49 protein-coding genes, 5 tRNA genes and 2 pseudogenes (1 of these 56 running past the window's edge) are annotated in these 56,047 nt (G+C 74.1%); 25 read left to right on the forward strand and 31 right to left on the reverse strand.

What is annotated here, in order from left to right:
* Positions 1-134 precede the first annotated feature (134 nt).
* The 5 genes from ACGFI2_RS20745 (at position 135) to ACGFI2_RS20765 (ending at position 5,841) form a co-directional block, all read left to right on the forward strand.
* Entirely contained in the window at positions 135-977 is an 843-nt protein-coding gene (locus ACGFI2_RS20745) for a carbohydrate ABC transporter permease (protein ID WP_393519403.1), read from the forward strand.
* A complete protein-coding gene (locus ACGFI2_RS20750; RefSeq protein WP_393519406.1) occupies positions 974-1,858 on the forward strand; it encodes a carbohydrate ABC transporter permease in 885 nt (294 codons plus the stop codon). Before ACGFI2_RS20745 ends, ACGFI2_RS20750 begins: the two co-directional genes overlap by 4 nt.
* Positions 1,855-4,098, forward strand: a complete 2,244-nt coding sequence (locus ACGFI2_RS20755; RefSeq protein WP_393519409.1) for an alpha-galactosidase — start codon at positions 1,855-1,857, stop codon at positions 4,096-4,098. The genes ACGFI2_RS20750 and ACGFI2_RS20755 overlap by 4 nt, the downstream gene beginning before the upstream one ends.
* Positions 4,099-4,201: 103 nt before the next feature.
* Complete coding sequence (locus ACGFI2_RS20760; protein WP_393519851.1) at positions 4,202-4,594, forward strand: YciI family protein; 393 nt, start codon at positions 4,202-4,204, stop codon at positions 4,592-4,594.
* 2 nt (positions 4,595-4,596) lie between these two features.
* Positions 4,597-5,841: an RNA polymerase sigma factor gene (locus tag ACGFI2_RS20765; RefSeq protein ID WP_393519854.1), complete on the forward strand. Its 1,245-nt coding sequence runs from the start codon at positions 4,597-4,599 to the stop codon at positions 5,839-5,841.
* 51 nt (positions 5,842-5,892) lie between these two features.
* Here the strand turns inward: ACGFI2_RS20765 and ACGFI2_RS20770 are convergent, their stop codons facing one another.
* The 3 genes from ACGFI2_RS20770 to ACGFI2_RS20780 form a co-directional block, all read right to left on the reverse strand.
* The gene (locus tag ACGFI2_RS20770; RefSeq protein ID WP_393519412.1) at positions 5,893-6,468 is read right to left on the reverse strand and encodes a hypothetical protein; all 576 of its coding nucleotides are present in this window, start codon (positions 6,466-6,468) and stop codon (positions 5,893-5,895) included.
* Between the two features lie 95 nt (positions 6,469-6,563).
* Positions 6,564-6,827 (reverse strand): GntR family transcriptional regulator, encoded by a 264-nt coding sequence (locus ACGFI2_RS20775; RefSeq protein ID WP_393519415.1) that lies wholly within the window; start codon positions 6,825-6,827, stop codon positions 6,564-6,566.
* 292 nt (positions 6,828-7,119) lie between these two features.
* Positions 7,120-8,514, reverse strand: coding sequence for a cellulase family glycosylhydrolase (locus ACGFI2_RS20780; RefSeq protein WP_393519418.1), 1,395 nt, complete (start codon positions 8,512-8,514; stop codon positions 7,120-7,122).
* A gap of 298 nt (positions 8,515-8,812) precedes the next feature.
* Here ACGFI2_RS20780 and ACGFI2_RS20785 point away from each other — a divergent pair, with 298 nt between their 5' ends.
* Positions 8,813-9,775: a TIGR03557 family F420-dependent LLM class oxidoreductase gene (locus ACGFI2_RS20785; protein ID WP_393519421.1), complete on the forward strand. Its 963-nt coding sequence runs from the start codon at positions 8,813-8,815 to the stop codon at positions 9,773-9,775.
* Positions 9,772-10,650, forward strand: a complete 879-nt coding sequence (locus ACGFI2_RS20790) for an alpha/beta fold hydrolase (RefSeq protein WP_393519424.1) — start codon at positions 9,772-9,774, stop codon at positions 10,648-10,650. The genes ACGFI2_RS20785 and ACGFI2_RS20790 overlap by 4 nt, the downstream gene beginning before the upstream one ends.
* 58 nt (positions 10,651-10,708) lie before the next feature.
* Here ACGFI2_RS20790 and ACGFI2_RS20795 read toward each other — a convergent pair whose 3' ends face one another.
* The 7 genes and pseudogenes from ACGFI2_RS20795 to ACGFI2_RS20825 all read right to left on the reverse strand — a co-directional run bounded on the left by ACGFI2_RS20795 (position 10,709) and on the right by ACGFI2_RS20825 (position 15,985).
* A complete protein-coding gene (locus ACGFI2_RS20795) occupies positions 10,709-11,506 on the reverse strand; it encodes an endonuclease/exonuclease/phosphatase family protein (RefSeq protein WP_393519427.1) in 798 nt (265 codons plus the stop codon).
* A 4-nt stretch (positions 11,507-11,510) separates the two neighbouring features.
* Positions 11,511-13,001, reverse strand: a complete 1,491-nt coding sequence (locus tag ACGFI2_RS20800; protein ID WP_393519430.1) for a phosphatase PAP2 family protein — start codon at positions 12,999-13,001, stop codon at positions 11,511-11,513.
* 77 nt (positions 13,002-13,078) lie between these two features.
* Positions 13,079-14,080, reverse strand: coding sequence for a YihY/virulence factor BrkB family protein (locus ACGFI2_RS20805; protein WP_393519433.1), 1,002 nt, complete (start codon positions 14,078-14,080; stop codon positions 13,079-13,081).
* Positions 14,073-15,080: a diacylglycerol/lipid kinase family protein gene (locus tag ACGFI2_RS20810; protein ID WP_393519436.1), complete on the reverse strand. Its 1,008-nt coding sequence runs from the start codon at positions 15,078-15,080 to the stop codon at positions 14,073-14,075. Before ACGFI2_RS20810 ends, ACGFI2_RS20805 begins: the two co-directional genes overlap by 8 nt.
* Positions 15,081-15,200: 120 nt before the next feature.
* Positions 15,201-15,377 (reverse strand): annotated as a pseudogene (locus ACGFI2_RS20815) (Clp protease N-terminal domain-containing protein); the annotation flags it as partial.
* Between the two features lie 189 nt (positions 15,378-15,566).
* Positions 15,567-15,749 (reverse strand): annotated as a pseudogene (locus ACGFI2_RS20820) (Clp protease N-terminal domain-containing protein); the annotation flags it as partial.
* Positions 15,749-15,985 carry an HTH domain-containing protein gene (locus ACGFI2_RS20825; RefSeq protein ID WP_091067797.1) on the reverse strand — a complete coding sequence of 79 codons (237 nt, stop codon included), beginning with the start codon at positions 15,983-15,985 and terminating at the stop codon, positions 15,749-15,751. The pseudogene ACGFI2_RS20820 and the gene ACGFI2_RS20825, both read right to left, overlap by 1 nt.
* Before the next feature lie 102 nt (positions 15,986-16,087).
* Here ACGFI2_RS20825 and ACGFI2_RS20830 point away from each other — a divergent pair, with 102 nt between their 5' ends.
* From ACGFI2_RS20830 to ACGFI2_RS20845, 4 genes are all read left to right on the forward strand, one after another.
* On the forward strand, positions 16,088-16,888 hold the full coding sequence (locus ACGFI2_RS20830) for a PP2C family protein-serine/threonine phosphatase (RefSeq protein ID WP_393519439.1): 801 nt from the start codon (positions 16,088-16,090) through the stop codon (positions 16,886-16,888).
* A 93-nt stretch (positions 16,889-16,981) separates the two neighbouring features.
* Complete coding sequence (locus tag ACGFI2_RS20835; RefSeq protein ID WP_393519442.1) at positions 16,982-17,812, forward strand: universal stress protein; 831 nt, start codon at positions 16,982-16,984, stop codon at positions 17,810-17,812.
* A 128-nt stretch (positions 17,813-17,940) separates the two neighbouring features.
* Positions 17,941-20,352 (forward strand): phosphoketolase, encoded by a 2,412-nt coding sequence (locus tag ACGFI2_RS20840; protein ID WP_393519445.1) that lies wholly within the window; start codon positions 17,941-17,943, stop codon positions 20,350-20,352.
* A gap of 43 nt (positions 20,353-20,395) precedes the next feature.
* Positions 20,396-21,259, forward strand: a complete 864-nt coding sequence (locus ACGFI2_RS20845; protein WP_393519448.1) for a universal stress protein — start codon at positions 20,396-20,398, stop codon at positions 21,257-21,259.
* A gap of 48 nt (positions 21,260-21,307) precedes the next feature.
* Here ACGFI2_RS20845 and ACGFI2_RS20850 read toward each other — a convergent pair whose 3' ends face one another.
* Complete coding sequence (locus ACGFI2_RS20850; protein ID WP_393519451.1) at positions 21,308-23,647, reverse strand: heavy metal translocating P-type ATPase; 2,340 nt, start codon at positions 23,645-23,647, stop codon at positions 21,308-21,310.
* 169 nt (positions 23,648-23,816) lie between these two features.
* On the opposite strand from ACGFI2_RS20850, the gene ACGFI2_RS20855 reads away from it, so the two are divergent.
* Together ACGFI2_RS20855 and ACGFI2_RS20860 are read left to right on the forward strand one after the other, a co-directional pair.
* Positions 23,817-24,827 (forward strand): Acg family FMN-binding oxidoreductase, encoded by a 1,011-nt coding sequence (locus ACGFI2_RS20855; RefSeq protein WP_393519454.1) that lies wholly within the window; start codon positions 23,817-23,819, stop codon positions 24,825-24,827.
* A 92-nt stretch (positions 24,828-24,919) separates the two neighbouring features.
* The gene (locus ACGFI2_RS20860) at positions 24,920-26,587 is read left to right on the forward strand and encodes a GAF domain-containing sensor histidine kinase (protein WP_393519857.1); all 1,668 of its coding nucleotides are present in this window, start codon (positions 24,920-24,922) and stop codon (positions 26,585-26,587) included.
* 23 nt (positions 26,588-26,610) lie between these two features.
* On the opposite strand, the gene ACGFI2_RS20865 is transcribed toward ACGFI2_RS20860, so the two are convergent.
* Entirely contained in the window at positions 26,611-27,249 is a 639-nt protein-coding gene (locus tag ACGFI2_RS20865) for a response regulator (protein ID WP_393519457.1), read from the reverse strand.
* 182 nt (positions 27,250-27,431) lie between these two features.
* On the opposite strand from ACGFI2_RS20865, the gene ACGFI2_RS20870 reads away from it, so the two are divergent.
* A complete protein-coding gene (locus tag ACGFI2_RS20870; protein WP_393519460.1) occupies positions 27,432-28,406 on the forward strand; it encodes an Acg family FMN-binding oxidoreductase in 975 nt (324 codons plus the stop codon).
* A 399-nt stretch (positions 28,407-28,805) separates the two neighbouring features.
* On the opposite strand, the gene ACGFI2_RS20875 is transcribed toward ACGFI2_RS20870, so the two are convergent.
* The 4 genes from ACGFI2_RS20875 to ACGFI2_RS20890 form a co-directional block, all read right to left on the reverse strand.
* Complete coding sequence (locus tag ACGFI2_RS20875; RefSeq protein WP_393519463.1) at positions 28,806-29,807, reverse strand: NAD-dependent epimerase/dehydratase family protein; 1,002 nt, start codon at positions 29,805-29,807, stop codon at positions 28,806-28,808.
* A gap of 206 nt (positions 29,808-30,013) precedes the next feature.
* Complete coding sequence (locus ACGFI2_RS20880; RefSeq protein WP_393519466.1) at positions 30,014-31,660, reverse strand: PKD domain-containing protein; 1,647 nt, start codon at positions 31,658-31,660, stop codon at positions 30,014-30,016.
* A gap of 179 nt (positions 31,661-31,839) precedes the next feature.
* Positions 31,840-31,911, reverse strand: a tRNA-Val gene (locus tag ACGFI2_RS20885).
* Positions 31,912-31,924: 13 nt separating this feature from the next.
* A tRNA-Gly gene (locus ACGFI2_RS20890) sits at positions 31,925-31,997 on the reverse strand.
* 147 nt (positions 31,998-32,144) lie between these two features.
* On the opposite strand from ACGFI2_RS20890, the gene ACGFI2_RS20895 reads away from it, so the two are divergent.
* Entirely contained in the window at positions 32,145-32,390 is a 246-nt protein-coding gene (locus ACGFI2_RS20895) for a DUF6458 family protein (RefSeq protein WP_393519469.1), read from the forward strand.
* A 90-nt stretch (positions 32,391-32,480) separates the two neighbouring features.
* Here ACGFI2_RS20895 and ACGFI2_RS20900 read toward each other — a convergent pair whose 3' ends face one another.
* Positions 32,481-33,299: an isocitrate lyase/phosphoenolpyruvate mutase family protein gene (locus tag ACGFI2_RS20900; RefSeq protein WP_393519472.1), complete on the reverse strand. Its 819-nt coding sequence runs from the start codon at positions 33,297-33,299 to the stop codon at positions 32,481-32,483.
* A gap of 69 nt (positions 33,300-33,368) precedes the next feature.
* Here ACGFI2_RS20900 and ACGFI2_RS20905 point away from each other — a divergent pair, with 69 nt between their 5' ends.
* Positions 33,369-34,349, forward strand: a complete 981-nt coding sequence (locus ACGFI2_RS20905; RefSeq protein ID WP_393519475.1) for a helix-turn-helix domain-containing protein — start codon at positions 33,369-33,371, stop codon at positions 34,347-34,349.
* Positions 34,350-34,399: 50 nt separating this feature from the next.
* Here the strand turns inward: ACGFI2_RS20905 and ACGFI2_RS20910 are convergent.
* From ACGFI2_RS20910 to ACGFI2_RS20920, 3 genes are all read right to left on the reverse strand, one after another.
* Positions 34,400-34,474 (reverse strand) — tRNA-Val (locus tag ACGFI2_RS20910).
* 13 nt (positions 34,475-34,487) lie between these two features.
* Positions 34,488-34,558 (reverse strand) — tRNA-Cys (locus ACGFI2_RS20915).
* Positions 34,559-34,592: 34 nt separating this feature from the next.
* Positions 34,593-34,665 (reverse strand) — tRNA-Gly (locus ACGFI2_RS20920).
* Positions 34,666-34,941: 276 nt separating this feature from the next.
* Here ACGFI2_RS20920 and ACGFI2_RS20925 point away from each other — a divergent pair.
* Entirely contained in the window at positions 34,942-35,544 is a 603-nt protein-coding gene (locus ACGFI2_RS20925; RefSeq protein WP_393519478.1) for a TetR/AcrR family transcriptional regulator, read from the forward strand.
* Here ACGFI2_RS20925 and ACGFI2_RS20930 read toward each other — a convergent pair.
* Both ACGFI2_RS20930 and ACGFI2_RS20935 read right to left on the reverse strand, forming a co-directional pair.
* On the reverse strand, positions 35,465-36,679 hold the full coding sequence (locus ACGFI2_RS20930; protein WP_393519481.1) for an alkane 1-monooxygenase: 1,215 nt from the start codon (positions 36,677-36,679) through the stop codon (positions 35,465-35,467). The genes ACGFI2_RS20925 and ACGFI2_RS20930 overlap by 80 nt on opposite strands.
* Positions 36,680-36,774: 95 nt before the next feature.
* Positions 36,775-37,620, reverse strand: coding sequence for a hypothetical protein (locus ACGFI2_RS20935; protein WP_393519484.1), 846 nt, complete (start codon positions 37,618-37,620; stop codon positions 36,775-36,777).
* A gap of 177 nt (positions 37,621-37,797) precedes the next feature.
* On the opposite strand from ACGFI2_RS20935, the gene ACGFI2_RS20940 reads away from it, so the two are divergent.
* From ACGFI2_RS20940 to ACGFI2_RS20950, 3 genes are all read left to right on the forward strand, one after another.
* Positions 37,798-38,469 carry a class I SAM-dependent methyltransferase gene (locus ACGFI2_RS20940; RefSeq protein WP_393519486.1) on the forward strand — a complete coding sequence of 224 codons (672 nt, stop codon included), beginning with the start codon at positions 37,798-37,800 and terminating at the stop codon, positions 38,467-38,469.
* Positions 38,470-38,605: 136 nt separating this feature from the next.
* The gene (locus ACGFI2_RS20945; protein WP_393519489.1) at positions 38,606-39,538 is read left to right on the forward strand and encodes an ABC transporter ATP-binding protein; all 933 of its coding nucleotides are present in this window, start codon (positions 38,606-38,608) and stop codon (positions 39,536-39,538) included.
* The gene (locus tag ACGFI2_RS20950) at positions 39,535-40,356 is read left to right on the forward strand and encodes an ABC transporter permease (protein ID WP_393519492.1); all 822 of its coding nucleotides are present in this window, start codon (positions 39,535-39,537) and stop codon (positions 40,354-40,356) included. The genes ACGFI2_RS20945 and ACGFI2_RS20950 overlap by 4 nt, the downstream gene beginning before the upstream one ends.
* Before the next feature lie 21 nt (positions 40,357-40,377).
* Here the strand turns inward: ACGFI2_RS20950 and ACGFI2_RS20955 are convergent, their stop codons facing one another.
* From ACGFI2_RS20955 to ACGFI2_RS20970, 4 genes are all read right to left on the reverse strand, one after another.
* Positions 40,378-41,055, reverse strand: coding sequence for a response regulator (locus ACGFI2_RS20955; protein ID WP_393519495.1), 678 nt, complete (start codon positions 41,053-41,055; stop codon positions 40,378-40,380).
* Positions 41,052-42,749 (reverse strand): sensor histidine kinase, encoded by a 1,698-nt coding sequence (locus tag ACGFI2_RS20960; protein ID WP_393519498.1) that lies wholly within the window; start codon positions 42,747-42,749, stop codon positions 41,052-41,054. The genes ACGFI2_RS20955 and ACGFI2_RS20960 overlap by 4 nt, the downstream gene beginning before the upstream one ends.
* Before the next feature lie 45 nt (positions 42,750-42,794).
* The gene (gene bioD, locus ACGFI2_RS20965; protein WP_393519860.1) at positions 42,795-43,499 is read right to left on the reverse strand and encodes a dethiobiotin synthase; all 705 of its coding nucleotides are present in this window, start codon (positions 43,497-43,499) and stop codon (positions 42,795-42,797) included.
* A gap of 79 nt (positions 43,500-43,578) precedes the next feature.
* Entirely contained in the window at positions 43,579-44,751 is a 1,173-nt protein-coding gene (locus ACGFI2_RS20970) for an 8-amino-7-oxononanoate synthase (RefSeq protein ID WP_393519501.1), read from the reverse strand.
* A 122-nt stretch (positions 44,752-44,873) separates the two neighbouring features.
* Here ACGFI2_RS20970 and bioB point away from each other — a divergent pair, with 122 nt between their 5' ends.
* From bioB to ACGFI2_RS20985, 3 genes are read left to right on the forward strand one after another with little or no spacing between them, the layout of a single operon-like run.
* Positions 44,874-45,869: a biotin synthase BioB gene (gene bioB, locus ACGFI2_RS20975; protein ID WP_393519504.1), complete on the forward strand. Its 996-nt coding sequence runs from the start codon at positions 44,874-44,876 to the stop codon at positions 45,867-45,869.
* Between the two features lie 4 nt (positions 45,870-45,873).
* Complete coding sequence (locus ACGFI2_RS20980; protein ID WP_393519507.1) at positions 45,874-46,143, forward strand: hypothetical protein; 270 nt, start codon at positions 45,874-45,876, stop codon at positions 46,141-46,143.
* Between the two features lie 3 nt (positions 46,144-46,146).
* Positions 46,147-46,653, forward strand: a complete 507-nt coding sequence (locus ACGFI2_RS20985; RefSeq protein WP_393519510.1) for a GNAT family N-acetyltransferase — start codon at positions 46,147-46,149, stop codon at positions 46,651-46,653.
* Positions 46,654-46,707: 54 nt separating this feature from the next.
* Here the strand turns inward: ACGFI2_RS20985 and ACGFI2_RS20990 are convergent, their stop codons facing one another.
* The 3 genes from ACGFI2_RS20990 to ACGFI2_RS21000 form a co-directional block, all read right to left on the reverse strand.
* Complete coding sequence (locus tag ACGFI2_RS20990) at positions 46,708-49,185, reverse strand: non-reducing end alpha-L-arabinofuranosidase family hydrolase (RefSeq protein WP_393519513.1); 2,478 nt, start codon at positions 49,183-49,185, stop codon at positions 46,708-46,710.
* A gap of 303 nt (positions 49,186-49,488) precedes the next feature.
* A complete protein-coding gene (locus ACGFI2_RS20995) occupies positions 49,489-52,395 on the reverse strand; it encodes a glycoside hydrolase family 9 protein (protein WP_393519516.1) in 2,907 nt (968 codons plus the stop codon).
* Between the two features lie 502 nt (positions 52,396-52,897).
* Entirely contained in the window at positions 52,898-53,191 is a 294-nt protein-coding gene (locus ACGFI2_RS21000; protein WP_393519518.1) for a hypothetical protein, read from the reverse strand.
* 334 nt (positions 53,192-53,525) lie between these two features.
* Here ACGFI2_RS21000 and ACGFI2_RS21005 point away from each other — a divergent pair, with 334 nt between their 5' ends.
* Both ACGFI2_RS21005 and ACGFI2_RS21010 read left to right on the forward strand, forming a co-directional pair.
* A complete protein-coding gene (locus ACGFI2_RS21005) occupies positions 53,526-54,293 on the forward strand; it encodes a Scr1 family TA system antitoxin-like transcriptional regulator (protein ID WP_393519521.1) in 768 nt (255 codons plus the stop codon).
* The gene (locus ACGFI2_RS21010) at positions 54,284-54,475 is read left to right on the forward strand and encodes a DUF397 domain-containing protein (RefSeq protein ID WP_393519524.1); all 192 of its coding nucleotides are present in this window, start codon (positions 54,284-54,286) and stop codon (positions 54,473-54,475) included. Before ACGFI2_RS21005 ends, ACGFI2_RS21010 begins: the two co-directional genes overlap by 10 nt.
* Before the next feature lie 322 nt (positions 54,476-54,797).
* Here ACGFI2_RS21010 and ACGFI2_RS21015 read toward each other — a convergent pair whose 3' ends face one another.
* The gene (locus tag ACGFI2_RS21015; RefSeq protein WP_393519527.1) at positions 54,798-55,955 is read right to left on the reverse strand and encodes a GNAT family N-acetyltransferase; all 1,158 of its coding nucleotides are present in this window, start codon (positions 55,953-55,955) and stop codon (positions 54,798-54,800) included.
* Between the two features lie 81 nt (positions 55,956-56,036).
* On the reverse strand, positions 56,037-56,047 hold the 3' portion of the coding sequence (locus ACGFI2_RS21020) for an amino acid-binding protein (protein WP_393519530.1). The gene runs 694 nt beyond the window's last position; 11 of the gene's 705 nt are visible here — the last part of the coding sequence; the start codon falls outside the window, past its right edge; it ends in the stop codon at positions 56,037-56,039.

A 56,047-nucleotide genomic window follows, 5' to 3' on the forward strand; every position in this document is an offset into this window, starting at 1 on the left:
TGGCCCCCCCCCCCCCCGCCCCCCCCCCCCCCCCCCCCCCCGGCGCCCGCCCCCCCCCCCCCCCCCCCCCCCCCCCCGCGGGGGGGGGCCCCCCCCCCCGCCGGCTACGGCTCCTCTCCGGCACCGACCGCGTGGTGATCACGCTGATGGTGGTGGTGCCCCTGCTGCTCGTCCTCGGCCTGGTCTGGCTGCCGGCGGCGGCCACCGTGCTGCTGTCCGGCACGAACTGGGACGGCATCGGCCCGCTCGGCGAGATCGACTGGGTCGGGCTGAAGAACTACGACGACGTGGTGAACAACTACCCGCCGTTCGTCCCCGCGGTGCAGAACAACCTGCTCTGGCTGGCCGCCCTGTTCGTGGTGGCCACCCCGTTCGGCATGTTCCTCGCCGTGCTGCTGGACAAGGAGCTGCGCGGCAGCCGGATCTACCAGACCGCGCTCTACCTGCCGGTGGTGCTCTCGCTGGCGCTTGTCGGCTTCATCTGGCAGCTCATCTACAGCCGGGACCAGGGCCTGCTCAACGGCGTGTTCGGCGGTGACACCGACTGGTACGGCGACCCGAACGTCAACATCTGGGCCGTGCTGGTGGCCGCCGGCTGGCGCCACGTCGGCTACATCATGCTGCTCTACCTGGCCGGCCTCAAGGGCGTCGACCCGTCGCTGCGGGAAGCCGCCGCGGTGGACGGATCCTCGGAAACCAGCACGTTCTTCCGGGTCGTCTTCCCGGTGATGCGCCCGATCAACATCATCGTGCTGGTGGTGACCGTGATCGAGTCGCTGCGCGCGTTCGACCTGGTCTGGGTCATCAACAAGGGCCGCAACGGGCTGGAGCTGATCTCCGCCCTGGTCACCCAGAACGTGGTCGGCGAGGCGAGCCGGATCGGCTTCGGCTCCGCGCTGGCCACCATCATGCTGGCCGTCTCCCTGATCTTCATCACCGTCTACCTCTGGACCGTCATGCGGGAGGGCAAGCGATGACCACCGCCGTCACCCCCGGGCGTCGCCGGCCGGTGCGGCCCGCCCGGGTCGTCCTGCACGTCTTCCTGGGTACGGTCGCCGTCGGCTGGCTGTTCCCGCTGCTCTGGGCGGTGCTCACCTCGTTCCGCTCCTACCAGTACACCGCCGTCCACGGCTACGTCTCGTTCGGCGGATGGACCATCGACAACTACGTCACCGCGTGGCAGACCGCCGAGTTCGGCAAGCACTTCCTCAACTCGATCTACATCACCGTCCCGGCGGTGCTGCTCACGCTCTTCCTCGCCTCGTGCGTGGCGTTCGTGATCGCCCGGTTCAGCTGGAAACTCAACATCGCGCTGCTCGGCCTCTTCACCGCGGCGAACCTGCTGCCGCAGCAGTCCCTGCTGATCCCGCTGTTCCGGATGTTCACCGAGATCCCGCTGCCGGTCTGGATGAGCGACTCGGAGCTGCTCTACGACAGCTACTGGGGGCTGATCCTGGTCAACGTCGCGTTCCAGTGCGGCTTCTGCGTCTTCGTGCTGAGCAACTACATGAAGGCGCTGCCGCACGAGCTGTACGAGGCGGCGATGGTCGACGGGGCGAGCGTGTGGCGGCAGTACTGGCAGGTGACCATGCCGCTGTGCCGGCCGGCCCTGGCCGCGCTGGCCACGCTGGAGGTGACCTGGATCTACAACGAGTTCTTCTGGGCCACCGTGCTCATGCGCAGCGGCGACAAGTTCCCGGTGACCAGCTCGCTGAACAACCTGCGCGGCCAGTTCTTCACCGACAACAACCTCGTCTCGGCCGGCTCGGTGCTGGTCGCGATCCCCACCGTGGTGATCTTCTTCCTGCTGCAGAAGCAGTTCGTCCGGGGCCTGACGCTGGGAGCCTCCAAGGGATGACGCCTCCGACCATCGTCCACCTGCGCCGCGCGCGGACCAGCCTGGTGCTCGACGCGCGCGGTCCGGGGCTGCCCCGGGTCGCGCACTGGGGCACCGACCTCGGGCCGCTGTCCCCGGCGGACCTGCCCGCGCTTGTCGACGCCACCGTGCCGCCGGTGGTGCCGAGCAGCTTCGACGAACCCACCGTGCTGTCGCTGCTGCCCGAGGCGAGCGCGGGCTGGAGCGGCCGCCCCGGGCTGGCCGGCCACCGCGACGGCCGGGACTGGTCCACCGCGTTCCACCTGACCGGCATCGACGTGCAGGACGAGCCCACGGCGCCGCCACCCGACGGCGCCGCTGCGAGCGGGCCCGAGCTGTTAGCAGGGGCCCCTTTACCCGCACCAGGCGTTGACAGGGGGCCCTTCCGTTCCGCCGGGCGGGTGATCGTGCGGGCGGCGGACGAGGGCGCGGGCTTGAGCCTGACGATCGAGATCGCGCTGGACGCGGCGGGGTTGCTGACGCTGCGGCACCGGCTGCGCAACGACGGCGACGGCCGGTACGAGCTGCGCGAGCTGACCCCGGTGCTGCCGGTGCCGGCGGTCGCCACCGAACTGCTCGACCTGACCGGGCGCTGGTGCCGGGAACGCGCCCCGCAGCGGCACCCGTGGCCGATGGGCGCGTGGGTGCGCGAGGGGCGGCACGGCCGCACCGGGCACGACGCCACGCTGCTGCTGGTCGCCGGCACCCCCGGCTTCGGCTTCGGGCACGGCGAGGTGTGGGCGGTGCACACCGCGTGGAGCGGCGACCACGTCACGGTGGCCGAGCGCCGCCCGACCGGCGAGGCCACGCTCGGCGGCGGTGAACTGCTCGCACCGGGCGAGATCGTGCTCGGGCCGGGCGAGGAGTACGCCACTCCGCTGCTGTACGCGGTCCGGTCGGGCGACGGGCTGGACGGGCTCAGCGACGTGCTGCACACCAGCCTGCGCGCCCGGCCGGGTCATCCGCGCGCGCCCCGACCGGTGACGCTCAACGTGTGGGAGGCGGTCTACTTCGACCACGACCTGGACCGGCTGCGCGCGCTCGCCGACCGGGCCGCCGAGGTGGGCGTGGAACGCTTCGTGCTCGACGACGGCTGGTTCCGCGGCCGGCGGCACGACCTCGCCGGGCTCGGCGACTGGTGGGTCGACGAGCAGGTCTGGCCCGGCGGGCTGCAACCGCTCATCGACCACGTACGCGGGCACGGCATGCAGTTCGGGCTCTGGGTCGAGCCGGAGATGGTCAACCCCGACTCGGACCTGTTCCGTGCCCACCCCGACTGGGTGCTCCAGGCCCCCGGCCGGCTGCCACCGGCGTGGCGGCACCAGCAGGTGCTCGACCTGGCCCACCCGGACGCGTACGGGTACCTGCTCGGCCGGCTCGACGCGGTGCTGACCGAGCACGACGGGATCGCGTACCTGAAGTGGGACCACAACCGGGACCTCACCGAGGCCGCGCATGCCGGCCGGCCCGGGGTGCACGCGCAGACCGTGGCGGCCTACCGGCTGCTGGACGAGCTGCGCGCCCGCCACCCCGGCCTGGAGATCGAGAGCTGCTCCTCCGGCGGCGCCCGGGTCGACCTGGAGATCCTGCGCCGCACCGACCGGGTCTGGGCCAGCGACTGCAACGACGCGCTGGAGCGGCTGGCCATCCAACGCTGGACCGGGCTGCTGCTCCCGCCGGAGCTGATCGGCACCCACATCGGCCCGGACCGCTCGCACACCACGCACCGCGCGCACGACCTCGGCTTCCGGGCGGTCACCGCACTCTTCGGCCACCACGGCATCGAGTGGGACATCAGCGCGATCGACGCGACCGCGCGGGCCGAACTGACCGCCTGGGTGGCGCTGCACAAACGGCTGCGCCCGCTGCTGCACGGCGGGCGGGTGGTCCGGGTCGACCACCCGGACCCGGCCGTGCAGGCCCACGGCGTCGTCGCCCACGACCGCTCCCGGGCGGTGTACGCGGTCAGCCGGGTGGCCACGTCCGTCGCGCAGGTGCCGGGCGCGGTGCGGCTGCCGGGACTCGACCCGCATCGGCGCTACCGGGTACGCCCGCCGGCCGGGGTGCCGGAGCCGGCCCTGCTGGAGCTGACGCCGCCGGGCTGGCTGGCGTCCGGTGACGGCGTGACACTGAGCGGGTCGGTGCTCGGCGCGGTCGGCCTGCAACTGCCCGCGCTGCACCCGGAGCAGGCGCTGCTGCTGGAGGTCACCGAACTTTCCTGAGAATCTTCTCCGGCGGATGTCGAGAACCGGGGTGGTGGCTTCTACCGCAGGGTGGAAGCACCGACAATCGGTGCTCGGGCGTGAGGAGCGAATCGTGAAGTACATGCTGCTGATGCAGTTCAGCGCCGCCGGGACCGATTTTCCGCCGATCGACACCTGGACGCCGGCAGAGTTCCGGGCACACATCGACTTCATGGGCGAGGTCAACGCCAAGCTCCTGGCCGACGGGGAGTTCGTGCAGGGCGAAGGGCTGGGCGGGCCGCCGCAGGCCCGGATCGTGCGGGCCGGCGAGAACGGCGCGCCGGTGGTCACCGAGGGTCCGTACGCGGAGACCAAGGAGTTCCTGGCCGGCTTCTGGATCGTCGACTGCGAGACCCCGCAGCGGGCGGTCGAGATCGCCGCGTTCATCTCCACCGCGCCCGGCCCCGGCGGTCGGCCGCTGAACATGCCGATCGAGGTGCACCCGGTGATGTCCGGCCCGCCCCAGGAGATGTGACCCTGGCCGACCACGCCGTCGAGGACCTGCTGCGCGAGTTGGCGCCGCAGGTCCTCGGCGTGCTCGCCCGCCGGTTCGGTGACTTCGCCACCGCCGAGGACGCGGTGCAGGAGGCGCTGCTGGCGGCGACCCGACAGTGGCCGGCCGAAGGGCTGCCGGAGCATCCGCGCGGCTGGCTCACGCAGGTCGCGTACCGGCGGATGGTCGAGCTGGTGCGGGCCGAGACGGCCCGGCGGGACCGGGAGGAACGCGCGGCCCGGCGTTCCGGCGACGACCGGCGGGCCGCGCCGGCCGCCGACGAGCCGCTGACCGGCGACCGGGACGACACGCTGGTGCTGCTCTTCCTCTGCTGCCACCCGACGCTGACCACGCCGTCGGCCATCGCGTTGACGCTGCGCGCGGTGGGCGGCCTGAGCACCGCCGAGATCGCCCGCGCGTTCCTGGTGCCCGAGGCCACCATGGCGCAGCGGATCAGCCGGGCCAAGCAGCGCATCAAGGACTCCGGGTTGCCGTTCCGGCTGCCCGAGCCGGCCGATCGTCAGGCCCGGCTCGCCGCCGTGCTGCACGTGCTCTACCTGATCTTCACCGAGGGGCACACCGCGACCCTCGGGGACGACCTGCGGCGGATCGACCTCTGCGAGGAGGCGATCCGGCTGGCCCGGGAGATGCACCGGCGGCTACCCGACGACAGCGAGGTGGCCGGGCTGCTCGCCCTGATGCTGCTCACCGACGCCCGCGCCGCCGCCCGCACCGGCCCGTCCGGCGAGCTGATCCCGCTGGCCGAGCAGGACCGGTCCCGCTGGGACGCCGCCGCCGTCGCCGAGGGCACGTCGCTGGTCACCGACGCCATGCGCCGAGGGCCCGTCGGGCCGTACCAGCTCCAGGCCGCCGTGGCCGCGCTGCACGACGAGGCGCCGAGCGCGGCGGCCACCGACTGGCCGCAGATCCTCGCGCTCTACGGGGTGCTGGAACACCTCACCGGCAGCCCGGTGGTGGCGTTGAACCGGGCGGTCGCCACCGCCATGGTGCACGGCCCGGCCGCCGGGCTGGCCGCGCTCGCCGGTCCCGCCGCCGACCCCCGGCTGGCCGGCTCGCACCGGCTCGACGCGGCCCGCGCCCACCTGCACGAGATGGCCGGCGACCGGGACGCCGCGGTGACCCACTACCGGGCCGCCGCCGCGAGAACGACCAGCCGTCCCGAACAGGAGTACCTGCTGACCCGCGCCGCCCGCCTCCGCGCTCGTTGACCAAGGAGTTCAGGTCGGCGTCCGGCGCGGCCCGCGACGCGAACTCCTTGATCAGGCGGCGGGGAGCCGGCGGGTGGTGTCGCGGAGGGCCAGGGCGACGGTGGCGAACAGGGCGGCGCCGCAGCCCACCCCGGAGACCAGGCCGACCGCCGCCGCGCCGCCGCCCAGCGCGTGGACGAGGAAGCCGGCCACGCCCAGCGCGGTCATCACGGCGCCGAGCCAGTGGTAGCGCGGCATCCGCCAGACGGCGGCGAGGCCGAAGAAGTGCACGCCGACCACGACCGCGACCCAGGCCACCGCCACGGCGGGACGGTCGAGCACGTTGTTGATGACGGCCAGGCCGCCGAAGAGCGCGACCGCCTCCAGCGCCACCACGATCCAGTAGCGGCGGTCCATGAAGCCCGCCGCCTCCGGTCCCTGAGCGGTCGGCGCGGCCCGGCGGGCGACCCGGAACAGGGCGACCAGGAGCAGCGCGGCCACCAGCAGGCCGGCCACCCGCACCACGAGCGGCCACGGCGACGGCAGGCCACCGCTGTTGACCATGATGAAGACGGTCCCGAACGAGATGGCCACGAGCGAGCCGACCACCAGCCCGGACGGTCGCCCCCTGGTCCCCGGCGTGCTCATCGCGTCCCCTCCCGACGATCGCGCGCCGGCCGGTAGGCGCGACGCGCGCCAGATCGTACGGCAGCCCGGCCCGTACGCCCGCAGCTCGCCCAGTGTCAGGATTCGGGCCGACGCCGTTTCCTGAGGATCGTCGCCGGGCGCCTACGCCTCTGCAACGTATGTTCCCGACCCCGGTACGCCCACCACGATGCCGTGCGCCTTGAGGGTGCCGCGACGGTGCGCCGGGCCGACCCGTACTCAGCGGCAAGTGCGTCGTACGTCGGCAGGCGGGCCCCGCGCGGAAACTCCCCGGCGCCGATGCGGCGGGTCAGATCGTCGGCGATCTCCTTCGCTGTGTGCGGGATGGGCACGGGCGTCATCGTGCCCCGCCCCGCCCGGCTCGCGAGTGGAACGCCATGGGTGTGTCAGGGCGCCGGAGACACCCATACCGTTCCACCCACGCCCCGGTCGGCTCGCGAGTGGAACGCCATGGGCGTATCAGAAACCGGAGACACCGCCGAATGGTTCGGTCGGATCGAAGCCGGGGCGGCGGAGGCTCCACCCTCAGCTCGACAGGTGCCGACGGCAGGCACACCGACGATCCGACCGCACCGACCTGGGGCGTACGCGAGAGAAGGGTGGCCGGGTCCGGGCGGACCCGGCCACCTGTGGTCAGCTAGCGGCGCAGGTCACCGCGGGCGTCGCGTTGGTGCCGTTCCAGCTGCCGATGAAGCCGAAGCCGGTGCTGGCGCCGGCGCCGAGCCGGCCGTTGTAGTCCACGTTGCGGGCGGTGTACGCCGACCCGCTGTTGCTGACCGTGGCGTTCCACGCCTGGCTGACGGTCTGGCCGTTGGCGAACGTCCACTTCACCGTCCAGCCGCTGATCGCGGCGGAACCGGCGGTCACCTTGACATCGCCCTGGAAGCCGCCCTGCCACGAGTTGGTGACGGTGTAGGTGGCGGTGCACCCGCCGGACGGCGGGGGCGTGCTGGTCGGCGGCGTGGTGGGGCTCGGGCTGGTGGTCGGGCTCGTGGTGGGGGTGGGACTCGTGGTGGGGCTGGTGGTCGGGCTCGGCGAGCTGCCGGAGTAGACCGACGCCTCGCGGGAGGTGGCGGTGATGCCGTTGGCCCCGGCGAAGATGCGCTGGCCCCAGCTGGTGAGCTGGGCCGGGTTGAAGCCGGTGGTCATGTCGAGGTATTCGACGCCGCCGCCGTTGCCGCTCCACGACCAGCCCAGGTAGCCGATCCGGTTGGCCTGCGCGTAGGACATGATGGTGTCCTCGTCGGGGTTGCCGTCGGAGTGGTTGAAGCCGAACTCGCCGACCACGACGGGCAGTCCGGCGGTGCGGAACCGGCCCAGGTAGTCGGTGATCTCCGCGGCGGTGTCGAAGACGCCGTACATGTGGATGGAGAAGACGGTGTTGCGCTGCGGGTCGGCGTTGAACACGGTGCCGGCGTTGTCGCGCATGGTGAAGGACCAGTCCTGGCCCCAGTTCGGGCCGTCCACCATGATCGTGTGGGTGAGGCCGCCGGCCCGCAGCCGCTTGATCGCGTTGGAGGTGTCGGTGGTCCAGGCGCTGTAACCCTGGTTGCCGAACGGCTCGTTGCCGATGTTGACGATGACGTACTTCTCCTGGCCCTTGAGCACGTCGGCGATGCTCAGCCAGTAGTCGGTGGCCTTGGCCAGCGTGGTGGCGGCGCCGTCCTCGCCGTAGCCGGTGGTGTCGTGCACCTCCAGCACGCAGATGAGCCGGTTGGCCTTGCACAGCGAGATCACGTTGGCCACGTCGGCGGCGCTGTTCTTCGTCCAGCGGTCGCCGCTGGCCAGCACCACCCGGACCGTGTTGGCGCCGAGCGCCTTGATGTTGGCGAACGAGCTGGTCTGCTGCGGGTACCAGGTGTGCGCGTGGTTGACGCCGCGCATGACGAACTCGGTGCCGTTGGCGTCGTAAAGCCGGCCGTTCGAGACGGAGAAACCGGTGGCGGCTTGCGCCGGCTGCCCGAAGGCGAAGACGGCGGTGAGGGCCGTCAGCAGGGCGACGCCCGCGACGGAGAGCATTTTCTTCATGGCTGTCCTCAGAAGGGAGGTCTCCCCCGTGCCCGAGTGGGGGTGCGGTGATGGTGACGACGGTCCCGGACGCCGGCATCAGCGTAGGCCGATGGACCGCCGGAGGCAACCGGTTAAGTCCTGCGGCGGCCCGTGTCGTCACGGGCCGCCGCAGGGGCGGCCACCCCCACCACAGGATGCTTCGCCTCCCCGATCTGAACCGGTTAAGCCGGACTGTAGGCAGCAACAAACCACCCGTCAAGGTTGACCCGCGCCCGGCGGGGTATCCCGGGACGATCCACCCGGAAGGAGAGGCGCCATGGTCAACGTCGGCTACACCCTGATGTGCGAGCAGGCCGGCCCCAAGGAGCTGGTCGACCACGCCGTGCGCGCCGAGGCCGCCGGCTTCGACCACCTGGTCATGTCCGACCACTACTACCCGTGGCTGGAGTCGCAGGGCCACTCCCCGTACGCCTGGTCGGTGCTCGGCGCGGTCGCCCACGCCACCAGCCGGCCCGAGCTGCTCTCGTTCGTCACCTGCCCGATCCGGCGCTACCACCCGGCCGTCGTGGCGCAGAAGGCAAGCACCATCGGAGTGCTCTCGGACGGCCGGTTCACGCTCGGCCTCGGCGCCGGGGAGAACCTGAACGAGCACGTGGTGGGCGGGTGGCCGCACGTGCAGCAGCGGCACGAGATGTTCGAGGAGGCGCTGCAGATCATCCGGCCGCTGCTCAACGGCGAGACGCTGACGTTCTCCGGCAACCACTTCGACGTGCCCGACGCGTACGTGTGGGACCGGCCGGAGCGCCCGGTGCCGATGGCGGTGGCCGCGTCCGGCCGGCAGTCGGCCACCCTCGCCGCCGAGTACGCCGACGCCATGATCGCCACCGACCCGCTGTCGCACCTGGTCGACATGTACGAGGAGGCCGGCGGCGCGGGCCGCCCCCGCTACGGGCAGGTGGCCGTCTGCTACGGCCCCGACGAGGACGAGTGCCGCAAGATCGTGCACGACCAGTTCCGCTGGTTCGGGATGGGCTGGAAGGTCAACGCCGACCTGCCGAACCCGGACGCGTTCGCGGCGGCCACCCAGTTCGTCCGCGAGGAGGACGTGGCCGAGGGCATCTCCTGCGGACCGGACACCGAGCGGCACGTCGAGGCGTTCAAGAAGTTCGTCGACGCCGGCTTCACCCACGTGGCGCTGGTGCAGGTGGGCGGCGACAGCCAGCCGATGTTCCTCGACTGGGCCCAGGAGGAGCTGCTGCCCCGGCTGCGCGAGCTGTGACCCGCGCCGGGAGGTCCGAGCTGCGCCGGGCGTTCGCCGCGCCCCGGCCGGCGGCCGGGCTGGTCAGCGAATTCCGGTCGGTCGGCGGGCTGCGCACGCACACCCGCCGATCGGCCGTCCCGGGCCGGGCGGACCCACCCGTGGTGCTGGTGCACGGCCTGGCCGTGTCGCACCGCTACCTCACCCCGCTGGCGGCGACGCTGTCGGCCCACCATCCGGTGTACGTGCCGGACCTGCCCGGCTTCGGGCTGACCGAGCGCCCCGGCACCGCGTACGACGTGGCCGGGCACGCCGCGTTCCTGGTCGACTGGCTGGCCGCGTACCGATTGGGTCCGGTCTGCCTGCTCGGCCACTCGTTCGGCGCGGAGGTGGCCGCCGCGCTCGCCGCCCGTCGCCCCGATCTGGTCCGCGCGCTGGTGCTGGCCGGCCCCACCAGCGACCCGGCGGCCCGGTCGCGGCGCGGCCAGATCGGCCGCTGGCTGGTGGACACGCTGCGCGAGGCGCCGTGGCAGGGGCCGATCCTGGTCCGCGACGTGATCGACGCCCGCCCGTGGCGGGTGTTCGCCACGCTGTCCCACTCGGTGCGCAACGCGATCGAGGAAGATCTGGTCCGGGTCACCGCGCCGACGCTGGTGCTGGCCGGCGCCCGGGACCCGGTCGCCCCGGCCGACTGGCGGGCGGAGGCCGTCCGCCTGGTGCCCGGCGCCCGCGCGGTCACCGTGCCGGGCGCGGCGCACAACGTGGTGACCACCGCGCCCGACCCGGTCGCGGACGCGATCCACGACCTGCTCACCCCCGAGGAAGAGGAGCTGACGTCATGCGTATCGGGAACACCGAGATCCGGCCGGCCGGAGGCGGGTTCGGCTGCCTCCTGATGATCCTCTTCTCGATCGTCGCGTCGGTGGTGCTGACCGTGCTGCTCAACCTGATCCTCTAGGGCCCCGCCATGTCCAGCTCGGCCAGGACCGGGTAGTGGTCGGAGGCGGTGTCCGCGTCACCGTCGCGGACCACCCGGACCGCGCGGACCCGGTCGGCCAGCGCCGGCGTGGCGAGCAGGTAGTCCAGCCGCATCCCGGCGAACTCCGCGCCGCCGTGCCGGGTCGGCACGGTCAGCCCGCCCGGCCCGTCGCCGCCGGCCCGCGGCCAGAGATCGACCAGACCGGCGTCGAGCAGTCGGGCCACCGCCCGGGTGTCCACGGTACGGCCGTCGCGGCGCAGGTGCCGGCGCCGGTATCCGGCGGCGAGCCCGGCCAGCCGGTCGGCGTGGTCGAGCGCCGGTTCCAGCGTGTTCAGGTCCCCGGCCAGCAGCGCCAGCTCTCCCCCGGTGCGCCGCACCGCCACCGCCAGCCAGGCCGCCTCGATCCGCCGCCGCCCGCCCGAGTACGGGCTCAGGTGGGTGCTGAACACGGTAAGCGGTCCTGCCGGCGTGGCGATCCGGACCCGGGCGGCGGCGTGGTGGAACGGCCGGCGCACCGGCCCGGCGCGCAGCACCCGCAGCGGCGGGCGGACCAGCACCGCCACCGGCTGGCCGAACCAGGACCGGGCCAGGTACGGCACCATCCCGGCCCGCTGCGCCAGCCCGCCCAGCGTGCGGTCCAGCCCGCGCAGCTCCTGGAGCGCCAGCACGTCCGGGCGTTGCGCGTCGACGACCGAGACGATCCGGTCCCGGCGGTCGGTGCCGTCACGGTCCCGACCGCCGGTGCGGATGTTCCAGGTCATCAGCCGCAGCATCGGGTCAGTCCGGCCGGCCGGCCTTGGCCAGCTCGTCGTCCAGCTCGTGCACCTGCTCGGACTCGATCTCCGGCTGGTTGCCCTGCGCCACGTCGGCGTTCGGCCGGACCACCCACCAGAGCAGCGACAGCCAGAGCGCGCCGAGGATGATCGCGCCCATGAAGTCGGTCGGGTGGTGCATGCCCCGGTACATCCGGGAGGTCGCCACGCCCACCGGCATGATCACCGCCATCGCCACGAACAGCCACCGCCACCACCTGTCGGTACGCGGGAACACGATGATCGCCATGGCGGCCCAGAGGCAGATGGTCGCCGCGATGTGCCCGGACGGGAACGACGAGGTCGGCATCTGCCCGTCCAGGTTCTCCACCGGCGGGCGGGGCCGCTCCACCACCCGGGCGCTGGCCAGGAAGAGGCTCAGCTCGCCGAACATGGCCAGCACCACGAACAGCACCGGCCGCCACCGCCGCCACACGGCCAGCACGATCGGGCAGAACACCAGCGAGACCAGCAGGATGGCGTGGGTGTCGCCGAACTTGCTCCACCACCAGCTCAGATCGGTGAGCCCGTCGGTGTGCCGGGCGGCGAACCAGCGCGGCACCTCGGTGTCGAGCGTGTCGAAGAACGTGCCCTTGGCGTGGTAGCTGACGTACATGCCGAACGCGTAGAGCGCGCCGAACACGATCACCCAGCCGACCAGCAGCTCGGCCACCGAGGAGCGGGGGTGCTCCAGCACCTTCTCCTCGGCCGGGGCCGGGGCGATCTCCTCGCCCGCCTCGGGCTCCAGGCCCTCGGTCAGCGGCGGGACCGGCCGGCCGCGCTCGCGCCGCCACAGCCGGAAGGCGTACGCGGTGACGCCCAGCCAGGCCGCGCCGAGCAGCCAGCCGCCGAGCACGTCCGAGACGAAGTGCACGCCCAGCGCGATCCGGGTCAGCCCGACCAGGAAGATCAGCACCGCGGCGATGGCGATGGCCGGCTTGCGCCAGCGCGGCGCCATCGCGGGCAGGAACACCAGCAGCAGCGCGCCGTACGCGACGAACGAGCCGAGCGCGTGGCCGCTGGGGAAGCTGTTGCCGGGCGCGCTGGCGATCGGCACGTCCACCACCGGGCGCAGCCGCCCCACCAGCGCCTTGAGCGACGGGTCGAGGATCAGTCCACCGACGCCGGTGATGATCAGGTAGACCGCCAGCCGGGACTGGCGGCGGATCAGCAGGCCCACCACCGCGATGGTGATCAGCCAGATCAGCACCGGCCGGCCGCCCAGGTCGGTGATCGCCTGGAGGACGGTGACCAGCGGGTGGTGCGGCGCCACGAGGTTGTTGAACCATTCGGCCGCCTCGTGGTCGGCGTTCTGCAGCGGGCTCCAGCGGAACCGGACGAGCATCAGCAACACGCCGAACGCGACTCCCGCGCCGGCCACCGCGAGCAGCCCGGCCAGGCTCCGCTCGGCGAAGTGACCGAGCGGCCGGCGCCCGGATTCCTTGACCGCGGTCACACCGCACCTCCCTCGTTCTTCTGCGAGGCGCGCTGTACCCGATCGGCGTGGCTCTCACACGCCGCGTCGGCGCGGCGTCAGAGCGCGGTCATCTCGCCGGTGTCCAGCAGCTCCTCGCGCTGCGCCTCCGGCTCCCACAGATCCGGCTGGGCCGGCTCCTCCACCCCGATCCGCATCGCCTCCAGCTGGGCGGCGAAGGCCAGCCCGCCGAAGAGCGCCATCCCGGTGAGGTTGGCCCAGAGCAGCAGCGCCATCATGCCGGTCAACGCGCCGTAGGTCTGGCCGAACCCGCCGCTGTACTTGACGTACGCGGCGAGCAGCAGGCTGGCCACCCACCAGATGGCGATGGCGATGCCGGCGCCGAAGAAGAGCCAGGACAGGCCGGGCTGCTTACGGCGGGGCGTGTGCCGGAACAGCGCGGCGACGGCGAGCACGGTCAGGCCGAGGCTCAGCGGCCAGCGGACCACGTCCCAGACGACGGTGGCGGCGCCGCCCCACTCGTAGTGGGCGCGCACCGAGTCGCCCACCGCGCCGCCGCCGACCAGGATCAGGAATCCGGTCAGCGCGGGCACGCCGGCGACCAGCGCGAGGACGGTGGCGCGCACGTACTTCGGGAACGCCGGGCGGTCCCGCTCGACGCCGTAGATCCGGTTGGCGCCGCGCTCGATCTGGGCCATCGTGGTGGTCAACGCGACCAGCCCGGTGATCAGACCGAGGGTCAGCGCCAGCTCGCCGGCGTCCTCGGTGCGGTCGGAGTCGGTCAGCAGCTCCTGCACCACGGTCTCGCTCTGGCCCGGTGTGATGGCCAGCACGGTGTCGGCGAGGACCTTGCCGCCCTCGTCCGCGCCGAGGTCGGTGATCAGGCCGGTGAGCGCGATCAGGAACGGCACCACGGCCAGGCAGAGCTGGAACGCCAGGGCCCGGGAGTGGCTGAAGCCGTCGCCGTAGCGGAACCGGATGAAGGCGTCCCGCAGCAGGCGCCAGCCGCCGTGCCGGCGCAGGGTGCGCCAGGCGTCGTCGGCCGACAGCTCGTTCTGGGCCATCAGCCGGGTTTCGGGGACGAGCTTGGTGCTACTCACGCCGGACGTCCTCGACCAGGCGTTCGCCGCGCTCGGCGGCGGCCTGCGCGTCCTCGGCCAGGTCGGGGTGCTCCGCCGGCCGCGGCACGCACAGCCAGAGCGACTCGGGCCGGATGGTGGCCGTGAGCGAGCGGCCCGGCTCGATCAGGTCGCCGTCGAGCTGGCGTGGCTGGGCCCGGTTGCTGGCGATCTCGACGGTGCGTGCCCGGAACACCTCCATCCGGGGCACGCTGCCGGTGCGGCGTACCAGCGCCCAGCCCATGGCGAGCCAGTGGCCGAGCGTGCGCGGGGTGAGCACCGCCACGTCGAGCCAGCCGTCGTCGGGCTCGGCGTCGGTGAGCAGGCGCACCCCGCCCTGGAGGCGGCCGACGTTGGCGACCAGGACCGAGCGGGCGCGGCGGCGCAGCGGGGGCCGGCCGTCGATCCGCACCGAGACGCGCATCGGCCGGTCACGCAGGTGGCGGGCCGCGCCCACCAGGTAGGCCGGCCAGCCGATCCGCTTCTTGGTGGTCTCGGAGGTGGAGTCGAGCATCTGGGCGTCGAAGCCCATCCCGGCCATCACCGCGAAGCACTGGTCGCCGACCACGCCGACGTCGAGCCGGCGCATGCCGCGCTCGACGGCGACCTCCAGCCCGGCGGCGAGGTCGTTCGAGAGGCCGAGGTTGGCGGCGAGCAGGTTGCCGGTGCCCTGGGGCAGCACGGCGAGCGCCACGTCGGTGCCGGCGAGCGCGGTGACGCAGGCCATCACGGTGCCGTCGCCGCCGCAGGCGAAGACCACCTCCGCCCCGGCCTCGACCGCCTCCTCGGCCTGGCCGCGACCGGGGTCCTCGACCGTGGTCTCGTACCAGGTCGGTGCCGGCCAGCCGGCCGCGTCGAGCGCGCCGTCCACGGTCCGCCGGAACTCGTCCAGGTCGGCCACCTTCACCGGGTTGACCACCACCGCGGAGCGCGGGGTCCGGTTCTCCGCGGTCACCGGAAGCTTGTCTTCTGCACCGTCCACGGCGTCAGTGTGCAGGACGCGGGGCGTGGCGGCGACCCGGCGGGCGGGGTGGTTGCGAGGACCGCAAAGTGGTTTGGAATCGCCGACCCCGTGTCAGGCCGCCTCGCGCAGCGCCACCTCGACCCGCTGCCGCAGGTCGTCGAGGTCCGCGCCGGCCTCGGTGAGCACCTGCGCGCCCAGGCCGTCGCCCTCCCGGAGCAGGCCGAGCAGGATGTGCTCGGTGCCGATGTGCCGGTGGCGCAGCCGCAGGGCCTCGCGCAGGGACAGCTCCAGCACCTTCTTGGCCCGGGGCGAGAACCGGCCGGAGTCGTGCCGGCGGCGCCACCACCGGCGCGGGCGCGGCGCCGCCTCGCGGAGCGCGTCGGGGCCGAAGGACTCCTCGATCCGGGCCACGATCGCGGCGAGGTCGATGCCGATCTCGCGTAGCGCCGCCGCGTCCGCCGCGCCGAGCCCGTCGACGGCCTGGGCGGTGTGCCGGGCCACCGCCGTACGCAGGCCGTCGGCGTCGATGCCGTCGGCCGACAGCAGCCGGACCGCCAGGTTGTCGCGGTCGGCGAGCACGCCGAGCAGCAGGTGTTCCGTGCCCACCGGGCGCCGGCCCTCGGTCTCGGCCTCGACGAGGGCGTGGTGCACCACGGCACGGGCCCGGTCGGTGAATCGTTCGAACATCACGCCTCCCAGCTTTCGCGCACCGCCGGTCGCCCGGCGTGCTTCTTGTGGACCGCCTGTCGGCTGACCTCGAGCGCGTCGGCGATCTCCTGCCAGGACCAGCCCTGTCGCCGGGCGTTGTCCACCTGGACCACCTCGAGCCGTTCGAGCAGCCGACGCAGGGCGAGCACGGCGCGCAGGCCGACCTTCGGGTCGGTGCTGCCGGCCGCCGCCGCGAGTTCCGTCGCATGACTCATGCTGTCAATGTAGGTTGACAACAGGCCCTCGTCAACCCTGGTTGACAGATGACACGCCGCCGCCTGCCGGTTCGTCGCCCGCGGCGGTGTTACGTTCCGTAGGTGTTCCGTCGCCGTCCGCTGGACCGGCCGGTCGAGGCCGCCCGCCGGCTGACCGCCGGGCGGCTCACCCTGGAGGTCGCCGGGGGCAGCGTGGTCGGGCACCGCTACCCGGAGAACTACGACGTGCTGCACGTCGACGAGGAGCTGCCGCTGGCCGTGGTCTGCGACGGCATGGGCGAAGGCGAGGGCAGCCGGGCCGCCGGCGCGACCGCGACGCGGACCTTCGTCGACCAGGTCCGCGCCGCCTGGCCGGCCGTCGACGCCGCCGGGCTGCGCGCCGCCACGACCGAGACCCAGCGACGGGTACGCCGGGCCGGCGCGGCACAGGCCGGGCTGACCGGGTGCACGCTCACCGCGCTGGTGGCCGAGCCGACCGACGACCAGGGCTGGCTGGTGCAGCTCGGCGACTCCCGGGCGTACCGGCTGCGGGACGGGCTGCTGGAGCTGGTCACGGTCGACCACACGATGGCCTGGCTCGGACTGTTGGACGGCTGGTGGACGGCCGGCTCGCCGGAGGCGGCCCGGGCCCGCCACCAACTGCTGCGCTACGTCGGCCACCCGGACCGGCCGGAGCCGGACCTGCTCTCCGTGCGGCTACGCCGCGGGGACACCTGGCTGCTCTGCACCGACGGGGTGAGCGACCAACTCGGCTACCACCGGCTGCGCGACCTGCTCGCCGCCCGGCGGGACCCGGCGCGCACCGTCCGGGCCCTGCTCGACGCCAGCCTCGACGCCGGCGGCGAGGACAACGCCACCGCCGTGGTGCTGCGCGTCCACCCCACCCTCCCCGGGCCGCGCTGAACGACCGGCACCGGCCAGTTCCGCCGACCCGCTCCGGCCGACCCGGCCGCCCGACTACGGTGGGTGGAAAGCGCGGTCGGGAGGTGAGCCGGCATGGCCGCACCCAGCCACGGCGCGGTGGTGGTCGGCGTCGGCCGGTCGGCGGAGGCCCTGTCGGTGGTCCGCACGGCCGCCGCCGAGGCCGCGGCCCACCACCGGCCGCTGCACCTGGTGCACGCGTTCAACTGGGCCGCGACGGGTGGCCCGGCCCCGGCCGGCGGCACCCGGATCGACGCCGAGAGCCTGCTGGAACGGGCCGGCCGGATCGTCGCCGACGCCGCGCCGGAGGTGCCGGTCAGCGGCGAGATCGTCGAGGGCTCACCGGTCGAGGCGCTGCTGCGGGCGGCCGACGCCGCGTTCCTGGTCGCGGTCGGTGACGGTGGCATGGCCACCTGCCCGGCCTGCGTGCCGACCGACGCGCCGGCCGTCGAACTGGCCGCCCGGGCCGGCTGTCCGGTCCTGGTCGGCCGGTCCGAGCCGGCCCCGCCCGGACCGCTGCTGGTCGGCTACGACGGCTCGCCCGGCTCCCGCGCCACCCTCGGGTACGCCTTCGACTGCGCCGAACGCCGAGGAGCCCGGCTGCTCGCCGTCCGGGTGGTCGAACCGGAACGCCGCGACGGCGACGACGGCGTGCTGGAGGAGGCGGTCAACAGGCACGCCGTCCGGCACCCCCGGGTGGCCGCCGACTGCCAGACGGTGCGGGGCGACCCCCGGAGCGTCCTGCTCGACCGGTCCCGGGCGGCGCAACTCGCCCTGGTCGGCGCGCGCGGCGACGGGCCGGTGCAGTCCAGCCTGGGCGAGGTGAGCCAGTCCCTGCTCTACCACTCGCCGGCACCGCTGATCGTCGTACGAGGGCTCGACCCGGGCGCCGGGGACGGGTCATGATGTCCGCGCGACCCGGGACCTACGGCCCTGACCGTCACCCCGGTGCGGGGGCGAGGCTGGACGCGTCGGGGACGGCCGTTTCCTCCCCGAGTGGCAGACGACCCCGAGCCACGAGAGGCTAACGCAGCATGGACACCGCGCTGGACCTGCACAGCCCCCTGACCGACGACGAGCTGCGCCGGCTGGACGCCTACTGGCGGGCGGCGAACTACCTGACCGTGGGGCAGATCTATCTGCTCGACAACCCGCTGCTCCGCGAGCCGCTCAAGCCTGAGCACGTCAAGCCGCGCCTGCTGGGGCACTGGGGCACCAGCCCCGGCCTCAACCTGCTCTACACCCACCTCAACCGCGTCATCGTCGACCGGGACCTGTCCGCCATCTTCGTCACCGGCCCCGGCCACGGCGGCCCCGCGCTGGTCGCCAACACCTGGCTGGAGGGCACCTACAGCGAGCTGTACCACCACATCCCGCGCGACGAGGGCGGCATGCAGCGGCTGTTCCGCCAGTTCTCCTTCCCCGGCGGCATCCCCAGCCACGTGGCGCCGGAGGTGCCGGGCTCGATCCACGAGGGCGGGGAACTGGGGTACGCGCTGAGCCACGCCTACGGCGCCGCGTTCGACAACCCGGACCTGCTGGTCGCCTGCGTGATCGGCGACGGTGAGGCGGAGACCGGCCCGCTGGCCGGCAGCTGGCTGTCCAACGTGTTCCTCAACCCGGCGCGCGACGGCGCGGTGCTGCCGATCCTGCACCTCAACGGCTACAAGATCGCCAACCCGACCGTGCTGGACCGGATCCCCACCGAGGACCTGCTGAACCTGATGCGCGGCTACGGCTACCAGCCGTACGTGGTGGAGGGCGACGACCCGACGGCGGTGCACCAGCTGCTCGCCGCGACGCTGGACCGGGCGGTCGACGAGATCGCCGAGATCCAGCGCCGGGCCCGCTCCGGCGGCGACGTCGAGCGCCCCCGCTGGCCGATGATCGTGCTGCGGACGCCGAAGGGCTGGACCGGACCGGCGGACGTCGACGGCAAGCAGGTCGAGGGCACGTTCCGCGCCCACCAGGTGCCGATCGCCGAGGTGCGCGACAACCCGGCGCACCTGGCCGAGTTGGAGCGCTGGCTGCGCAGCTACCGCCCGGAGGAGCTGTTCGACGCCACCGGCGGCCCGGTCGCCGAGCTGGTCGCGCTGCCGCCCACCGGCGACCGGCGGATGAGCGCCAACCCGGTCGCCAACGGCGGCAAGCTGCTGCGCAACCTGGAGCTGCCGGACTTCCGCGACTACGGCGTCGACGTCGAGGAGCCCGGCGGCACGGTCGCCGGCGCGACCGGCACGCTCGGCCCCTGGGTACGCGACGTGATCACCCGCAACCCGGAGACGTTCCGCCTGTTCGGCCCGGACGAGGTCGCGTCCAACCGGCTCGGCGCCGCGTTCGAGGTCACCGACCGCGCGTTCGTCGGCCGCCGGCAGCCCGGCGACGACCACCTCTCCCCCGACGGCCGGGTGATGGAGGTGCTCTCCGAGCACCTCTGCGAGGGCTGGCTGGAGGGCTACCTGCTGACCGGCCGGCACGGCATCTTCACCAGCTACGAGGCGTTCATCCACATCGTCGACTCGATGGTCAACCAGCACGCCAAGTGGCTCAAGGTGACCCGGCACATCCCCTGGCGGGAGCCGATCGCCTCGCTGAACTACCTGCTCTCCAGCCACGTCTGGCGGCAAGACCACAACGGCTTCTCGCACCAGGACCCGGGCTTCATCGACCACGTGGTCAACAAGAAGGCCGAGGTGGTCCGCGTCTATCTGCCGCCGGACGCCAACACGCTGCTCTCCACCATGGACCACTGCCTGCGCAGCCGGCACTACATCAACGTGGTGGTGGCCGGGAAGCAGCCGGCGCCGAACTGGCTGACCATGGACGAGGCGATCCAGCACTGCCGGCGCGGCCTGGGCATCTGGGACTGGGCCAGCACCGACGACGACGCCGAGCCGGACGTGGTGCTCGCCTGCGCCGGCGACGTGCCGACGCTGGAGACCCTCGCCGCGGCCGACCTGCTGCGCCGGCACCTGCCCGACCTGAAGGTACGGGTGGTCAACGTGGTCGACCTGATGCGCCTGCAACCGCCGTCGGAGCACCCGCACGGCCTGCCGGACAACGAGTTCGACACCATCTTCACCCGCGACAAGCCGGTCATCTTCGCCTACCACGGCTACCCGTGGCTGATCCACCGGCTCACCTACCGCCGGGCCAACCACGAGAACCTGCACGTGCGCGGCTACAAGGAGGAGGGCACCACCACCACGCCGTTCGACATGGTGATGCTCAACGACCTGGACCGCTTCCACCTGGTCATCGACACCATCGACCGGGTGCCGGGGCTGCGCTCGCGCGCCGCGCACCTGCGCCAGGAGATGGTCGACGTCCGGCAGGCCTGCCGTGACTACACCCGCGAGCACGGCGAGGACGACCCCCAGGTCGCCGAGTGGCGCTGGATCCGCGAGAACGACCCGGCCGTGCGATCCGGTGAGCGCGAGAAGTGAGCTTGCGAGCCCCGCAGTCGCGAACGAAAGGCAGGCAGGACGCATGAGCGGCGACGAGATCCTGGTCGGCTACGACGGCTCGACCGACGCGTCGGTGGCCCTGGACTGGGCGCTGGACGAGGCGGGCCGCTCCGGCCGGCCGGTGCGGCTGGCGTACGTCTTCGAGTGGTTGACCGTCGCCGGTTGGATCGGCCCCGGCGTGGCCCCGGGGATCTGGCCGGACGAGCACGCCCGGCGCCAGGTCGAGGAGCTGGTCCGCAAGGCGGCGGCGGACGCCGCCGCCGAGCGGCCCGGCCTCACCGTGCACGGCGAGGTGTTCGACGGCCCACCCGCGCTGGTGCTTCAGGAACGCTCCGCCGAGGCGGGCCTGCTGGTGCTCGGCAGCCGGGGGCACGGCGGCTTCGGCGGGCTGCTCGCCGGCTCCACCGCCGTCTCCGTCACCGCGCACGCCCACTGCCCGGTGGTGGTGGTCCGCGACGGCAGGGTCGCCACCTCCGGCCCGGTGGTGGTCGGCTCGGACGGCTCCGAGTCGGCGCTGCGGGCGCTCGGCTTCGCCGTCGAGCGCGCCGCCCAGCGCGACGTGCCGTTGCGGGTGCTGCGGGTCTGGGAGCCGCCGGGTGACCGGTGGACCCCGCCGGACTTCGACCCGGAGGACATCGCCGCGAGCGAGCGGACCGCCGCCGAGGCGGAGCTGGCCCGCTGGCGGAAGACCTTCCCCGACGTGCCGATCGAGATCTCGACGGTCCCCGGGAGCGCGGCGGCGCTGCTGGTGGAGGCGAGCCGGGCGGCGCAGCTCGTGGTGGTCGGCAGCCGGGGCCGGGGCGGCCTGCGGGGCATGCTGCTCGGCTCGGTCAGTCAGCAGCTCATCCAGCACGCCCACTGCCCCGTCGCGGTGGTCCGGGAGTAGAAGGACGGGGCCCCCTGTCAACGCCTCAGGTAGAGCAGGGGGCCCCTCCTAACGCCCGGTGGGGCCGTCGGAGGGGTTGAGGGAGAAGTAGTCCTCCTCCTCCTGCGCCAGGTGCAGGCGCAGCACCGCGTCCAGGCCGTAGAGCGCGGCCAGCAGGTCGGGCACCTCCGGCGCGGGCAGCCGGCCGTCCAGCGTCGCGAGGTGCCCGCCGATCCGCTCCACCAGCCGGAGGATCTCCACGTGCGCCCGGCTCATCGTCGAGGTCGCCTCGTCGCTGCCGAGCGGGCCGGCCAGCGCCGGGTAGAGCTGACGTTCCTCGGCCTCCTCGTGCGGCAACACCTCGTCGACCAGGCGGCGGTGCACGTCACGCAGCGCCGGCCCGCACTCCGGGGCGTCCGGGCGGGTCGCCACCAGATCCGCGGTGTCCCGCAGCCGGGCCAGCACGTCGCGTACGCCGCCGTGCTCGCGTTCGTAGCGGTCGAGCAGCTCCCGGGTGTGCGGCGGGACCGCACGTCGCCGCAGGCCGCCGCCGAGGGCGCGCAACGCGTTGAGGATCACCAGCACGTCGATGCCCTCCTGGAGGAACGCGCCGGCGACCGGGGGCAGCCGGCCGGCGGCGGCCACCAGCATGGCCAGCACCGCCAGCCCCATCCCCACGGTGGCGCTCTGCACCGCGATGCGGCGGGCGTACCGGGCGATCTCGACGGCGTCGGCGAGCCGGTCCAGCCGGTCCACCGTCAGCACCGCGTCGGCCACGTCGGCGGAGGCGGTCGCGCCGGTCGCGCCCATCGCCACCCCGACGTGCGCCTCGGCCAGCGCCGGGGCGTCGTTGACCCCGTCGCCGACCATCACGGTCACCGCCCGCGCCGACTCCGCGCGTACCCGATCGGCCTTCTCCCCCGGCGAGCAGCGCGCGATCACGTCGTCCACGCCCACCACCTGCGCCACCTGGCGGGCCGTGCGCGGCCGGTCGCCGGTCACCATGACCAGCCGGGTCAGCCCGGCCTCGCGCAGCCGCCGCACGGTCCGTCGGGCGTCCGGGCGGACCGGGTCCTCCAGCAGGATCGCGCCGAGCGGCCCGTGCTCGTCGCTGACCCAGACCGTGGAGCGGCCGGACAGCTCGGCCCGCTCGCGCGCCCGGTCCGCCCACGGCGGCGGCTCGCCGTCGAGCTGGCCGACCCGGACCGTCCGGCCGCCGACCCGACCGGTCACCCCGCGCCCCGGCTCCTCGGTCACCCCGGTCGGCTCGGCGAGCGGCAGCCCCTGCTCACGGGCCTGCCGGACCAGCGCGGCGGCCAGCACGTGCGGTGAGAGCTGCTCGACGGAGGCGGCCAGCCGCAGCACCTCGTCCCGGTCGCCGCCGGGCGCCACCACGGTCTCCGAGGCGCGGGGCCGCCCGGCGGTGAGCGTGCCGGTCTTGTCCAGCAGCAGGGTACGGGCGCGGCCGAGCTGCTCCAGCGACCCGCCGTCGCGCACCAGCACGCCCCGGCGGGCCACCCGGGACAGCCCGGACACCACCGCGATCGGGGTGGCCAGCAGCAGCGGGCAGGGGGTGGCCACGACCAGCACCGCCACCGCCCGCACGAACTCGCCGGACAGCAGCCACGCCACACCGGCCAGCAGCAGGGTGAACGGCACGAACGCGGCGGCGTACCGGTCGGCGAGCCGCACCATCGGGGCCTTGCGCGCCGTCGCCTCCCCGGCCAGCCGGACGATGCCCGCGTACGTGCTCTCCGCCGCGTTGCGGCTGGCCCGCAGCCCGAACCCGGCGCCGGCGTTGACCACGCCGCTGGCCACCTGCTCCCCGGCGGCGCGGCCGACCAGCCGGGACTCGCCGGTCACCACCGACTCGTCGAGCGTGGCCGCCTCCTCGACGGCGCCGTCCACCGGCACCACGTCACCGGGGCCGACCACCAGCCGGTCACCGGCCGCCACCCGGTCCAGCGGGACCACCTCGATCCCGCCGTCGGCGGTCCGCCGCCGGGCCTGCCGGGGCGCGCGTTCCAGCAGCGCCCGCAGGTCGCGGGTGGCCCGGCGGCGGGCGTACTCCTCCAGCGCCCGCCCGGTGGCGACCATCACCGCGATCACGGCGCCGGCCAGGTACTCCCGCACCAGCAGCGCGCCGAGCAGGGCCAGCACGGCGATCACGTCCACCCCGAACTGCCGGTGCCACACCTGGCGCAGCACGGCCCAGGCGGCCGGCGCCAGGGCGACCACGGTGACCGCGGCCCAGACCAGATCGGCCGCGCCCCGCGCCCCCGCGAACCAGAGCGCGGCGCCGCCCAGCACGGCCAGCGTGAGCAGCGCCAGCGGGGCCCACTCGGCCGGCACCGCCCGCCGGGCGCGAGCCGGCCGTTCGGGTACGCATTCGCGCGGTTCCGTTCCCACGTGCGGATCGTCTCAGTGCCGAAGCGGAGCAGGTAGGGCGAACGCGGGTAATCCGGGAGGCCGAAGGACCCGTGCGATCGGCCCGGACATGCCCGAGGATGGAGCGGCAACCCCACCCGGGCGTCCCGGGCGTGGGGCACGATGGGGAGAAACAGGAAAGGTCGTGACGATGAGCCACGAGACGCCGGCTGCCGATCGCCCGCTGACCACCGCGCTCGCGGAGGCCGCCGGGACGGCCGGCCACGCCCCGTCGGTGCACAACACCCAGCCGTGGCACTGGACGGTCCTGCCCGAGTCGCTGGAACTGCGGGTCGTCAAGGAACGGCACCTCAGCGCCATGGACCCGGAGGGCCGGCTGCTGGTGGTGAGCTGCGGCGCCGCGCTGCACCACGCCCGGGTGGCGCTGGCCGCCGAGGGCTGGACCCCGGTGGTGGAGCGCCTGCCCGACCCGCACCAGCCCGACCTGGTGGCCCGGATCACCGGACTGCGCCACACCGGCGCCGACCCGGACGCCATGCGCCTGGTGCAGTGCATGCAGGTGCGGCACACCGACCGGCGGCCGGTCAGCGAGGAGCAGATCCCCACCGCCGTGCTCGGCGACATCGACCGGGCCGCCACCCGGGAGGGCGTCAACCTGCAACTCCTCGACGACATGCAGAAGATCGAGCTGGCCGGCGCCGCGCAGCAGGCCGCCGCCGTCGAGGCGGACAGCCCGGAACTGCGCGAGGAGCTGGCCTACTGGATCAACCGGGCCGGCACCGGCACCGGGCTGCCGCCGGAGGTGCTGCCCGACCAGGCGGCGCAGACCACCGTCCCGGGCCGCGACTTCGGCCACCCCGGTTCGCTGCCGATCGGCCCCGGCCACGACAAGGCCGCCGTCTACGCCATCCTCTGGGGTTCCGAGGACGAGCCGCTGAGCTGGCTGCGCGCCGGCGAGGCGCTCTCCGCCGCCTGGCTCGAAGCCACCCGGCACGGGGTGTCCCTGGTGCCGCTCTCCGGCGTGGTGGAGGTCGACGGCACCCGCGAGGTGCTCCGGCAGACCCTGGCCGGTCTCGGGCATCCCTACCTGAGCATGCGGCTCGGCCTGGCCGACCCGGAGCACGCCGGTCCGCCGCACACCCCGCGGCTGGACGCCGCGCAGACCGTCGACACCTCGGCGGTCCGCGCCCACCTGGCCTGACGGTCTCGTCCGCGCACGCCACCGGGCGATAGCATCGCCCGGTGGCCACCGCACCGACCCCCCGAAACGAGCACGTCACGCCGTCGCTCGGGCTGACCCCGCTGTCCCGGGTCCGCCTCGACGAGCTGCTCCAGGAGATGCTCGACCGGGTCGGCGAGGTGGTCACCAGCCGGGAACGGCTGCGCGCACTGCTCGACGCGGTGGTCGGCATCGGCTCCGACCTCGACCTGCGCAGCACGTTGCAGCGGATCGTGCAGTCGGCGTGCGAGCTGGCCGGCGCCCGCTACGGCGCGCTCGGGGTGATCGGCCCCGACCGGATGCTGCACGACTTCATCGTCCACGGCATCGACGCCGAGCTGCACGCGCGGATCGGCGAGCTGCCGCACGGGCGGGGCGTGCTCGGCCTGCTCATCGACGAGCCGAAGCCGCTGCGCATGCCGGACATCACCCGGCACCCCCGGTCGTACGGCTTCCCGCCGCACCACCCGCCGATGCACAGCTTCCTCGGCGTGCCGGTGCGCATCCGCGACCACGTGTGGGGCAACCTCTACCTGGCCGAGAAGCAGGGCGCCGCCGAGTTCACCGACGACGACGAGGAGATCGTGACCGCGCTCGCCGCCGCGGCCGGCGTGGCGATCGAGAACGCCCGCCTCTACGCGCTGGCGCATCGGCGGGAACGCTGGCTGGCCGCCGCCGCGGAGATCACCTCGGTGCTGCTGGGCGAGGTGCGCCGCACCGACGCGCTGTCCCTGGTGGCCCGTCGCGCCCGCGAGGTCGCCGAGGCGGAGCTGGCCCTGGTGCTGCTCTACGACGAGGACGAGGCGCAGTTCACCGTCGAGGTGGTCGACGGCGCCGACCCGATCGCCCGGGAGCTGGTCGGCGCGGTCCTGCCGGCCGCCGAGACCAGCTTCGCCGGCTCGGCCACCGAACGCCGGCACGAGCAGGTCGACGATCTGGCCGCGGCGGCGCCCTGGCCCCGTCCGGTGATCGCCGGGCCGGCCGTGGTCTCCCCGCTCGCCGCCGCCGACACGCTGCACGGCGTGCTGGTGATCGCACACCGGCCCGACCACGGCCCGGCCGCCGACGACGACCTCGCGCTGCTCGCCAGCTTCGCCGGCCAGGCCGCGCTGGCCATGGAACGGGCCCGCGGGCAGGAGGAACGGGAGCTGCTGGTGGTCCTGGAGGACCGCGAGCGGATCGCCCGCGACCTGCACGACGTGGTGATCCAGCGGCTCTTCGCCACCGGTCTGCAACTGCAGAGCGGGGCGATGAACGCCCGACCCGAGGTGGCCAAGCGGATCAACCAGGCGGTCGACGACCTGGACGCCACCATCCGCGACATCCGCCGCACCATCTTCGAGCTGCGCACCCCGATGAGCGCGGCGCTGCGCACCGAGATCCGCGAGGCGATCGAGGTGGCCGCCGAGTCGCTGGGCCACCGGCCCGACCTGGAGCTGGTCGGCCCGATCGACAGCGCCGTCCCGGACGAGCTGCGCCCCGAACTCGTCGCCGTGCTGCGCGAGGCGCTGTCCAACGCGGTACGCCACGCGCACGCCGACCGGGTGGCGGTGCGGGTGGCGGTGGACGCCGGCCGGGTCGACGTCACGGTCACCGACGACGGGGTCGGCTGCGACCCGGAGGCGGCCCGCAGCGGCCTGGTCAACCTGCGCGAGCGGGCCGAACGGCTCGGCGGCGGGTTCACCCTGCGCCGGGTCGAGCCGCACGGCACCGAGCTGCGCTGGAGCGTCCCGCTCGACTGATCACCGGCCGGGCCGGCCGGCGGTCAGTGGCCCTTGCCGAGCAGCCGGGTGGCCAGCACCGCGGCCTGGGTGCGTCGTTCCAGGCCGAGCTTCGCCAGCACGCTGGAGACGTAGTTCTTCACCGTCTTCTCCGCCAGGAACATCTTGCCGGCGATCTCGCGGTTGGTGAGCCCCTCGGCGACGTACTCCAGGATCCGCCGTTCCTGCTCGGTGAGGGACTTCAGCTCCCGCGGCTGCTCCACGCCGCTGCGGATGCGCTCCAGCACCCGGGTGGTGATCGCCGGGTCGAGCAGCGACTGCCCGGCCGCCACCCGGCGGACCGCGTCCACCAGGTCGGTGCCGCGGATCTGCTTGAGCACGTAGCCGGCCGCGCCGGCCATGATGGCCGCGAACAGCGCCTCGTCGTCCTCGTACGAGGTGAGGATCAGCCCCTTGATGGACGAGTCGACGGCGCGGACGTCCCGGCACACGTCGATGCCGTTGCCGTCGGGCAGCCGGGCGTCGAGGATCGCCACGTCGGGGCGGAGCGCGGGAATCCGCCGCGTCGCCTCCTGGGCCAGGCCGGACTCGCCGACCACCTCGATGTCGCCGCTGCTCTGGAGCAGGTCGGCCAGGCCACGACGGACGACCTCGTGGTCGTCGAGCAGGAACACCCGGATCATCCGTCCTTTCTACCCGCTGCGCCGGTGCCCCGCACGGGCCGAAGGTCCCGACCGTCCCGCCCCGCCCGGGACGGTCGGCCCCACCCAGGTGGGGACCTCCGGCCCTGCTCACGGCGCGTCCCGGTGACGCACGGTGGGGGTGGACCGACCGAGGGCCGGCGACGCACGGAGGGGGCACGACCATGACGATCGGATACACCGTCGGGCAGTTGCGGGCCGCGGTCGCCGACGCGGTACGCGCGCCGTCGCTGCACAACACCCAACCGTGGCGGTTCCGGCTGCGCGACGGCGGCATCGAGATCGCCGTCGACCCGCTGCGCGGGCTGCCAGCCACCGACCCGACCGGCTGGGGGGCGCGGATCGCCTGCGGGGCGGCCCTGTACAACCTGCGGCTGGCGCTCGCCGTGGCGGGCACTCCGGCCACGGTCCGGCTGCGCCCCTACCCGGCCGACCCGGACGTGGTGGCCCGGTTGGTGCCCGACGTGCCGCGCCGGCCCACCCCGATCGAACAGGGCCTGTACGGGGCGATCGCCCACCGGTTCAGCAACCGGGCGCCGTTCTGGCCGGACCCGGTGCCGGCCGAGGCCCGCTGGCGGCTCGGCGAGGCGGCCCGGGCCGAGCAGTGCTGGCTGGAGCTGGTCATCGGCGCCAGCGCGGTCAACGCGCTCGCCGAGGTCGCCCGCAGCGCGCACCGGGTGCTGGAGCGCGACCCCGCGTACGTGGCCGAGCGGGTGGAGTGGATCCGCTCCGAGCCGGCCCCGGACGGGGTGCCCGCCGCCGCCGGCGGGCCGCACAGCGAACCGCAGGACCTGCTGCCGCAGCGTGGCTTCGGCGGTCGCAACCGCGCCCCCGGCCGGGACTTCGAACCGGAGCCGCTGGTCGCCGTGCTCGGCACGCCCGGCAACACCGGCACCGACCAGGTCGTCGCCGGGCAGGCGCTGCAACGGGTGCTGCTCACCGCCACCGACGCCGGGCTCGGCGTGTCGATGCTCTCCCAGCCGATCGAGGTGCCCGGGGCGCGGGAGGCGCTGCGGTTGTCCCTGGGCCGGTTCGGCACCCCGCAGATGGTGATGCGGATCGGGTACGGGCAGCCGGGGCGCGCCACCCCGCGCCGCCCGGTCGACGAGGTGCTCGACCTGCCGGTCGTGCCGGCCTGACCTCGGCCCCTCTGCCAGGAGCGACAGCAGTCGATCCGGTGGTGCGGTGTCGCCCGCATGGTCAGTTGTCGGATCCTGGGCCCGCTCGAGCTGACCCGGGCCGGGCAGCCGGTCCCGCGGCGCGGCCCGAAGCAGCGGGCGGTGCTGGCCGTGCTGCTGGTGCACGCCGGCCGCGCGGCGCGGACTGCGGCGGCGGCGAACGCAACCCGTACAAGATGATCGACCATGTGCGGGGTTGGAACCAGCCGAACGGCAGTACGGCATCTGGGAGACCGAGGCCAGCCAGGTCGGCACCCACCCCTGAGGTGCCGGATCGGGCGCGCGCGGAAGCGGCGGGGCCGCCGGGACCCGGCCCCGCCGCACCCGCCCGCACCGGCCCACGGACCCGTGGCCCACGGCTCAGGCCGGCAACGAGGCCAGCAGCGCCGCCTCCCGCTCCGGCGCCAGACCCACCGGCGCGCGCGCCGGTCGCCCCGCCCGCGCCGGCACCCCGCCCACCTCGCGCAGCCACCGCCAGGTGTCCGCCACCGTCTCGGCGACCGGCCGGCAGACCAGACCCGCGGCGTACGCCCGCTCGACGTCCCGTTCCTGCAACCAGCGGTATTCGTGCCCCAGGGGGATCCAGATCGGCAGGTCGTTCCACGGCTCCACCCCGGCGGCCAGGATCGGCCCCGGCTCCACCCAGCGCAGCGTCGCCGCCGACCCGGTCGCCGCCACCACCGCGTCGAGCAGCTCACCCGTCGTCGTGTGCCCGCTGCGACTGACCACGTTGTACGCCCCGCCGACGCCCTCGGCGCCCCGGTCCAGCAGCCAGGTCGCCAGGTCGCGGACGTCGACGTACTGCACCGGCAGATCCCGCGGGCCCGGTGCCAGCACCGCACCGCCCCGGGCGATCCGGGACAGCCACCAGGGCAGTCGGCCGATGTCCTCCCCCGGCCCGAGGATCAGCCCGGCCCGGACCAGCAACGCCCGCTCGCCGAACACCTCCACCGCGGCCCGCTCCCCGCCGGCCTTGTTGCTCGCGTAGTCGCCGAAGTCCGCGTCCGGCTCCGCCGCGACGGTCGCCGCCTCCTCCCCGGTGCCCAGGCCGACCGGTGGGGCGTACACCGAGCCGCTGGAGACGTATACGTAGTGCGGCACCGCGCCGACCACCGCCCGCGCCGCGTCCCGGACCGCGCGGGGCGCGCCGTCCCAGGTGTCCACCACCAGATCCCACTCGCCGCCGGCGAGCGCGGCCAGCCCGCCGGGCTCGTCGCGGTCGCCCCGCAACCGGTGTACGCCGGCCGGCACCTCCCCGTGCACCCCCCGGTTGAAGACGGTCACCGCCCAGCCGCGGCGTACCGCCTCCGCCACCACCGCCCCACCGACGAAACCCGTGCCACCCAACATCAACAGTCGCATCGCCCCACCCTGCCCCCCGAACCCCCGTCCGGGCCCCCCTGTTCACGGTGAGCGGATCTGCCCTGCGCAGAACCCCGCCCCTCCCCTCCCCGCCCCGGCCCTCCCCGGTCCCGCCGATCTTGACCAGCACCGGAACAAGTAAGCACCACACGCCGAAGGCCGGCACCCCCACAGGGTGCCGGCCTTCACGCGTACCGGAAAGGGGGTCAGGCCGGCGGCAGGACGAACGTCCACGTGGTGGTGGTCGTGCTGGCCGCCGCGCCCGCCGCGGCGAGGCCACCGTAGCTGCCCGCCGGGACGCTGCTCGCCGAGTCGGCGAGCAGCGCGGTCACCCGGCCGCCACCCGTCTGCGAACTGTTGCTGCGGACCGTGACCCCGTCCGGCGGGGTGAGCGCGGTGGAGGTGGCGTCACCGTGCAGCCAGTAGGACACCGCCCAGCTCTGCGCGGTGGTGACCGGCGCGTGAGGGGTGGTCCGCGTGGCGGTGCTGGCCGGGTCGGTGGCCCGGGTGAACGCCGGCGCGCCCGGCGCTACCCCCCGGTACGCGGCCACCACCAGATTGCCCTTCGCCTGACTGTCCAGCGCCACCCGCACCGCCGTGCCCGCGTCGCCGGCGGTCGCGGTCTTCCACCAGGCGGTGGTGGTGGCGTAGCCGCCGTCGAGCCGGTCGAGGCGGCTCCACCCGGTCACGCCGGTCGGCTCGCCGGTGCCGGTGTGGGTGTTCTGGCTGAGCAGGAGCAGCAGCGTGTCGCCGGGCTGCACGGCGGCCGGGACGGTCACCGTGTGGCTGGCCCAGTTGGCGTTCGCGGTGGCCTGCCCGACGAAGGAGATCCGCTCCGGCACCGGCGCGACGGTGACGTCGACGGTCGCGGTCCCGGTGGCGCCCCGGTCGTCGGTGACCGTCAGCGTGACCGGGTAGGTGCCGGCCGTCGCGTACGTGTGGGAGGTGGTCGGCACGGAGACGGTGCCGGCGGTGGATCCGTCGCCGAAGTCCCACCGGTGGTCCTGGATCGCGCCGTCGGCGTCGGTGGAACCCGCGCCGGAGAACGTGCACACCAGCCCGGCGCAGTTCGGTGCCAGGTCGGCCACCGGCGCCTGGTTGGCCGGGCCGCCCGAACCCTTGAGGATCTTCACGTAGTCGATGTCACCGGCGAAGTAGTCGCAGGTCACCTTCTTGCCGTCGCACTGGCTCTTGCCGCCGGCGGAGAGCTGCCAGGAGTTGGCGATGGTGCCGGTGGGCCCGTTCAGCCGGCTGGTCCGCACCCCGTCGACGTACATCTCCACGTAGGCCGAGGTGCGGTTGCAGGTCACGGTGTGCCACTGGCCGTCGGCGATCGGCACGTCGGTGTAACCGGTGCGCGAGGCGCCGTCGCCGCCACGGAACAGGCACCGGGGCTTGCCGCTCGGCGCCTCGAACTTCCAGTAGCCGCCGGCCGTGTCGCCCTGTCCCTTCTGGAGGATGTTGCCGAAGGAGTACGTGGTCCGGTAGCGGATGGTCACCGAGAAGTCGCCGGCGTCCGGGTTGAAGTCGGTGCTGTGCGGCACCAGGTCCACGTGGCCCGGCACGGCCTGCTCCTCGGTGGGCAGGTGGGTGGCGAAGCGGTGCCCGGTGGCGCCGGCGTAGATCGCGCCGGTGACCACCTCGCCGCCGACCGTGCCGTGCCGGCCGCTGCCGCTGCTGTCCCTGAGCACTGTGGACGAGGCCGGCTCGTCCATGCTCCAGAACGCCACGGTCCGGGTCGCGGTGGCCTGTGCGGGCGTGGCGCCCACCGTCACCCCGGCCGCCGCGACGACCGCCGCCACGCCCAACCGGGCTGCCGTCCGGCGCCATCGTCCCTGCTCGATCATCCGCATCTGACCGCCTCCCTGCGCATCGGGCCTCACCCTGACATGCGCCGGTCCACGGCTCCATAACCCGCACGGTGGAGTGGTGGCAGGCTGTCGGTGCCCCGGGGTGACCGATGTGGCCGGTGCCGGCACCGGCCGGCGGGAGACGCACGCCGATCGACCGGCGGCGGAAAAAGGATCTTCGGTGGGCGATACTGGGTTTGAACCAGTGACCTCTTCCGTGTCAAGGAAGCGCGCTCCCACTGCGCCAATCGCCCGGGGCAGTTCGCGAGCGGACGACGGGATTCGAACCCGCGACCCTCACCTTGGCAAGGTGATGCGCTACCAGCTGCGCTACGTCCGCACCGTCGCCGACTCGCGTCGGTGACAGGGAAACTCTACCCGATGCCAAGATCGCCCTACGACAGCCCCCCACGGGCCGTGGTTGCGCTGCTCGCCGCCGGGGTACTGACCGACGCGACAGCACAACCACCCCCTGAAGGAGGCTGTCGTGGGTATCGGTACGAGCATCTTCCTGATCGCGGTCGGCGCGATCCTCACGTTCGCGCTCAACGCCAACGTCGGCGGCGTCGACCTCGACGTCGTCGGCTGGATCCTGATGGCGGCCGGCGTGCTCGGCCTGATCATGACGACGCTGGTCTGGGGCCGGCGTCGCCAGGTCGTCACCACCACCGCCGAGCAGCCGGTGGAGTACCGCCGGGTCGAGGAGCGCCGGGACGTCACCCCGCCGATGTGATCCGACCCCGCCCGGGGGCCGACGGAGCTGATCTGTCCCCGGGCGACCTGAACGGGGGCGCCGCCCGGCGCCCCCGTTCGGGTACCCGGCTCAGTCCCGCATCAGTGCGTTGATCGTGCCGTAGTCGAGCGCGTCGCTCAGCGCCTCGTAGGTTCCGGCGCCGAACGCCTCCACCGCCGCCCGGTGGGCCACCGCGTACGCCGCCTCCGCGACCGCCGACCCGAGGCTGACCCGGGCCACCCCGAGCCGTGCCAGCTCCGCCACCGGCGGCGCGCCCGGCCCGGCCAGCACGTTCAGTGGCGCGGGAATGGCCGCCACCAGCGCCGCCACGGTTTCCGGGTCGACCGTACCCGGCACGAAGATGCCGTCCGCGCCGGCGGCCAGGTACGCCTCGGCGCGCGCCGCCGTCTCCGGCACCCCGCCGACGCCACGCAGGAACGTGTCGATCCGCGCGTTGACGTACAGCGGGATGCCGGCGCGGTCGGCGGCGGCGCGGACCGCGGCGAGGCGCGCGCACTGGTCGTCGACCGGGCGCAGCGGCCCGCTCCCGTCGTGCCGCGCGTCCTCCACGTTCACCCCGACCGCACCGGCCGCGAGCACCGCCGTCACGGTCTCGGCCACGTCGTCGGGGGTCCCGCCGTACCCGGATTCGATGTCGGCGGTGACCGGTAGGCGCACCGCGGCGGCGACCAGCCGGATCACGTCGACGGCGCGGTCGCGGGCGAGCGCGTCGCCGTCCGGCGCGCCGCGGCTCCAGGCGACGCCGGCGCTGGTGGTGGCGACCGCGCGGGCGCCGGCCGCGGCCACGATCCGGGCGCTCGCCGCGTCCCAGGCGTTGACCAGGACCAACGGGTCGCCGGGCAGGTGCAGGCTACGGAATTGCTGGGCTCGGGTCTGCTCTTGGTTCACCCGGTCAGTCTCGGTCGGGTCGGACGGTCGCCGTAATGTTTCAGTCCTGGCTGAAACGAAGGGGGCGGTGTGGTCGCGATCGGCCTGTCGGCGAGCGCCGTGGCGCGGGTCCGGTTCGCGCTGTCCGCCCTCTGGGAGGTCATGGCCGGCATCCGGGTGCTCCGCGATCCCGGCCGGCACGCGATCCACCTGCCCTGGGCCGCCCGGGTCCGGCCGGGGCTGACCGAGGCGGGGCTGCTCGACCCGGGGGACGGCCTGCTGTGGCGCCTGGTTCCGCCGGCTCCGGGCTACCTGCCGGACTTCCTCACCCCACCGCCCGCCGGTCTGGACCCGGACCTGGCCGCGGAACTGGCCACGCTGCGCGCCACCCCGCCGGAGGCGGTCCGCGCCCAACTGGACCTGCTTCCGGGTCCTCGGCCGGCGGCGCTGACCGCCCTGTACGCCGACCCGGTCGCCGGTCTGGCCCGGCTGGCCGCGGAGATCGAGGCGTACTGGCGGTTGGCCGTCGCGCCGGACTGGCCGCGCATCCGGGCGGTGCTCGACGCCGACATCTTCCACCGGGCCCGCCGGATGGCCGAGGACGGCGCCGCCGGGCTCCTCAACGACCTGCACGAGCGGGTCCGCTGGGAGGGCGACGCCCTGCTGGTCAGCCAGCGCCACTGCCCGACGCCGGACGTGCCGGTCGGCGCCGGCCTGGTCCTGGTGCCGTCGGTGTTCGTCTGGCCGTCGGTGCTGAGCATCGCGGCCGGCGACGTCTCCCAGCTGGCCTATCCGGCGCGCGGCGTCGGCACGATCTGGGAGACCCCGGTGGGCGCGCCGGACGCGTTGGGCGCGGTGCTGGGTCGGGGCCGGGCGCGGCTGCTGGCGGCGCTCGACGCGCCCCGGTCGACCACGGAGCTGTCCCGCCGGACCGGGCTCTCCCCGGCCGGCGTGTCGCAGCACCTCAACGCGTTGCGGGCCGCCGGCCTGGTGGTGACGCGACGGCAGGGCCGGTCCCTGCTGAGCAGCCGGACGGCGGTGGCGGACGCGTTGGTGGGCGCCTCGACCTGACCTGGACGACGAAAAAGGCCGTGTCGAGTGATCGACACAGCCTTTTTCCGTGGTGGGCGATACTGGGTTTGAACCAGTGACCTCTTCCGTGTCAAGGAAGCGCGCTCCCACTGCGCCAATCGCCCTCGTCAACTGCCGAGGTGGAGACGGGATTTGAACCCGTGTACACGGCTTTGCAGGCCGTTGCCTCGCCTCTCGGCCACTCCACCGAGGTTGCCCCCGTCGTGCGTGGCGGCATCTCCGAGCGGACGACGGGATTCGAACCCGCGACCCTCACCTTGGCAAGGTGATGCGCTACCAGCTGCGCTACGTCCGCACGCCCCCGGCGTTTCCCGGTGACGGATGAGAACTTTAGCCGAGCCCCGAACGGTTGCCAAATCGGATCCCCCTTCGGGCGCGTCCGGTCGGAGCGGTACGCAATCTCCCGCAAGCTTCCTAGGAGCCTGGGCGACGGCTCCGACGGAACCGCTCGCAGGCACGCCCACCTGCGGATCCTGGCCGACAGGTCGAGTGTCCGGCATCCGACTGTCCCACCGCCGACCGGCCGGTCCGGTAACTCCTCGTGGTCATTCGGATGGGTTACCGTAACGGCGTGACGAGACGAGCCGCCGAGATCCGCCTGGATGCGCTGCTGCGCACCGCCTGTGAGGTGATCGCGGAACGAGGGCTCGCCAACACCCGTACCGCCGACGTGGCGGAGGCCGCCGGGGTCAGCCAGGCGCTCGTCTTCTACCACTTCGCGACCAAGGACCGGCTGCTCGCCCAGGCCTTCGCGTACGCCGTCGAGCAGGACCTGGCCCGACTCGACACGGTGCTCCGCTCCCCCGCCCCGCCGCTGGCCAAGCTGCGCCGGATGCTCCGCCTCTACGCGCCGACCGGCCGGTCCACCTCCTGGTCCATGTGGATCGACGGCTGGGCCGAGTCGCTGCGTACCCCGGAGTTGGAGAAGCTCTCCCGCCGCCTGGACCTGCGCTGGCGGCAGGACCTGGCCGCGGTGATCGCGGACGGCGTCGCCGCCGGCACGTTCGCCTGCCCCGACCCGGCCGGCGCCGCCTGGCGGATCAGCGCCGTGATGGACGGCCTGGCGGTGCAGCTCGCGGTGCACGAACGGGTGATCACCCGCCGGCAGATCGCCGAGTGGGTCCGCCTGGTCGCGGCCCGGGAACTGAGCCTGGAGCCGAGCCAGCTCGACTGAGCCGGCGGGCGACGCGGGCACGGGCCGGCGGATGGACGTTCGCCGCGGACAGGTCGCCCCGGTAGTGGGCCAGCACCCGGTGGTCCATCAGCCGGCGCCAGAGCGGCGGCACCAGCGCGGCGACCACCATGGTGGCGTAGCCGGCCGGCAGCTGCGGCGAGGCGTCGAAACTGCGCAGCGTCTGGTAACGGCGCAGCGGGTTGGCGTGGTGGTCGCTGTGCCGCTGGAGCTGGAAGAGGAAGACGTTGGTGACGGTCCGGTCGCTGTTCCAGCTGTGCCGCGGGTCGACCTTCTCGTATCGGCCGGCCACGGTGTGCCGCCGCGCCAGGCCGTAGTGCTCCAGATAGTTGACCGCCTCCAGTAGGGAGAAGCCGACCACCGCCTGGAGCACGAGGAAGACCAGCACGCCGGGGCCGAACGCCACCGCCAGCGCGGCGTAGAGCACCACCGTCATGGCCCAGGCGTTCAGCACCTCGTTGCGCCAGGTCCACGGGCTGCGCCCGCGGAGCCGGAGCCGGGCGGCCTCCAACCGCCAGGCCGAGCGCAGGCTCCCGGCGACGGTACGCGGCCAGAACGCCCAGAACGTCTCGCCGAGCCGCGAGCTGGCCGGATCCTCCGGGGTGGCGACGCGGGTGTGGTGGCCCCGGTTGTGCTCGACGAAGAAGTGCCCGTACCCGGTCGGCGCCAGCGCGATCTTGGACAGCCAGCGCTCCACCCGCTCCCGCTTGTGCCCCAGCTCGTGGGCGGTGTTGATGGCGATGCCGTCCACCACCCCGACGGTGGCGACCAGGCCGGCGGCGGCCGCCCAGGAGAGCCGGCCGCCGGCCCAGACCGCGCAGCACAGCACCAGCGCGGCGTACTGGGCGGGCAGGTAGAGGTAGGTGAGCCAGCGGTAGTAGCCGTCGGCCTGCAACGCCGGCACCGCCTCCTCGGGTGGGCTCTCCCGGTCGTCGCCGATGCACAGGTCGATCAGCGGGATGACGCCGAAGACCACCGCCGGGGCGAGCCACCAGGCCCAGCCGGAGCCGGTGCCGTGCCAGACCGACCAGGCCACGAACGGCAGCGCCGGCACGAGCAGGGCGAGGGGCCAGAGCGGCTTGCGGGTGTCCCGCCACGGAACGGTGTCGGTAGGCATCGTCGGACTCCGATCGGTTGCTCCTCGACCGACTGTCCCAGCCGAGGAGCCGTTTTACAAGACCGGAGTTTTTGTAAAGAGCGCCGCCTGGGCGTTCAGCGCCACTCCCGCCGGACGGTCCGCCGCCGCTCGAACGACGGCGCCGCGTCCTCCGCCGGATCACCGGCGGGCCGGAGCAGGCGCCGCATCCGGAACAGCAGCCCGGCCCCGAGGAAGAGCAGCAGCCCACCGAGCAGGAAGGCGGCCTGCGCCATGCCGAAGCCGCCGGCCTCGGCGACCGGCCGTCCGGCCGCGCCGGCCGGGGGCAGCTCGGCCACCGCCGGGTCCGTCGACTCGTCCGTCGCCGGCTCCTCGACGGCCGGCTCCTCGCTGGGCGGGTCGGTCGGCTCGGCGCGGCGCGGCGTCGGCTCCGGCGTCGGCTCGGCCGCCTCGCCCACCACCTGACGCGACGCGGTCCGCCGGGCCAGCAGCCGCAACTGCGGGTCGTACGCCTCGGCGGCGATGCTCACCCGGCCGCGCCCGACGTCCTCGGCGAACGCCACCCGGTACTGCGCGGTCACGGTGCGACCCGGGCAGAGCACACCGGGATCCAGCTCCCGGTCGGTCAGCCGCGCGGTGTTCCCGTCGGTCCGGATCTCCAGCGGGAAGGAGCCGTTCTCCTCCACCCGGTCCACCTTGACCTGGTCCAGCCGCAGGCCCTGCACCCGCAGCAGCATCGACCAGCGCACCTTGACGCAGTCGTTGCCGCCGGCGCGGTCGGACCGGGACACCACCGCGGAGAGCGTCTCCACCCGGTTGCCGCCGGTGAACTCGTCCGGCAGGCCGCTCAACTCCGTGGAGAAGGCCGCCGCCGCCCGCGCCGGCGCCGTCCCGCCGTACCCGGCGCCCGCCAGGCAGGTCAGCACCAGCCCGATCCGCAGCGCGTGCCGCCACCCGTTCACCACGTCTCCTCACCTCGGTCGTGTCCACCCGCAACGCTAGGAGCGCGCCGTGCGCCCCGGTAGACGGGCGTGTTCGCACCCAACGTCAACATCGGGGGGTGGTTTCACCGACCGTGGTGAACCGGTCACGGCGCCCCGCCGACACGCCCGGGATCGGCCGTCGGACACAATCACCGGGTGTCCGAGCTGTCCGCCGCGTTCGTCCGGCTGCACGCCCGCCTCGCCCCGGTCGCCTTCGTCCCCGAGGTGCGGCTGCACCAGGCCGACGAGCCGATCGGCCTCTGGGAGCTGACCGAGGGCGAGTTCCGCAGTTCCCAGCCGCCGCCGTTCTGGGCCTTCGCCTGGGCCGGCGGGCAGGCGCTCGCCCGGTACGTCACCGACCACCCGGAGGTGGTCGCCGGCCGCCGGGTGCTCGACCTGGCGTCCGGCTCCGGCCTGGTCGCCATCGCCGCCGCCCGGGCCGGCGCGGCGTCCGTCCGGGCCGTCGAGGTGGACGAGCGGGCCGTCGCGGCGGTCGCGCTCAACGCCGAGGCCAACGGGGTACGCGTCGACGCCGAACTCGGCGACGTCCTCGACTCCGACGCCGGGGACGCCGAGGTGGTGCTGGCCGGCGACGTGTTCTACAGCGAGGCGATGGCCCGGCGGATGCTGCGCTTCCTGCTCCGGGCCGCCCGCTCCGGCGCGCGGGTGCTGGTGGGCGACCCGGACCGGGCGTTCCTGCCCCGCGAGCGCTTCGGAGAACTCGCCGATTACCAGGTGCCGGTGCCCGAGGCGCTGGAGAGCGTCCGGGTGAAGCACACCCGGGTGTGGGAGCTGGATCCGAACCCGCCCGGCGTACGCCGCGGTTAGCCGGGCGCGGCGGCGTTAGAAGGGGGCCCCGCCTCTACCGGAGGCGTCAAGAAGGGGCCCCGCCTTACCAAAGTGAGGGTGGGTGGGTGCCGTTCGACGGCGGTGCGGCGCCCCCGCCGCCGCCTAGCGTCGGCGCATGATCACACTTCGTGGGTTGACGAAACGGTTCGGCGGGGTGACCGCCGTCGACGACCTGACCGTCGAGATCCGCCCCGGGCAGGTGACCGGGTTCCTCGGCCCGAACGGCGCCGGCAAGTCCACCACCATGCGGATGGTCCTCGGCCTGGACCGGCCCACCGCCGGGGCGGCGCTGGTCAACGGCCGGGACTACCGCACCCTGCGGCACCCGCTGTACGAGGTCGGCGCGCTGCTCGACGCCACCGGCGTGCACCCGGCCCGCTCCGGCGTGGCGCACCTGCGGGCGATGGCGCGCAGCAACGGCGTACCGGCCCGGCGGGTGGCCGAGGTGCTTGACCTGGTCGGCCTGGACGGCCGCGCCGCCGGCAAGCCGGGCCGGGCGCTGTCGCTGGGCATGGGGCAGCGGCTCGGCATCGCCGGCGCGCTGCTCGGCGACCCGCCGGTGCTGCTGCTCGACGAGCCGGTCAACGGGCTCGACCCGGACGGGGTGCGGTGGATCCGCGGCTTCACCCGGCGGCTCGCCGACGAGGGGCGCACGGTGCTGATCTCCAGCCACCTGATGAGCGAGATGCAGCAGACCGCCGACCGGGTGGTGGTGCTCGGCCGCGGCCGGCTGGTCGCCGACGCGCCGCTGGCCGAGCTGATCGCCGCCCGGCCGGCCGCCTCGGTCCGGGTACGCGGACCCGAGCCGGCGGCGCTCGCCGCGCTCGGCGACCGGCTGGCCGCCGAGGGCGCCACGGTCACCGCCGACGACGGCGGGCTGGCGGTGGCCGGGAGCACCGCCGGCCGGGTCGGCGACCTCGCGTACGAGCTGGGGGTGCGGCTGCACGAGCTGACCCCGGTCGCGCCCTCCCTGGAGGAGGCGTTCCTGGAGCTGACCGCCGGCAGCGTCGAGTACGTCGCCGGCCCGACCGGAGGGGAAACCCGATGACCGCGCTGTCCACGCTCGATCCGAGCCGGCCGGCGTCCCGGCCCGCGCCGACCGGCCACCCGCTCGCCGGCGCGGTGGCGGCCGAGTGGACCAAGCTCTGGTCGGTGCGCTCCACCTGGTGGACGCTCGTCGCGGCGCTCGTCACCATGGCGGCCACCGCCGCCCAGCTCGCCATCTACGCGGTGAACGCGAACACCGACGACGACCCGACCGTGAACCCGGGCGTGCTCGACGTCGGCGACGTGGTGGCCGGCTCGCTGGAGCTGACCCAGTTCGTGGTGCTCGGGCTCGGCCTGTTCGCGATCACCAGCGAGTTCGCCACCGGCACCATCCGCACCACGCTGCGCTGCACGCCGTCGCGGGCCCGGGTGCTCGCGGCCAAGGCGGTCGTGGTCGGCGCGGTGACCTTCGGGGCCGGGCTGCTGCTGGGCGCCGCCGGCGCGGTGGTGGCCCGGCCGGTGCTGGGCGAGTGGGGGCGGGCGCCGCTGGGTGTGACCGTGACCGACATCTTCGCCTGCGCGGGGTACCTGGCGCTGGTCGGCGTGCTGGCGCTCGGGCTGGCCGCGGCGCTGCGCAGCCCGGTGCTGACGCTGACCGTGCTCCTCGCGCTGCTCTACATCGTGCCGCTGTCGTTGCAGGAGCCGGACATCACCGTGCTCACCCGGATCGCGGACGCGTTCCCCGCGGTCGCCGGCGCCCACTTCCTGGCCGGCGACACCGAGCCGTACCCGGCGGCCGTGGGGCTGCTGCTGCTCGCCGGTTGGGCCGGCGCCGCGCTGGCGCTCGGCCGGTGGGCGCTGGCCCGGCGCGACGCCTGACCGTCGCCGGGGCGGGGCTGGTCAGCCGGTCGGCGGGACCAGCCCCGCCTCGTACGCGAGGATCGCCGCCTGCACCCGGTTGCGCACGTCCAGCCGGGTGAAGACGCTTGTCAGGTAGCTCTTCACGGTGCCCTCGACCAGGTGCAGCCGACGGGCGATCTCGGCGTTGGACAGCCCCGCCCCGACCAGCGCGAGCACCTCCCGCTCCCGGTCGGTCAACCCGGCCAGCCGGTCCCGCGCGGACGGGCCCCGGGCGAGCCGCCCGCCGCTCAGCTCGATCACCCGGCGGGCCACCCGCGGCGACAGGTACGCCCCGCCGTCGGCCACCGCGCGCACTCCGGCCAGCAGCTCCCTCGGATCACCGGACTTGAGCAGGAAGCCGGCGGCGCCGTGGCCGAGCGCGCGGGCGATCAGGTCGTCGTCGCCGAACGTGGTGAGCATGACCGGCGCGGTCTCCGGCACCAGGCGACGGATCTGCGCCGCCGCGTCGAGCCCGTCGCAGCGGGGCATCCGGACGTCCAGCAGCGCCACCCGGGGCCGGTGCGCGCGCACCAGCTCCACCGCGGCGTGGCCGTCGCCCGCCTCGCCGACCACCTCGATGCCCGGGTCGGCGGCCAGGATCGCCCGCACGCCGGCGCGCACCATCGCCTCGTCGTCGGCGAGCACCACCCGAAGTGGGCGCCCGTGGTCGTCGGTCATGACGCGATCCGCTCCTTGCTGACCAGTTGCCCATCGCTGAAGCAGAGCCGCCAGGTCGGCTCCGCGAACGGGAAGTTGCCGTCGGTGTAGTACTCGCAGCCGGGGGCCGCGCCGGCCGAGGGCGGGTCGGCCTGCCGCCGGGGCAGCCCGAGCGTGTCTCGCTGCTCGCCCAGCCGCAGCCGGTCGTAGCCGGTTCGGTCCAGCACCGCCCCGGCCGTGGCGAGCGGGTAGTAGACCAGCGCGAGCGCCAACGCCAGGCCGGCCGGCGCGCCGAACGCGACGAGCAGGCTGCGCCGTACCCGCCGCCGGGCCTCCCGCAGCCGCCACGCCTCGGCTCCGGCGAGCCGCCCGCCGGCGGGCGGCTCGCCGGAGCCGTCGACCGGCGCCGGGTCCCCGTCCAGCGGGCGGTCGCCGGCCCGGGCGGGACGCGTCGAGGCGGGCGAGCCGTGGCGGCCGGTGCCGGCGTCGGGCAGCGGCAGGCGGGCGGTGACCGCCCAACCGCCGTCGCGGGGGCCGGCGTCCAGGGCGCCGCCGGCGAGGCGTACCCGCTCGCGCAGCGCCAGCAGGCCGGAGCCGTGCGACGCCGGCCCGGGCAGCGGACCGGCCGGGGGCGGCGGGTTGACCACCGCGACCGTGACCGCGTCGGCGGCGCGCTCCACCGTGACCGTGACCGGGGTGCCCGGGGCGTAGCGGGCGGCGTTGGTCAGCGCCTCCCGGACCACCCGGTGCACGGCGTGCGCGGCCAGCGGCGGCAGGCTCACGTCGGCGCCCGCCTTCCCGGCGGGCCGGCCGGCGTCGACGGAGGACAGGTCGGCGCCCTCGGCGGCCAGGCCGGCGTGCCCGGCGGACCGGTCGGCGACGGGCAGGTCGATGCCCGCCGCGCCGTGCAGGTGCACGGTCATCCCGGCGTCGCGGGCGCCGTCGACCAGGTCGGCGACCGTCTCGCCGGGCGGGTGCCGGGTGGGCTCCTCGCGCAGCACGCCGATCACCTCGTGCAGCCGTTCGGTGGCGGCGGCGACGCTGGCCCGCAGCTCCCCCGCCGCCGCCCGGTGGGCCGGGGCCAGCTCGGTGGCCAGCTCCAGCGCGCCCGCCCGCAACGCGATGAGACTCAGGTCGTGCCCGAGCGAGTCGTGCATGTCCTGGGCGATCCGGGCCCGCTCGCGCAGCCGTACCCGTTCCGCCGCGCTCCACCGCTCCCGTTCGGCGTGCCGCCGCCCGGCCACCGCCAGCGCCCGGTGCTGCCGCCGCAGCCGGCCCAGCAGCCAGGGGAACACGCCGGCGAACAGCAGCACCGAGGCGAGCAGGAACCAGGTGGCCGGCTCGGTCCCGAGCAGGCCGAGGTTGAGCACGGTGCCGGTCACCGCGATGGCGGCGAACACGGCCGCGGCCGGGGCGGCCCGGGCGCTGCGCAGTCCGGCCAGGTAGCCGAAGACCGGGACGGCGAACACCACGTTGCCGTCCACCAGCGAGCCGGCCACCACCGCCAGCACCGCCACCAGCGGCCGACGGCGACCCAGCGCCACCGCGAGGCCGAGCAGCGCCAGCACACCGGCCAACAACGGCGCCTCGTGCGGCCCCCACGGCGGGGTGAGCCGGGCGTACGCCACAGGCGTCGCGAGCACGGCCCAGAGCAGCAGGTCACCGGCCCGACGACGGGTCCCGGACGACAGCGGGCGCAGGTCCACGACGGTCACGCTACCCACGCCGGCCGGGGCCGGACACCGACGAAAGTCAGGTGCTCAGCCGCTCTCCTCGGCCCAGGCCCGCCAGTCGTCGAGCACGCCGTACAGGGCGGGGGTGAGCCAGCCCGGCGCCGAGCGGCGGAACACGCCCGGGTCCATCCCGCCGGCGCCGGCCGGCAGCGCGCCGAGCAGGTTCGGCACCAACTCGGACAGGTTGAGCCAGTGCACCAGCTCCGCCTCCGCCGGCCAGGCGCCGATCACCACGCCGGCCGGGACGGCCCGCCGTTCCAGCGCCTCCAGCGTCAGCGCGGTGTGGTTGAGCGTGCCGAGCCCGGCCCGCGCCACCACCACGGCCGGCGCGCCCAGCGACACCGCCAGGTCGGCCACCGTCCAGGGCTCGCCGGACGGGCGCAGCCCCATCGGTACGAGCAGCCCGCCCGCGCCCTCGACCAGCACCAGGTCGTGCTTGTCCGCCTCCTCGCGGATCGCGTCGACCGCGCTGTAGAGCTCCAGCGGCGGCAGCTCGGCGACCCGGGCCGCGGCCAGCGGGGCGAGCGGGTCGGGATAGCTGGCCAGCGTCCGGCCGGTGAGCGGGGCGGCCAGCCGGTTCACCGAGTCGACGTCGCCGGGCTCGCCGGTGGCCGTACCGGTCTGGCCCGGCTTGACCACCGCGACCCGCAGGCCGGCCGCCTGCGCGGCGGCGGCGACGGCCGCGGTGACCACGGTCTTGCCGACCTCGGTGTCGGTGCCGGTCACCAGCACCGCTCCGGTCCAGCCGTCACTCACGGTGCCACCTCGGTTCGCGACTGCGGGGCTCGCAAACCCGGCTCACTCCTCGCGCTCACGGTGCACACTCCACGGTCGGCGCACCCTCCACGGTCGGCGCACACTCCACGATCACGTCCAGCGCCCGGGCGAAGTCCGCCCGGTCCAGCCCGGCGCCGACGGTCAGCCGGAGCCGCGAGCGGCCATCGGGCGTGGACGGCGGGCGGAAGCAGCCGACCGCCACGCCCCGGTCCCGGCAGGCCGCCGCCCAGGCGGTCGCCGCCTCCGGCCCGGGCGCGGTCACCGAGACCACCGCCGCGTCGGGGGCGGAGACGGACAACCCGGCCGCGCCCAGCCGGCGCACCGCGAGGGCGACCCGGTCGGCCAGCTCGGCGCGCAGCGCGTCGCCGGCCCGGGCCAGCCGCGCCGCGGCGTGCACCCCGGCCACCACCGCCGGCGGCGGGGCGGTGTCGAAGATGAACGTGCGGCCGGTCTCCACCAGGTGCCGGACGAACTCCGCCGGCCCGGCGACCACGCCGCCGGCCCCGCCGAGCGCCTTGGACAGGGTCGCCGTGACCACCACGTCGGGCTCGCCGGCCAGCCCGGCGGCGGCCACCCCACCGGCCCCGGCCGGGCCGGTCACGCCGAGCGCGTGCGCGTCGTCGACGAGCAGCAACGCGCCGTGCCGGCGGGCCACCGCGTGCAGCTCCGCGAGCGGGGCCAGGTCACCGTCGACGGAGAAGACCGACTCGGTCACCACCACGGCCGGCCGGCCCGGCGCGGCGGCCAGCGCGGCGGCCACCGCGGCCACGTCGCCGTGCGGCGTCACAAGCGTCTCGGCGCGCGAGATCCGGCAGCCGTCGATCAGCGAGGCGTGGTTGTGCGCGTCGGAGACGAGCAGCGTACGCGGCTGGGTCAGACCCCGGACGGCGGCGAGGTTGGCCAGGTAGCCGGAGGAGAAGACCAACGCCCGGTCCACGCCGAGCCAGCCGGCCAGCTCGTCCTCGAGCGCGTGGTGCAGGTCGGTGGAGCCGCGCACCAGACGCGACCCGGTGGCGCCCAGCCCGTACCGGAACAGGGCCGCGGCGGCGGCGGCGGTGACCTCCGGGTGGGCGGCCAGGCCGAGGTAGTCGTTGCCGGCCAGGTCGACCACGGCGTCGTCGGCGGCGCGCGGGCGCAGGGTGCGGGTCAGGCCCGCCTCGGCGCGCAGTTCGGCGCCGCGGTCCAGGGCCGCCAGCCAGTCCGCCACCGCGCCGTCCCCTCCCGCCGACCCCACCGCCCCGCCCGGGCGCTTCCGCGGGGCGAAGTTACCACCCGGCCACGCGGCCCCGGCGTGGCGCGGTGCCGGCTCGCCGGGTTAGGTTACGAGGCATGCCAGAGATCCTCGACCAGGCCCGGACCCGGGTGCTGGAGAACGGCGTCGGCCTCGACCAGGCCGGCATCCTCGCCGTGCTGAACCTGCCGGACGAGCACCTGCCCGCCGCCCTCCAGCTCGCCCACGAGGTGCGGATGCGCTGGTGCGGCCCGGAGGTCGAGGTGGAGGGCATCGTCTCGCTGAAGACCGGCGGCTGCCCGGAGGACTGTCACTTCTGCTCCCAGTCCGGCCTGTTCACCTCGCCGGTGCGCTCCGTCTGGCTGGACATCCCGGCGCTGGTCGAGGCCGCGAAGCAGACCGCGGCCACCGGGGCCAGCGAGTTCTGCATCGTGGCCGCCGTGCGCGGCCCGGACGCCCGGCTGATGAAGCAGATGCGCGACGGCGTGGCGGCCATCCGCGAGGCGGTCGACATCCAGGTCGCCGCGTCGCTCGGCATGCTCACCCAGGAGCAGGTCGACGAGCTGGTCGAGATGGGCGTGCACCGCTACAACCACAACCTGGAGACCTGTCGCTCCTACTTCCCGAACGTGGTCACCACGCACTCCTGGGAGGAGCGCTGGGAAACGCTGCGGATGGTCCGCGAGTCCGGCATGGAGGTCTGCTGCGGCGGCATCCTCGGGCTCGGCGAGACGGTGGAGCAGCGCGCCGAGTTCGCCGCCCAGCTCGCCGAGCTGGACCCGCACGAGGTGCCGCTCAACTTCCTGAGCCCGCGCCCCGGCACGCCGCTGGGCGACCGCCCGGTGGTCGAGGGCAAGGACGCGCTGCGGGCCATCGCCGCGTTCCGGCTGGCCATGCCGCGCACCATCCTGCGGTACGCGGGCGGCCGCGAACTAACCCTCGGTGACCTCGGCACCCGGGACGGCCTGCTCGGCGGCATCAACGCGGTCATCGTCGGCAACTACCTGACCACGCTGGGCCGGCCGGCGACCGACGACCTGAAGCTGCTGACCGAGCTGAAGATGCCGGTGAAGGCGCTCTCGGCGACCCTGTGAGGCGATGGTGACCGAGCTGACCCGACCCGCCGCGCCGGCCGACGACGCGGGCGCGACCGGCCGCGCCGTGGCCGCCGGCGGCGCCGGCGCGGTGGCGCGCTGGTGTGACCGGTGCGGTGAGTCGGTGGCCGACGGCCCGCACCCGGCGTGCGCGGCGGCCCGGGAGTGGGAGCCGCCGCGCTGGTGCGCGACCTGCCGGCGGCGGATGAGGGTGCAGGTCGTCCCGACCAGATGGTCGGCGGTCTGCGTCGAGCACGGCGAGCGGCGGGGCTGAGCGGTGCTGCGGGGGCGGGCGGTGACGCTGCGGCCGGCGACGGAGGCCGACGTGGCGGCGCTGGCCGCGATCCGGGCCACCCCGGAGGTTCGCCGCTGGTGGCGCGGCGACGACGACCTGGCCGAGGCGGTCCGTGCCGACCTGGCCGACGACTCGCTGGCCGTCTACGTGATCGAGCACGACGACCGGTTGGTCGGCGCGATCCAGTGGTACGCCGAGACCGACCCCGACTACCGCCACGCCAGCCTGGACATCTTCCTCGACCCGGCGGCACGCGGCGCCGGGCTGGGCGGGGACGCCATCCGCACGCTGGCCCGGCACCTGGCCGACGAGTACGGCCATCACCGGTTCACCATCGACCCGGCGGCGGCGAACACCCCGGCGATCCGGGCGTACGCGAAGGTGGGGTTCCGCCCGGTGGGCATCATGCGCCGCTACGAGCGCGGCGCCGACGGCCGCTGGCACGACGCCCTCCTGATGGACCTGCTCGTCGAGGAACTGGCCGACTGAGGCCCGCCGGAGGGCGTGTCCGGCACCGCACGGTGCCGGACACGCCCCGGTTTCCTAGCGTTGCAGGGTCAGCACACCCGGCCGCCACGGCAGCAGGTTGTAGTCGCCTCCCGCGCTGGGGTTCTTGCCCTGGTACAGCAACTGCAGGTTGCAGGCGTCGACGGTCTTGGTCTGGTCGGGGTTGTTGCGGACCAGGTCACCATGGCTGATGTCGTTGGTCCACGTGGCACCGCTGTTGGCCTTGCCCGCGAAGGGGTTGCTCTCGGTGGCCGCGTTCGGGGTCCAGGTGCCGCCCAGGCTGGTGGCCGTGAAGGAGCGGAAGTAGCGCCCCTGGCTCCCGATCGCCTCGACGAGCATCAGGTACTGGTTCTGGCCCTGCACCTTGTAGACCTCGACGCCCTCGAACAGGTTGTTGGTCGAGTCGGTCATGATCGTCGTGTAGTTCGAGCCGAAGCTGCCCGGGAAGTTCCCGAGCGGCATGCTCGACCGGTAGATCTTGCCGTTGTCCCCGGCGAAGAACAGGTACATGTTCTGGTCGTCACCGATGAGGGTCTGGTCGATCACGCCGTACGGGGCGTCGGGGAGGCTGGCGGTGGAGAGCGTCTGTGCCGCCGACCAGCCGTTGGCGTTGGTCGGGTCGCTCGACGTCTTGTAGCTGAACGACGTGGGTCCCCACTGGTACGCCAACACCCAGATGTTCTTCGGGGCGAAGTAGAGCAGGGTGGGCGCCACGGTGCCCTGGCTCATGCCGGTCTGGCTGGCCGAGGCCATGTCGGACCAGTTGGTGAACAGGCCGAAGTTCATCGAGCCGTACGAGCCACCGCTGTTGACGTTCGATGCGTAGACCAGGTGCTTGCCGTTGTAGACCACGTTGGTGAAGTCCTTGACCGAGACCCAGCCGTTCGCCGGGTTCGCCAGCGCGCCGGTCGACGACCACCGGTAGGACGACGGAAGCGCGCAGCCGGACGGCGGCGGGGTCGAGGTGGGCGTCGCGGTCGGGGTCGCGGTCGGCGTCGGGGTCGGCGAGGTGCCGCCACCGAAGTCGGTCCGCCACTGCTGGTTGGTCTGACCGTGGCAGTCGTAGAGCTGGATCTGCTGGCCGTTGCCGGTGCCCCAGACGTCCAGGCAGCGGCCGGACTGCACGCCGCTGATGGTGCCGTTGGAGTTGACGTTCCACTGCTGGTTCGACTGACCGTTGCAGTCCCAGATGATGATCCCGGTGCCGTTCGCGGTGCCCGCGCCGTTCGCGTCGAGGCACTTGCTGCCGTAGACCATCAGCTGCTTGCTCGACGTGTACGTCCATTGCTGGTTCGACTGGCTGTTGCAGTCGTAGAGCTGGACCCGGGTGCCGTTGGTCTGGGTGGCGTTGGGCACGTCGACGCACCGGCCCGACTGCACCCCGACGATCCGGCCGGCGCCGCCGGACGGCGGCGGCGTGGTCGGCCCCGAGGTCGGCGTGGTGGTCGGCGTGGTGGTCGGCGTGGTGGTCGGGGCGGCCGCGTTGAGCGCGTTGAGCACGGAGGTGTACGCGGCCTTCTTGTTGCCGCCGCCGTCGAACAGCAGCGGGCTCTCACCTGAGCGCCAGGAGTCGCTGTCGCGTACGCCCCAGACGGTGATGCCGATGCAGCGCGGGACGTTCACGCAGGCCTGGGTGAGCCCGGCGTACTGGCTGGTGGAGGCGTTGGTGACGTCGGCCTCGGTGAGCGCCACGTCGACGCCGAGGGCGGCGAAGCTGGACAGCGTGGTCTGGAAGTTGCTCGGCAGCGAGCTGCCACCGGTGAAGTGGGTCTGCAACCCGACGCAGTCGATCGGCACGCCCCGGGACTTGAAGTCCTGGATCATGCGGTAGACGCCCTGCGTCTTGGCGTAGGACCAGTTCTCGATGTTGTAGTCGTTGTAGCAGAGCTTGACCGACGGGTCGGCCGCCCGCGCGGTGCGGAACGCGACCTCGATCCAGTCGTTGCCGGTGTTCTGCAGGTTGGAGTTGCGGCGGCTGCCGTCCTCGTTGAACGCCTCGTTGACCACGTCCCACGCGGCGAGCTTGCCCTTGTAGTGGGCCATCACACCGTTGATGTGGTTGATCATCGCGTTGCGCAGCGTGCTGCCGCCCATGTTCTGCATCCAGCCCGGCTGCTGGGCGTGCCAGGCCAGGGTGTGCCCGCGGACCTTCAGACCGCGCTGGGTGGCCCAGTTGTAGATCTGGTCGCCGGAGTTGAAGTTGAACTGGTTCTGGTTCGGCTCCGTCGCGTCCGGCTTCATCTCGTTCTCGGCCGTGATCATGTTGAACTCACGCGCCGCGATCGTGCTGTAGGTGGAGTCGTTCAGCCGGCCGGCCGCGATCGCCGTGCCGAAGTACCGGCCCGACTGCGCGGCCGCCGCGCCGAGCGTGCTCGCCGCGGCGTTCGCCGACGGCATCATCACCGCGACCGCGGCCACTGTCACGACGCTGACCGCGCCGGCGAGCAGTGCTCTGACGGCGGGGGATCGCCGCCGCCGGCTTCCCCCACGATGAACGGATGGGCTCATTGCCACCTTGGCCTCCTCGCTGGCCAACACCCGAGCCGTCTGGGCGGGGACGACTGGACGTCTTGGTTGGGATATCTACGTAAGCCGATGCTTCCATCGGGCACCCGTTGGGACAACACGTTTCGGAAAAGTTTCGGTAATGTTTTTGCCGCTCGGACGCCCGGTCTCGTTCCCCGATCCCCGCGCCCGAGCAGGGCGAACGACAGCCGCCGGAGGGCGTACGGCATCCACACCTGTCGATGGAATCGACGGGTGTGGCGCGGTCGGTCACCCCGGTGCGGTGACCGACCACGCCCGCCGGATCGGAGGTCAGGAGACGACGCAGGCGACCCCGTTGAGGGTGAAGCCGGTCGGCCTCGGGTTGGAGCCGGTGTGGGTGCCGTTGAAGCCGAAGCTCGTCGACGCCCCCGCCGCCAGCGCCCCGTTGTAGGCCAGGTTCGAGGCGGTCACGGCGGTGCCGGTCTGGGTGACGTTCGCCGACCACGCCTGCCCGGCCTTCTGCCCGGTGGAGGGGAAGGTGAAGGCGAGCGTCCAGCCGTTGAGCGCCGTCGTGCCGGTGTTGGTGACGGTGACGTTCGCGGTGAACCCGGTGTCCCAGGTGTTCGCCGTCCAGGTCACCGCACAGCCGCCGCCGGTCGGCGGGGCGGTGGTGGTCACCGTGACGCCCGGTGAGGCCGGCGACACGTTGCCGGCCGCGTCCACCGCGACCACGGTGAACGTGTACGTGGTGGAGGCGGTCAGCCCGGTCACCGCGAGCGTGGTGCCGGTCGCGGAGCCGACCAGGACGGTCCCGCCCCGGTAGACGCGGTAGCCGGTGACCCCGACGGCGTCGGTGGCCGGGCCCCAGGTCAGCGTCAGTCCGGTCGGGCCGACCGCGGAGGCGGTGGGCGTGCCGGGCGCGGTCGGCGGGGTGGTGTCCGACGCCGGGGCGACCGGCGTGGTGACGGTGACCGCCGCCGATGCCGCGGACCGGTTGCCGGCGCCGTCGATCGCGCGCACGGTGAACTGGTACGTCCGCTCGGGCGTCAACCCGGTCACCGCGAGCGTGGCGCCGGTGGCCGCGGTGACGACCGGGTCGGCTCCGGTCGAGGTCCGGGTCACCTCGTAGCCGGCCAGGCCGCTGCCACCGGTGTCGGTGGAGGCGGGCCAGGTGAGGGTGAGGCCGGTGGCCGTGACGGCGGACGCCACCGGGGTGCCGGGAACGGTCGGCGCGGTGGTGTCCGGGGTGGCCGGGCCGGGCTCGTCGCCCCAGACCCGGACCCCGCCGGAGTAGAGCGGCACCTTCCGGTTCGGCCCGGCGGTCGCCTGGTAGGAGGGGTCGTTCGTCGGGTCCCAGGTGCCACCCTCCGGTACGCCGATCTTGAACTGCACCTCCATCCGGTGCTGCGACTGCCCGGCCGGCGCGATGGTGTAACCGGTGCAGTCCACCTCGACGTACCAGATGTCGCCGCTGAGCTGCTTGGCGGTCGACGGCGACGGGCAGCCCTGGGTGTAGCCGGGCGTCACGGTGACCGGGCCGGTGCCGTCGGGGCGGAAGTAGTAGCGGAACTTCCCGGTGGTGAGCGCGCGGGCCGGGAACGCCGACTTGTTGTAGATGATCGCCTTGAGCCCGGTCGCCCGCGGCTCGGCCTGCATCACCGTGGTCTCGACGGTCAGCTCGTCCATGTCGGGCGTCTCGGCGGACGGGAAGCCGGCGCGCGGGCTGCCGCCGTACTCGTTGGTCAGCCGGGCCAGCGCGGAGGTGAAGCCGGCGTTGTAGTCGGTGGCCACCTCGTTCATCACGTAGTCGGAGCGGCTGTCGGTGTAGGCGTCGTTGGCCGACGACGGGCCGCCGACCAGCGCGCCGTAGAGCACGTGCCGGGTCTCGGTGGGCACGGTCTGGCTGTCCCACCAGGAGCCGTGCGCGGTGCGGTGGTGCGGGTTCTTCGGCGAATTGGTCCCGAACCCGATCATGTAGCTGGAGTTGCGCGGGTTGTCGCCGAGCGCGTAGTTGACCTGCCGGACGGCGAAGTCGTGGTAGCGGGCCTTGCGGGTCGCGTCGGTGGTCTTGTCGCTGTAGACCAGCGCGGCGAACGACGTGTTCGCGGCGTAGCGCAGCGCGCCCCAGGAGTCGAGCACCGCCATCCCGCCGGGCGAGTACGGCACCTTCTGCCCGTTGACGCCCACGGTCCAGTAGTCGAGCCACCGGTTGGCGTCGTCGACGTACTTCTGCTTGCCGGTCAGGTTGGCCAGCAGCACGTACGCGCCGAACTGCTTGTTGTCCCAGGCGATCGTCCACTTGTAGGAGCGGGTGGTGGACTGCGGCTCGGTGCCGAGCTTGTCGTACTCGCTCTCCGCCTTGGCCAGGTAGGTCGCGTCGCCGGTGGCCCGGTAGAGCCAGATCGCCCCCCAGACCAGCTCGTCCTGGTAGCCGCTCCACGACTTGTAGAAGGAGGCCGCGTCGGTGATGCACTCGCTGTAGGACTTCCGCACCGTGTCGGCGAACGTGTAGAGCTGCTTGGCGTGGCCGAGCAGCTTGTCCGCGTAGGCCGCGTCGGTGGGGCGGAACACCATGGACGACGCGGCCATCGCGGCCGCCGTCTCGCCGGCCAGGTCCGCGCCGCCACAGCTCGCATCGATCTTGTACGCGGGCCGCGCCATCGGCAGCACCTCGGCCGGTCCCCACCACTTGTGGTCGTCGTCGCCCTTGCCGACCTGGCCGTAGAGGACGTTCGGCGCGGGGTGCGCCTTGACGAAGTAGTCGTTGACGAAGCGCAGGTTGTTCAGCAGATAGCTGAGCTGACCGGAGGCGACGTAGCCGTCGCGGTACTCGACCGCGCCCCAGGCCAGCATGGTGGCGCTGAACGCCATCGGGAAGCCGAACTTCACGTGGTCACCGGCGTCGTACCAGCCGCCGGTGAGGTCCAGGCCGGCGCCGGCGCCGTCGGTAAGCGCGGAGTCGCCGCGCCAGGAGACCCGGTTCCAGGAGGGTTTCTTCCCGGACTGCTGCGCCTCGTAGAAGAACAGCGACTTCTGCAACGCCTCGGCGTAGTTGAACGTGGCCGCGGCGGCCTGCGCCCCGGCCGCCGGGGCGTTCCTGACGACGGGGGCGGCGGTGAGCGGGGCGGCGGCGGCCGGGAGTGGCACGGCGGCGGCCAGGGCGGCCACCAGCGCGGCGCCGGCGGCGAGCAGCCGGCGGGACGGGCGACCGCGCGGCGGCGGGGTCGGTCGGGGCATGGCGAGCTCCTGTGGAGGATGGGCTGCCGCACGGCGGCCCGACCCGACGGCGGGACGTCGCCGGTCGGGCCGCCGTGCGGCGGTGATGGTGGTGGGGTGGACCACAGGTGCGCGGGAGCGCTCCCATGGATGGTTGACAATGTAATCTCGCCGCCGCCGGTTTGGGAAGATGACCGCCGCGCCGGCACCCCTACGAGGCCCGCGAATGGGCCGCGCACCCCGTGTCGTGGGTCAGTCGGGAAGGGTCATCCGCGAGGCTCGGCCCAAGCGGTGAAGCGGTCTTCGAGGTCCGCCGGGCGCCCGCCGCTGCCCAACTCGGCCAGTTCCTCGGCCGCCGCCTCGTGCAGGGTCAGGAGATGCGCCCTCAGCTCGGCCTTCCGCCCGCGGTATTGCGCGAGGAGGCTCAGTTTCGCCGTCGAGCACGGCCAGGCCACCCCACACGCGCGGCAGCGCCAGGTGGGCCGCGACGGGATGTGGTCGGCGGGGCCGGGGCGGCGGGCCATCACACGAGAGCGCCGACGCGCGGGCGGCGCTGCCACACCGGCGGCGGTGGGGTCAACACGCGCACTCCGCCCCGTCGCAGGAACAGGGACCGGCGGGCGGTCGCGTTGCCGTCCGGGCTGAGCTGGTAGACGTCGACCCACAACCAACCGTCGTACGTCGTCCAGTCCAGCACACGGATCAGCCGGACCCTGATCGGACGGACGAACTGCGGCGACGCCTCCCGGGTCAGGTGCAGGACGTCGCCGGCACGCAGCACGGGCCCCTCCGGCCGGCGGCGGCGTGGCGCGGTCACCGGCCGTCGCCCGGTCGCGGGAAGAGCGTCGTCGCGGCCGGCGACGACAGCCAGCGCGACGACGGAACGCGGTTCGGCCGAGCTGGCGTCAAGGTCGGAGTCGGCTTCTCTTCGAGCACGGACACGCCCTCCTCTCATCGTTGGGACCTGGAAGAGGACCGCCCCGCGCTGGTGCCTGCCGGACGAGGCGGTCCCCTGACTGACACGGTCGCCGGGTCTCGGGTGGTCCCTGCCGGCCGCGCCGTCTACAGAGCACATTGCATTGAGTATCTAGACACTGACACCGCGTAGAAATATGGTGAATAGACATCTTGGACATCACCGGGAGGTTGCGATGAACGATGCGCTTCGCGCCGCGTTGAGACAGGCCGGCCAGACGGTCGAGTCGCTTGCCTCCCAGGTCGGAGTAGATCCGAAGACCGTTGGGCGATGGCTGACGGAGGATCGCATCCCGCACCCCGCCCACCGGGCTACGGCCGCTGACGCGCTCGGCCGCGCGGTGTCGGACATATGGCCTGACACTTCGAGACGCCGCGAGCCGGCATGGTTCCGCCCCTGGCAGGAGATCGAGCGGGAAGCGCAGTCACTTCGCTGGTATGAGTCTTTGGTGCTGCCCGGCCTTCTTCAGACCGAGGCGTACGCGCGTGCCGTGCTCGACGGGGCGAGCCTGATCCCGCGTGCGGACGTCGAGCGGCATCTTGCCGCCCGCCTTGCCCGGCAGAGCGTCCTTCGGCGTGATGACCCTCCGCTGTTGACGGCTGTCGTTGATGAAGCCGTTCTACGGCGACCGGTCGGCGGCCGAGCAACCATGCGGGAACAGCTTCTAGCGCTCGCCGAGGCGTGCGCCGAGCCGCATATTCGTGTTCACGTGGTGCCTTCGTCAGTCGGTGCGTACGCCGGACTGAACGGGCCCTTCGTGCTCGCTACCTGCCCGGACCACCGAATCGCCGGCTACCTCGACAACCAACTACAGGGTCAAGTGGTTAGCGCGCCAGACGAGGTGGCGGCGATACTGGCAGCGTGGGAGGCCGTCCGCGGCGAAGCCCTCTCGCACTGGCAGTCAGTTGACCTCATCACGGAAGTGGCAGAGACATGGACATGACCGGCGCGCAGTGGCGCAAGAGCAGCCGCAGCAGCGGTAACGGCGGGGCCTGCGTCGAGGTCGCCGACAACCTTCCCGGCGTTGTCGGCGTGCGGGACTCGAAGGACCCGACCGGCCCGGCGCTCGCTTTCGAACCGGCCTCCTGGCAGGCGTTCGTCGCCCAGGTCGCCGAGCGCGGCTGACCCCATCCGACCCCGAGAGCGCCCCGGACCCGTGCGGCCCGGGGCGCTCTGCCGTGCGGCGGCCGGAGTCGGCATCCGCCCGGCCTGGCGGCGCGCAGGTGGCATCTTGTCGGCGGGCAGGTAGCGGCAGACCGTCGCCTACATGCTGCCCGGGAACACGAACGGGGCCCCCGCACCGGAGGCCCCGTTCGTGTCACCGTCCCCCGCATCGGAGGTCGGTCAGGGTGGCGCCGGGAGGCGCCGGTTGCGGCCCCTCCGCCCGGTCCCGCGACGTGCCGCGCCGTTGCGGCTCGCCCGAGGGCCCGGCCGGACGGCCGTGAGATCAGATCGGACCCGACCGCTGGCTCGGCAAGCCGTTGCTGGCCTGCGCCGGCAGGGCCGTCCCGGTGCCACACCCGGCCGGCGCAGGCACCGCCGACCCCGCGCCGCGGCCGGCCGGGGACGCCGGAACGGGTGCCAGCGGCAGGGTCGCGGTCAGCACACCGCCGTCGCGCTCCAGGGCCACCGGCCGGTCCAGCCGGCGCAGCGTACGCAGCATCGGCGTGTTCTCGGCCTGCACGTGCAGCAGCACCGCGGCGTAGCCGGCCCGGTCGGCGTGACCGAGCAGGCGGCGCAACAGCGCCGAGCCGAGGCCCCGGCGCTGCCAGTCGTCGCGGACCAGCAGCGCCGCCTCGGCCTCGTCCCCCTCGCCGAGCAGGTTGGCCATCGCCACGACCGGCTCCGCCGCCCCGCCGGAGCCCGCCGTGACGAGCAGGGTCGACCCCCGGGCCGGCTCCAGCAGCCGGCGCAGCCGGGCCGGTGACGGGTCCGCCGCCCCGCTCAGGTAACGCCGCTGCCGGCTCCGCGCCGAGCAGCCGGCGTGCAGCTCCCGTACGGCCGGCACGTCGTCGTCGGCGGTGGCCGGCCGGACCGACACCTCCGCGCCGTCCGGCAGCACCAGGGTGACCCGGTCGGTGTCCCGGCGGCCCAGCGTCGCCGCCAGCTCGACCAGCGCCTGCGCCCGGGCGTACTCGGCCGGGGTGAAGCTCGGCTCCCGGCGACGCAGCTCGTAGGCGCCGCCCGCCGGATCCGCGAGCAGCATGGCGGTGCCGCCCACGCCGCCCGGCGTGTCGGCGGGCGTGGGACGCCAGGTCACCGCGTCGGCGCCGAGCAGCGTCCGCAGCGTCGCGCCGGTCGCCTCCGGGTCACGGACCAGCCTGGCAGCCAGCCCGAGCACCCGGGTCGGCTCGTCGGCCAGCCCGCGCGCCTCGCTGCGCGCGACCCAGCAGTCCCGGCCCCGGCCCCGCTCCACCGCGGCGCGCAGCTCGGCCTCGGTGACCTGCTCCGGCGCGTCGACCAGGAAGTCGTCGACCGCCCCGACCTCGGTGGTGTGCACCTGCACGGTGAGGATGTTGACCCCGCGCAACGCGAGGCTCGCCGTGAGCACCGACAGGTAACCCGGCCGGTCGTCCACGGTGGCTCGGATCCGCCACAGCGCCATGGTTGTCTCCCTTCCTCACCACCGACCATGCCGGTCGCCTGTTGCGTGCCCGTTGCCCCCCGGTGACGGGCCGCCCCCGGCTCAGGTGATCG

Origin of the sequence: Micromonospora sp. NPDC049282, assembly GCF_043197045.1 — a bacterium.
GTDB lineage: Bacteria > Actinomycetota > Actinomycetes > Mycobacteriales > Micromonosporaceae > Micromonospora.

Bases quoted from the DNA above. Each gene is read 5' to 3' on its own strand.
- ACGFI2_RS20770 (WP_393519412.1), bottom strand. From the start codon at position 6,468: ATGAGCACGCCGGGGACCAGGGGGCGACCGTCCGGGCTGGTGGTCGGC.
- ACGFI2_RS20845 (WP_393519448.1), top strand. From the start codon at position 20,396: ATGAGCGGCGACGAGATCCTGGTCGGCTACGACGGCTCGACCGACGCG.
- ACGFI2_RS21005 (WP_393519521.1), top strand. From the start codon at position 53,526: ATGAACGATGCGCTTCGCGCCGCGTTGAGACAGGCCGGCCAGACGGTC.
- ACGFI2_RS20755 (WP_393519409.1), top strand. From the start codon at position 1,855: ATGACGCCTCCGACCATCGTCCACCTGCGCCGCGCGCGGACCAGCCTG.
- ACGFI2_RS20930 (WP_393519481.1), bottom strand. From the start codon at position 36,679: ATGCCTACCGACACCGTTCCGTGGCGGGACACCCGCAAGCCGCTCTGG.
- ACGFI2_RS20785 (WP_393519421.1), top strand. From the start codon at position 8,813: ATGGTCAACGTCGGCTACACCCTGATGTGCGAGCAGGCCGGCCCCAAG.
- ACGFI2_RS20750 (WP_393519406.1), top strand. From the start codon at position 974: ATGACCACCGCCGTCACCCCCGGGCGTCGCCGGCCGGTGCGGCCCGCC.
- ACGFI2_RS20775 (WP_393519415.1), bottom strand. From the start codon at position 6,827: ATGACGCCCGTGCCCATCCCGCACACAGCGAAGGAGATCGCCGACGAT.
- ACGFI2_RS20880 (WP_393519466.1), bottom strand. From the start codon at position 31,660: ATGCGGATGATCGAGCAGGGACGATGGCGCCGGACGGCAGCCCGGTTG.
- ACGFI2_RS20780 (WP_393519418.1), bottom strand. From the start codon at position 8,514: ATGAAGAAAATGCTCTCCGTCGCGGGCGTCGCCCTGCTGACGGCCCTC.
- ACGFI2_RS20840 (WP_393519445.1), top strand. From the start codon at position 17,941: ATGGACACCGCGCTGGACCTGCACAGCCCCCTGACCGACGACGAGCTG.
- ACGFI2_RS21015 (WP_393519527.1), bottom strand. From the start codon at position 55,955: ATGGCGCTGTGGCGGATCCGAGCCACCGTGGACGACCGGCCGGGTTAC.
- ACGFI2_RS20825 (WP_091067797.1), bottom strand. From the start codon at position 15,985: ATGAGTCATGCGACGGAACTCGCGGCGGCGGCCGGCAGCACCGACCCG.
- ACGFI2_RS20980 (WP_393519507.1), top strand. From the start codon at position 45,874: ATGGTGACCGAGCTGACCCGACCCGCCGCGCCGGCCGACGACGCGGGC.
- ACGFI2_RS21010 (WP_393519524.1), top strand. From the start codon at position 54,284: ATGGACATGACCGGCGCGCAGTGGCGCAAGAGCAGCCGCAGCAGCGGT.
- ACGFI2_RS20855 (WP_393519454.1), top strand. From the start codon at position 23,817: ATGAGCCACGAGACGCCGGCTGCCGATCGCCCGCTGACCACCGCGCTC.
- ACGFI2_RS20875 (WP_393519463.1), bottom strand. From the start codon at position 29,807: ATGCGACTGTTGATGTTGGGTGGCACGGGTTTCGTCGGTGGGGCGGTG.
- ACGFI2_RS20995 (WP_393519516.1), bottom strand. From the start codon at position 52,395: ATGCCCCGACCGACCCCGCCGCCGCGCGGTCGCCCGTCCCGCCGGCTG.
- bioB (WP_393519504.1), top strand. From the start codon at position 44,874: ATGCCAGAGATCCTCGACCAGGCCCGGACCCGGGTGCTGGAGAACGGC.
- ACGFI2_RS20950 (WP_393519492.1), top strand. From the start codon at position 39,535: ATGACCGCGCTGTCCACGCTCGATCCGAGCCGGCCGGCGTCCCGGCCC.
- ACGFI2_RS20955 (WP_393519495.1), bottom strand. From the start codon at position 41,055: ATGACCGACGACCACGGGCGCCCACTTCGGGTGGTGCTCGCCGACGAC.
- ACGFI2_RS20870 (WP_393519460.1), top strand. From the start codon at position 27,432: ATGACGATCGGATACACCGTCGGGCAGTTGCGGGCCGCGGTCGCCGAC.
- ACGFI2_RS20835 (WP_393519442.1), top strand. From the start codon at position 16,982: ATGGCCGCACCCAGCCACGGCGCGGTGGTGGTCGGCGTCGGCCGGTCG.
- ACGFI2_RS20945 (WP_393519489.1), top strand. From the start codon at position 38,606: ATGATCACACTTCGTGGGTTGACGAAACGGTTCGGCGGGGTGACCGCC.
- ACGFI2_RS20865 (WP_393519457.1), bottom strand. From the start codon at position 27,249: ATGATCCGGGTGTTCCTGCTCGACGACCACGAGGTCGTCCGTCGTGGC.
- ACGFI2_RS20760 (WP_393519851.1), top strand. From the start codon at position 4,202: ATGCTGCTGATGCAGTTCAGCGCCGCCGGGACCGATTTTCCGCCGATC.
- ACGFI2_RS20795 (WP_393519427.1), bottom strand. From the start codon at position 11,506: ATGCTGCGGCTGATGACCTGGAACATCCGCACCGGCGGTCGGGACCGT.